Source organism: Streptomyces sp. NPDC006309, assembly GCF_040613095.1.
GTDB lineage: Bacteria > Actinomycetota > Actinomycetes > Streptomycetales > Streptomycetaceae > Streptomyces.
In genome coordinates, this window is sequence record NZ_JBEXRO010000013.1 from 1 (window position 1) to 57,671 (window position 57,671).

Here is a 57,671-nt window from a genome sequence, read left to right on the forward strand (position 1 = left end):
CGCTGGAGGATGCGGCGGCGTTGGTGGCGGCGCGGGGCCGGTTGATGCAATCCCTGCCGCAGGGCGGGGCGATGGTCGCGGTCGCGGCGAGCGAGGCGGAGATCGCGGAGCACCTGGGTGCGGGTGTGGATCTGGCGGCGGTGAACGCGCCCGGCTCGGTTGTCCTGTCGGGTGAGGAAGACGCCGTCATGGCCGTGTCGGAGAGGTTGCGGGAGCAGGGCCGCCGGGTGAAACGGCTGACCGTCTCGCACGCCTTCCACTCGGCGTTGATGGAGCCGATGCTGGCCGAGTTCGGTGAGGTGCTGTCGGGGCTGACCTGGAATGAGCCTGCCATCCCTGTCGTGTCGAACGTGACGGGAAAGCTGGCCGAGCCGGGCCAGTTGAGTGATCCCGCCTACTGGGTCGACCACGTCCGGCGTCCGGTCCGCTTCGCCGACGGCATCGCCGCGTCGGGCGGGTCGATCTTCCTGGAACTCGGTCCCGGGGGCGCCCTCGCCGGTGCGATCACCGAAGCGGCCGGAGAGGAGGCGGTGAGTGTTCCGGCCCTGCGTGACGACCGGGGCGAGGAGCTGACCCTCCTGCTGTCCGTCGCGGAGTTGTTCGTGCGCGGAACGAAGGTCGACTGGGCGGCGGTGCTCCCCGAGGGTGCCGGCGCAGCGCATGTGGACCTGCCGACGTACGCCTTCGACCACCGCCACTACTGGCTGCGCACGGCTCCCACCACGGACGCGGTCGGGCTCGGCCAGAGCACGGCGGACCACCCGCTGCTGGGCGCGGTGGTCCAGTTGCCGCAGTCGGACGGGCTGGTCCTCACCTCCCGGCTCTCCCTGCGCACCCACCCCTGGCTGGCCGACCACGCCGTCGGGGGAGTGGTCCTGGTGCCCGGTGCGGGGCTGGTGGAGCTGGCCGTGCGGGCCGGGGACGAGGTCGGCTGCGGTGCGGTGGAGCAACTCGTCATCGAGGCGCCGTTGGTCGTTCCCGAACAGGGCGGTGTGCGGGTACAGGTCACCGTCGAGGCGCCCGACGCGGAAGGCCGCCGCCCGCTGGCGATCCACTCCGCGAGGGAAGACACGGTCGGTGACTTCGGTGCCGACGCCTGGACCCGGCACGCCACCGGCGCCCTGAGTACGGCACCCGCTGCCGCCGAGACCTTCGACTTCACCACCTGGCCCCCGCCCGGCGCCCAGCCCGAAGATCTTTCGGGCGCTGAGGAGCGGCTGCTCCGGCACGGTTACGAGTACGGCCCGGCCCTCCAGGGGCTGCGGGCGGTCTGGCGGCGCGGTGACGAACTGTTCGCCGAGGTCGCCCTGCCGGACGGGCAGCGGGACGCGGCGGCCCGGTTCGGCATCCACCCGGCACTGCTGGAAGCCGCCTTGCACCCGGCATTGCTGGAGATCACGGCGACCGACGACGAGCAGCTGTGGCAGCCACTGGAATGGCACGGTCTGGCGCTGCACGCGGAGGGCGCCACGGCGCTGCGCGTGCGGCTCCTCCGGACCGCTCCCGGTGTGCTGGCGGTCCAGGCCGCCGACGAGTCCGGCGGACCGGTCGTGACCGCCGGGACGGTCACACTGCGACCGCTCTCGGCTGAGCAGTTGACCACGACGCCCGGTTCGGACGCGTTGTTCCGGGTGGAGTGGAGTGAGCTGCCGTCCGTGCCGGGTGTGGGTGAGGTGCCGGTGGTGACGGTGGTGGATGCCCGTAGTCGTGGGGGCGGTGAGGCCCCGGTGGTGCTGGTGGGGCGGGTGTTGGAGGCGGTGCAGGGGTGGCTGGCGGATGAGGCGGCCGAGGATGGCCGGCTGGTCGTGGTCACCCGGGGGGCGGTGCCCGCGGGTGGTGACGCGGAGGTCACCGATCCGGGTGGCGCGGCCGTCTGGGGGCTGGTGCGTGCCGCCCAGGCCGAGAACCCCGACCGGATCATCCTGATCGACACCGACACCGACACCGACACCGACACCGGCACCGGCACCGGCGCTCATAGCGACGCCGAAGCCCTCGCCACCGGCGTGACCGCTGCCGGTCTCGCTCCCGCCCTCGCCACCGGCGAACCCCAACTCGCTCTGCGCGGAACGGCCGTGTACGTGCCCCGCCTCACCCGCGCACTCCCCGCCCCCACCACCGAGCCGGTGCTCGACCCGGAAGGCACGGTGCTGATCACCGGCGGCACCGGGCCCCTGGGCGCCGAGGTCGCCCGGCATCTGGTCGGGCGGCACGGCGTACGCCACCTCGTGCTGGCCGGACGGCGCGGCGCGGACGCCGAGGGAGCGACCGCGCTCGTCGCCGAACTCGAAGAGCTGGGTGCCGCCGTTTCGGTGGCCGCGTGTGATGTCACCGACCGGGACGCGGTCGCCGCGCTCCTGTCCGCCGTACCGGACGCGCATCCGCTGACCGCGGTCGTCCACGCGGCACGCGTTTTCGACGCCGGAGTGATCGGCGAGGTGGACCAGGACCGCATGGCCCGGGTCTTCGCGCCGAAGGTGACCGGCGTACGGCACCTGGACGAGCTGACCCGCGAACTCGCCCCGTCTCTCGCCGCCTTCGTCCTCATGGCGTCCGCCTCCTCGGTCTTCCTGGGGGCCGGTACCGGCGGCTACGCGGCGGCCAACGCCTACCTCGACGCGGTGGCCCATCAGCGCCGGGCGGCCGGTCTGCCGGCTGTCTCGCTGGCCTGGGGACCGTGGGAGCGGACGGGCGGCGAGGACACCGCCACCGGCGAGGCCGCCCGGAACCGGACCGGCCGTCGTGGAGGCGTCGTACCCCTCACGCCCCCGGAGGGCATGGAACTGCTCGACGCGGCGCTCAAGACCGGTGAGGCGCTGGTGCTGCCGGTGCGGCTGGACCTGCGGGCGGTGCGCGCCGATGCCGCACTGGGCGGCGGAGTCCCGCCCCTGTTGCGGGCGTTGGTGCGGACCGGCCGCAAGACCGCGCGGGCCGGTGCCGGTGACTCCGGCGGACTGGCGCGCCGACTGGCTCCGTTGGCCCCGGCCGAGCAGGAGGCCCTGCTGCTGGGGCTGGTGCAGGGCCAGGTGGCGACCGTCCTCGGGCACACCGGAGCGGACCAGGTGAGGGCCGAAACGGCGTTCAAGGAGGCCGGGTTCGACTCCCTCACCTCCGTCGAACTGCGCAACCGGCTGCGCGAGGCCACCGGCCTCAATCTGCCCGCGACCGCTGTCTTCGACTACCCGACCCCGCTCGCCCTCGCCCGCTACCTGCACGACCGGCTGGCCCCGGGCGCCGACGCCGTACCGGCCACGCACCCGCTGCTCGCCGAACTCAGCAGGCTGGAAGCGCTGCTGGCCGACGCGGCTTCCGACGACGCCACGCGCGCCCAGGTCGCCACCCGGCTCCAGGGCCTGCTGACCACCTGGTCCACGGCGAGCGGCACGGCGCAGGAAGCCGAGGAGGAGCTCGACTTCACCTCCGCGTCCGACGACGAACTCTTCGAACTCATCGACACGGAGTTCGGCCATTAGCCCGGCGGCCGGCCCCCCGGCACCGCCCGGACCCCACGTCCACGCCCGCCCCGCCGTCCACCTGACGCCGTAGCCCCACTAGGAGCTGACCCGCAATGGCGGATGAAAGCAAGCTTCGCGACTATCTCAAGCGTGTTCTCGCCGACGCGCGCCGCTCCCAGCAACGCGTCCGTGAACTAGAGGCCGAGAAGGCGGAGCCGATCGCGATCGTGGGCATGGCATGCCGGCTGCCCGGCGGGGTGAGCGGACCCGAAGACCTGTGGCGGCTCGTCCGCGAACGCGGCGACGGCGTCTCGGGTTTCCCCACCGACCGCGGCTGGGACCTGGAAGAGCTGTTCGACTCCGACCCCGACAAGACGGGCAAGTCCTACGTCAGCCAGGGCGGGTTCCTGCACGAGGCGGCTCTCTTCGACGCGGGCCTCTTCGGGATCTCCCCGCGGGAGGCGGTGGCGATGGACCCGCAGCAGCGGTTGCTGCTGGAGATGTCGTGGGAGGCGCTGGAACGGGCGGGACTGAACGCGTCCGCACTCAAGGGCTCCGACGTCGGTGTCTTCGTGGGGGTCATCAACGAGGGGTACGCGACCGGCGGCCCCGTCCCACCGGAGCTGGAGGGTTTCACCGGCACCGGCACCACCGGGAGCGTGGCCTCGGGCCGCATCTCGTACGTCCTCGGGCTCGAGGGCCCCGCGGTGACCGTGGACACCGCCTGCTCCTCGTCCCTGGTCGCCATGCACCTGGCCGCCCAGGCGCTGCGGCGCGGGGAGTGCACCATGGCCCTGGCCGGGGGCGCGACCGTCATGGCCGGCCCCGGCATGTTCATGCAGTTCTCCCGGCAGCGGGCGCTGGCCGCCGATGGCCGCTGCAAGTCGTACGCGGACGCGGCCGACGGCACGGGCTGGGCCGAGGGCGCCGGTGTCGTCGTCCTGGAGCGCCTGTCCGACGCCCGTCGCAACGGCCACCGGGTCCTGGCCGTCGTCCGCGCGTCCGCCGTGAACCAGGACGGCGCGTCCAACGGGCTGACCGCCCCGAACGGCCCCTCGCAGCAGCGCGTCATCCGCAAGGCGCTGGCCGAGGCCGGCCTGACCTCCGCCGACGTCGACGTGATCGAGGGCCACGGCACGGGCACCGTCCTCGGCGACCCGATCGAGGCGCAGGCCCTGCTCGCGACGTACGGCCAGGACCGTGAGCAACCGCTCTGGCTGGGTTCGTTGAAGTCGAACATCGGGCACACGCAGGCCGCCGCCGGCGTCGCCGGCGTCATCAAGATGGTGCAGGCGATGCGGTACGGCGTCCTGCCGCCCACGCTGCACGTCGACACACCCTCCTCGCAGGTCGACTGGTCCGCCGGGGCCATCGAGCTGCTGACCGAGGAACGCGACTGGCCCCGGACCGGCCGCCCCCGCCGGGCCGGCGTCTCCTCCTTCGGCGTCAGCGGCACCAACGCCCACCTGATCCTGGAGGAAGCCCCCGAGGAACCGGCCGGAGACCCGACCGTGCCGGCCGACCGGGCGGCTCCGTCCGCGGTCCCGTCCGTGGTGCCGCTGGTGGTGTCCGCGGCCACCGCGGGGTCGGTGGCGGGCCAGGCCGGGCGCCTGGCGGCACTCGTCGCCCGCACGGACACACCCCTCGCCGACATCGCGGGTGCGCTCGTCTCCCGGCGGGCCCTGCTGTCCGAACGTGCCGTGGTCGTCGCGGGTTCCCATGACGAGGCGACGACCGGGCTGGGCGCGCTGGCGAGCGGGGAGAGCAGCCCCACGGTGGTGACCGGTGCGGTGACTGCGCCCGGGCGGACGGTACTGGTCTTCCCCGGTCAGGGTTCGCAGTGGTTGGGCATGGGGCGGGAGTTGCTGGAGTCGTCGCCGGTGTTCGCGGAGCGGGTGGGGGAGTGTGCCCGGGCTCTCGCACCGTGGGTGGACTGGGACTTGATGTCCGTGCTGCGGGGTGAGGTTGATCTTCTGGCGCGGGTGGATGTGGTGCAGCCGGCGAGTTTCGCGGTGATGGTGGGGCTGGCGGCTGTGTGGGCGTCGGTGGGGGTTGTGCCGGATGCGGTGGTGGGGCATTCGCAGGGTGAGATCGCGGCTGCGTGTGTGGCGGGTGCGTTGTCGCTGGAGGATGCGGCGCGGATTGTCGCCGTACGCAGTCAGGTGATCGCGGGGGAGTTGGCGGGGCGGGGTGGTATGGCCTCCGTGGCACTGTCCGAGGCGGAGATCGCCACCCGGATCGCTGCGTGGGAGGGCCGGGTCGAGGTCGCCGCCGTGAACGGTCCGTCGTCGGTGGTGATCGCCGGTGACGCCGAAGCCCTGGACGAGGCGTTGGCCGCGCTCGCGGCGGACGGTGTCCGCGTCCGCCGGGTGGCGGTGGATTACGCCTCGCACACCCGTCATGTCGAGGCGATCGAAGGGGCTTTGGGCAAGGCGTTCGCGGACATTCGCAGTCTTGCGCCGGTGGTGCCGTTCTTCTCCACGGTGACCGGTACCTGGGTGGACGACGAAGGTGTCCTGGACGGCGGTTACTGGTACCGCAATCTGCGTGGCCAGGTCCGTTTCGGCCCGGCGATCGCCTCCCTCCTGGCCGAGGGGCACACGGTGTTCGTCGAATCCAGTGCCCATCCCGTTCTTGTGCAGCCGGTCAACGAGATCGTGGACGAGGCGCAGTGCGAGGCGGTCGTCACGGGTTCGTTGCGTCGTGAAGAGGGCGATCTGCGGCGGCTGTTGACGTCGATGGCGGAACTCTTCGTCAAGGGCGTGGCGGTCGACTGGACCGGTGTGCTGCCCGAGGGGGCCGGGGCCGCCGACGTGGAGCTGCCCACGTACGCCTTCGACCACCGCCACTACTGGCTCCGGCTCAACGGAGCGACGGACGCCACCGCCCTCGGACAGGCCCCCACGGACCACCCCCTGCTCGGCGCGATCGTGGAAGTGCCCGAGACGGGCGGGGTGCTGTGCACCTCCCGGTTGTCGCTGCGCACGCATCCCTGGCTGGCGGACCACACCGTCGGCGGAGTGACTCTGGTCCCCGCGGCGGCGCTCGTGGAGCTGGCCGTACGGGCCGGTGACGAGGTCGGGTGCGGGACCGTGGACGAACTCGCCGTCGTCGCGCCGCTGGTGCTGCCGGAGCAGGGCGGGGTGCGCGTCCAGGTCGCCGTCGGCGGTGCGGACGAGAGCGGCAGCCGTGCGGTCACCGTGTACTCGACCCGGGAGGACGCGGGCGAGGTCGGCGGGGCGGAGGCCTGGGTCCGGCACGCCACGGGTGTGCTGACGGCGACGCCCAAGCCCGGCGAGAGCCCGCAGGGCGATTTCGGCGTCTGGCCGCCGCCCGGTGCCCAGCGCGTCGACGTGGAGGCGCTGTACGGCGGTCTGGTCCGGCGCGGGTACGAGCACGGGCCCCTCTTCCAGGCCGTACGGGCACTCTGGCGGCACGGTGAGGAGATCCTCGCCGAGGTCGCCGTGCCGGAGGACGGGCGTGAGGAGGCCGGCCGGTTCGGGCTCCACCCGGCGCTGCTGGATGCCGCGCTGCATCCGGCGTTGCTGGACGCGGCCGTGGCCGATGGCGGCGCGCGGGTGTGGCAGTACCTGATCTGGCGCGGGCTCGCGTTGCACGCCGTCGGGGCCACGGCGCTGCGGGTGCGGATCACGCGGCACGGCCCGGACGCCCTGGCGCTGGAAGCGGTCGATCAGGCCGGTGGGCTGGTGCTGCGGGCGGAGTCGGCGGAGCTTCGGCCGCTGTCCGCCGAGCAGTTGGAGGCCGCCGTGGGCACGGTGAGCGACGACTCGCTGTTCCGCGTCGACTGGACCGAGAGGGCCACGGCCGACGAGGTGTCCGACGAGCCGCCGTCGTGGGCCGGGGTGTGGTCCGCCGACGACGTCACCGCCCTGGCGGACAGCGCGAGCACGGCGGAGGAGCTTCCGGCGCTGATCGTGCTGGACGCCATGGTGGACCAGGGCCAGGCCGAGGGCGATGACGCGAGCGAGGGCCGGAGTTACCCGGCGCTGGCCCTGACGAACCGGGTGCTGGCGGCCGTGCAGGCCTGGCTGGCCGCGCCCGCCCTGGAGCCGACCCGGCTCGTCGTGGCCACGCGGGGCGCCGTCCCGGCCGGGGCCGACGGTGCGGTGAGCGACCCGGCGGGCGGCGCGGTCTGGGGTCTCGTCCGGGCCGCGCAGTCCGAGAACCCCGACCGGATCGTGCTGCTCGACCTCGACCCGGGGCCCCGGCCCGGTGCCGCCCCGGGCCTGGCCGCCGACGCCACCCTCGACCGTGTCCTGCACCGGCTGCTGTCCGACACGGAGCCCGAAGTGGCCGTGCGTGGCGAGACGTTGTACATTCCGCGGCTCACCCGGGCGACCGCGGCGCGGCTCGACCGGTCCGCAGCCGTGGCCACAGGGCCCGTGCGGCTGGACCCCGAGGGTACGGTCCTGATCACCGGCGGTACGGGCTCGCTCGGCGGACTGCTGGCCCGGCACCTGGTCGCCCGGCACGGCGTACGCCATCTGGTGCTGGCCAGCAGGCGCGGCCAGGCCGCCGAGGGGGCCGCCGAGTTGGTGGCCGAGCTGACCGGACTGGGCGCCGCCGAGGTCACGGTCGCGTCCTGCGACGTCACCGACCGCGCCGCGGTCGCCGCACTGCTCGCCGAGACGCGCCGGGCCGGCCGCCCGCTGACCGGGATCGTGCACACCGCGGGCATCGCCGACGCCGGTGTGATCGGCACCATCCGCCCCGAGCAGGTGGCGCAGGTGTTCGCGCCGAAGGTGACGGCGGTACGGCACCTGGACGAGTTGACCCGTGAACTCGTGCCGGAACTGGCCGCGTTCGTCGTCTTCTCCTCCGTCTCCTCCGTCTTCCTCGGCGCGGGCACCGGCAGCTACGCGGCGGCCAACGCCTTCCTGGACGCCGTGGCCCACCAGCGCCGGGCCGCCGGCCTGCCCGCCACCTCGCTCGCCTGGGGCCTGTGGGATCAGGCCACCGGCGGTATGGCGGCCGGCATGGACGACCTCACCCGCAGCCGGATGAACCGGCGGGGCGGTGTCCTGCCCATGACGCCCGAGGAGGGCATGGACCTCTTCGACGCCGCCCTGGGCACCGGTGAGGCCCTGCTCGTCCCGGCCAAACTGGATCTGCGGCAACTGCGCGCCGACGCCGCCGCCGGCCGCGCCGTCCCCACACTCCTGCGCGGCCTGGTGCGCACCGGACGGCAGACCGTGCGGGCCGCGGCCGGGGACAACGGCGGCGGCCTGGCGGACCGGCTGGCCGGGCTGGGCACGGCGGAGCAGGAGGCATTGCTGCTGGACCTGGTCCGCACGCACGCGGCGACCGTGCTCGGGCACGCCGGTCCGGAGGGCGTCAAGCCGGACACGGCGTTCCGAGACTCCGGGTTCGACTCGCTCACCTCGGTCGAGCTGCGCAACCGGCTGCGTGAGGCCACCGGCCTCAAACTGGCCGCCACCGTCGTCTTCGATCACCCGAACCCGCTCTCCCTCGCCCGCCACCTGCACGGCGAACTGGGGGAGACGGCGGTGGTGCCGCCCAGCGCGACGCTCAGCGCGCCCGCCGATCCTGACGAGCCGATCGCGATCGTCGGCATGGCGTGCCGGCTGCCCGGCGGTGCGGACGACCCCGACGCGCTCTGGCAGCTGGTGTCCGAGGGCCGGGACGCGATGTCCGGCTTCCCCGAGGACCGCGGCTGGGACCTGGGCGGCTTCTTCAGCGACGACCCGGACCGGACCGGCACGTCCTACGTGAGCCAGGGCGGATTCCTCTACGACGCCGCCCTGTTCGACGCCGCCTTCTTCGGTATCTCGCCGCGTGAGGCGCTGGCGATGGACCCGCAGCAGCGGCTGCTCCTGGAGACCTCCTGGGAGGCCCTGGAGCGAGCCGGTCTCGACCCGACCTCCCTCAAGGGCACCGACGTGGGCGTGTTCTCCGGCCTGATGGGCCAGGGCTACGGCACGTCGGGGCCCGTACCGCCCGAGCTGGAGGGCTTCACCGGTACCGGAGGCATGGGCAGTGTGGCCTCCGGCCGCGTCGCCTACGTGTTCGGCTTCGAGGGCCCCGCGGTGACCGTGGACACCGCCTGTTCCTCGTCCCTGGTCGCCATCCACCTCGCGGCCCAGGCCCTGCGCAACGGCGAATGCTCGATGGCCCTCGCCGGCGGCGCCACCGTCATGGCGACCCCGGGTACGTTCGTCGAGTTCTCGCGGCAGCGGGGCCTGGCCTCCGACGGCCGCTGCAAGTCGTACGCGGACGCGGCCGACGGTACGGGGTGGGCCGAGGGCGCGGGTGTCGTCGTACTGGAGCGGCTGTCGGAGGCGCGGCGCAAGGGCCACCGGGTCCTGGCGGTCGTGCGCGGCAGCGCGGTGAACCAGGACGGCGCGTCGAACGGGCTGACCGCTCCCAACGGGCCGTCGCAGCAACGGGTGATCCGCAAGGCGCTCGCGAACGCGGGGCTGACCCCGGCGGACGTGGACGCGGTCGAGGGCCACGGCACCGGTACGGTCCTCGGCGACCCGATCGAGGCACAGGCCCTCCTCGCCACCTACGGCCGTGAGCGTGACCAGCCTTTGCTGCTCGGCTCGTTGAAGTCCAACATCGGGCACACCCAGATGGCCGCGGGCGTGGCCGGCGTCATCAAGATGGTGCAGGCCATGCAGCACGGTGTGCTCCCCGCCACGCTGCACGTCGACACCCCGACCTCCCAGGTCGACTGGGCGGACGGCGCGGTCGAACTGCTGACGGAGGCCCGCGCGTGGCCGGAGGTGAACCGGCCCCGCCGGGCGGGTGTGTCCGGGTTCGGCGTGAGCGGCACGAACGCGCACGTGATCCTGGAGCAGGCACCGGAGGAGGACGTCACGGAGCCGGTGGTGCCCCCGGCCGAGGGCGCGATACCGGTGGTCGTCTCCGCACGCAGCGCCGGTGCACTCGCCGGACAGGCGGACCGGCTGGCGGAGTACGTCCGCCGGACCGGCGCACCGCTGACCGCCGTCGCGGGAGCCTTGATATCCCGGCGGGCGATGCTGTCCGAGCGGGCCGTGGTGGTCGCCGCGTCGCCGGAAGAAGCGGTGGCCGGACTGGAGACGCTTGCCGTCGGCGGGTCATCACCGCTCGTGGTGACGGGCACGGCCACCGGCGGCAGGACCGTGCTGGTGTTCCCCGGCCAGGGGTCCCAGCGGGTCGGTATGGGCGCGGAGTTGTATGAGCGGTTTCCGGTGTTCGCGCGGGCGTTGGATGAGGCGTGTGCGGCTTTGGATGCGCGGCTTGCGGGTGCTGTGGAGCAGTCGGTGCGGGATGTGGTTTTCGGTGCGGGTGACGATGGTCTGCTGGATCGGACGGTGTTCACTCAGGCGGGTTTGTTCGCGGTGGAGTCGGCGTTGTTCCGGCTGGTGGAGTCGTGGGGTGTGCGGCCGGATGTGGTGGCCGGGCATTCGATCGGCGAGGTAGTGGCCGCGCATGTCGCGGGGGTGTTGTCGTTGGAGGATGCGGCGGCGTTGGTGGCGGCGCGGGGCCGGTTGATGCAATCCCTGCCGCAGGGTGGGGCGATGGTCGCGGTGGCGGCGAGCGAGTCGGAGATCGCCGAGCACTTGGGTGCGGGTGTGGATCTGGCGGCGGTGAACGCGCCCGGCTCGGTTGTCCTGTCGGGTGAGGAAGACGCCGTCATGGCCGTGTCGGAGAGGTTGCGGGAGCAGGGCCGCCGGGTGAAACGGCTGACCGTCTCGCACGCTTTCCACTCGGCGTTGATGGAGCCGATGCTGGCCGAGTTCGGCGAGGTGCTGTCCGGGCTGACCTGGAACGAGCCGGCCATCCCTGTCGTGTCGAACGTGACGGGAAAGCTGGCCGAGCCGGGCCAGTTGAGTGATCCCGCCTACTGGGTCGACCACGTCCGGCGTCCGGTCCGTTTCGCCGACGGCATCGCCGCGTCGGGCGGGTCGATCTTCCTGGAACTCGGCCCCGGGGGCTCCCTCACCGGTGCGATCACCGAAGCGGCCGGAGAGGAGGCGGTGAGTGTTCCGGCCCTGCGCGACGACCGCGACGAGGAGCAGACCCTGCTCGTGGCCGTGGCCCACCTCTTCGTACGGGGTGCCGGGGTGAACTGGGCGGCCACTCTCCCGAAGGGGGCCACCGAGGCGCACGTGGACCTGCCGACGTACGCCTTCGACCACCGCCACTTCTGGCTTCCGGCGGCTCCCGTCACCGACGCCGCCGCCCTGGGCCAGAGCACGGCGGACCATCCCATGCTGGGCGCGGTGGTGGAGGTGCCGGAGACCGGCGGGGTGCTGTTCACCTCCCGGCTCTCCCTGCGCACCCATCCCTGGCTGGCCGACCACGCCGTGGGAGGTGTGGTCCTGGTGCCCGGCACCGGGCTGGTGGAGCTGGCCGTGCGGGCGGGTGACGAGGTCGGCTGCGGGGTGCTGGAGGAGCTGGTCATCGAGGCCCCGCTGGTCGTTCCCGAGCAGGGTGGTGTCCGGGTCCAGGTCGCCGTCGGCGGACCGGACGACAGCGGACTGCGGACCGTCGCCGTGTACTCGGCGCGCGAGGACACGGCCGGCGAGGTCGGCTCCGACGCCTGGACCCGGCACGCCACCGGCACCCTCACCACCACGCTCGTCGCCACCGGCACCGGCACGTTCGACTTCACCGCCTGGCCGCCGCCCGGCGCCGAACGGGTCGAGGTGGACGCCGACGCCTTCTACTCCGGTCTCATCGAGCAGGGCTACACGTACGGTCCGGCGTTCCAGGGACTGCGGGCGGTGTGGCGGCGCGGCGACGAGGTGTATGCCGAGGTCGCCCTCCCGGAGGGGCACCGGGAGGAAGCCGCGCGGTTCGGCATCCACCCGGCTCTGCTGGACGCCGCCCTGCACGCCAACGGTTTCGTCGCCCCGGCCGACGCGCCCCCTGCGGGCGACGGGCCGCGCACGGTGCTGCCGTTCGCCTGGAACCGGCTGGCGTTGCACGCCTCCGGTGCCTCGGCGCTGCGCGTGCGCGTGGCACCGTCCGGACCCGACGCGGTATCGGTGCAGGCTGCCGACGAGACCGGTGACCCGGTGCTGACGACGGAATCGCTGGTGTTCCGCGCGGTGAGCACGGAACAGCTGGCGGCGGCGGCCGGTGCGCCCGGTGCCGACGCGCTGTTCCGAGTGGAGTGGACCGACCTGTCCGTGCCCGCTCGTGCGGCCGCACCGCTACCGTCCTGGGCGCGGGCGGCCACCGCAGCGGACCTCGCCGAACCGGCCTGGGCGGACGCCGTACCGGAAATACTGGTCGTGCCGGCCGATGGACCCGACGACGCCCTGGACCGCACCTCCCGGGTGCTGGACGTCCTGCGGGCCTGGCTGGCCGACGAGCGGCTGGCGGAGTCGCGGCTCGCCGTCGTCACCCGGGGCGCGGTACCCGCCGATGGTGACGAGACGGTGACCGACCCGGCGGGGGCGGCCGTGTGGGGCCTCGTCCGTGCCGCCCAGGCGGAGAACCCCGACCGGATCGTCCTCATCGACACCGACGACACCCACGACAGCGCCCCTGCCGACACCGACGAGACCCACGACAGAACCCCTGCCGACTCCGACGACATCCACGAAAGCGCCCCCGCCGACGACCCCCGGGGACCGCGGACCGCGGACGAGTCCGTCGCCGTGCTCCTCGCCACCGCTCTGGCGGCCGGGGAACCACAGCTCGCGGTGCGCGGTACGGCCGTCCGGGCACCGCGCCTGGTCCGGGCCGCGTCCGCGGGCACCGGCGCGGACGGCGCGCACTGGGACCCCGACGGTACCGTCCTCGTCACCGGCGGCACCGGCTCGCTGGGCGCCCTGCTGGCCCGGCACCTGGTCGAGCGGCGCGGCGTACGGCACCTGCTGCTGGCCGGCCGGCGCGGTCCGGACGCGGCCGGCGCCCGGGAGCTGGTGGACGATCTGACGGCGCTCGGCGCGACCACCGTACGCGTCGCCGCCTGCGACCTCGCCGACCGGGAGGCGGTGGCGGCGCTGCTGGAGGCCGTACCGCACGACCACCCGCTCACCGCCGTCCTGCACACCGCGGGCGTCCTGGACGACGGCGTCATCGGCGCCCTCGACCGGGAACGCCTGGCCCACGTCTTCGCACCGAAGGTCGTGGCCGTACGGCACCTGGACGAGCTGACCCGGGAACACACTCCGCAGCTGGCGGAGTTCGCGGTGTTCTCCTCCGCCGCCGGACTGTTCGGTTCGGCCGGCCAGGGCAACTACGCCGCCGCCAACGCCTGGCTCGACGCCGCGATGGCCCGCCGCCGGGCGGCCGGCCTGCCGGCCCGCTCCCTGGCCTGGGGGCCCTGGGAGCAGACCACCGGAATGACCACCGGCACGGAAGCGGCGGCCCGCACCCGCGGCAACCGGCGCGGTGGCGTCCTGCCGCTCACCCCGCAGGAGGGCATGGCGCTCTTCGACGCGGCCCTGGCCGGCGACGACACGCTGCTCGTCCCGGTGAAGCTCGACCTCAGGGCCGTACGCGCCGAGGCGGCCACCGGCACCGGCGTACCGCCCCTGCTCCGCCAACTGGTGCGCGCGGGACGGCAGTCGGCGCGAGGGGCCGGAGGTGACGGCGGGGACGGTCTGCTGCGCCGCCTCGCCGGGCTGGACCGCGCCCGGCAGGAGGCCCTGCTGCTGGACGTCGTCCGCGGCCATGTGGCCGGCGTGCTCGGGCACGCCGGGGCGGACGGCGTCGGCGCCGAGACGGCGTTCAAGGACGCCGGGTTCGACTCCCTCACCTCCGTGGAGCTGCGCAACCGGCTGCGCGGCGCGACCGGCGTCAACCTCTCCGCCACCGTGGTCTTCGACTACCCCACACCGCTCGCGCTCGCCCGCCATCTGCACGGCGAGCTCGCCCCGGAGGGCGCCGGCCACCGGCCCGCGGCGGAGGCGGACGAGGAACGGCTGCGCCACGCCCTGCTCGCCCTCCCACTGGAACGCTTCCGGGAGGCCGGACTGCTGGACGCGCTCGTCGAACTGGCCGCCCACGAACCCGGCGCGCCCGCGCCCGGCGCACCGGACACCGCCCACGGGGCACTGGCCGATCTGGACGTCGACGACCTCGTACAACTCGCGCTCGGCGACGGCGAATCCCTCGAAGGCTGACGCGGCACACGACTGATTGGGGCAGGGAAAGTGAGTGCTTCCTACGAGAAGCTTGTCGAGGCGCTGCGGAAGTCGCTGGAAGAGGTCGGCACGCTGAAGAAGCGGAACCAGCAGCTTCTCAGCGCGTCGCGTGAGCCGGTCGCGATCGTCGGCATGGCCTGCCGGCTGCCCGGCGGCGTCGACACCCCCGAGGACCTCTGGGAGCTGGTCGCCGAGGGCCGCGACGGAGTGTCGGGCTTCCCCGACGACCGCGGCTGGGACCTGGACACCCTGCTGGACGCCGATCCCGAGAAGACCGGCACCTCCTACGTCGACCAGGGCGGCTTCCTGCGGGGCGCCGGCCGCTTCGATGCGGAGTTCTTCGGCATCTCCCCGCGCGAGGCACTCGCGATGGACCCGCAGCAGCGGCTGCTGCTGGAGACCTCCTGGGAGGCGCTGGAGCGGGCCGGTGTCGATCCGGCGACCCTCAAGGGCACTGACGTCGGCGTCTTCAACGGCATCATGGGCGTCGACTACTTCGCCGGCGGAAGCGTACCGCCCGAGCTGGAGGGCTTCACCGGCACCGGCGCCGCCTCCAGCGTGGCGTCCGGCCGCATCTCCTACGTCTTCGGCCTCGAAGGCCCCGCGGTCACACTCGACACCGCCTGCTCGTCCTCCCTGGTCGCCATCCACCTCGCCGTGCAGGCACTGCGCCGGGGAGAGTGCACGATGGCACTGGCGGGCGGCGCCACGGTCATGGCCACGCCCGGCCTGTTCATCGACTTCTCCCGGCAGCGGGGCCTCGCGGCCGACGGCCGCTGCAAGGCCTACTCATCGACCGCGGACGGCACCGGCTGGGCCGAGGGCGCGGGTGTCGTCGTACTGGAACGGCTGTCGGAGGCGCGGCGCAAGGGCCACCGGGTCCTCGCCGTCGTGCGCGGTACGGCCGTCAACCAGGACGGCGCGTCCAACGGGCTGACCGCCCCCAACGGGCCCTCCCAGCAGCGGGTGATCCGCAAGGCGCTGGCCGCGGCCGGGCTGACCCCGGCGGACGTGGACGCCGTGGAAGGCCACGGCACCGGCACGACCCTGGGCGACCCGATCGAGGCACAGGCCCTCCTCGCCACCTACGGCAAGGAACGCGAAGAGCCGCTGTGGCTCGGCTCGTTGAAGTCCAACGTCGGCCACACCCAGGCCGCCGCGGGTGTCGCCGGCGTCATCAAGATGATTCAGGCGATGCGCCACGGCGTGCTCCCGGCCACCCTGCACGTCGAGGAACCCTCCCCGCGCGTCGACTGGGAATCGGGCGCCGTACGGCTGCTGACGGAGGCCCGTGCGTGGCCGGAGGTGAACCGGCCGCGCCGGGCGGCTGTGTCCGGATTCGGCGTGAGCGGCACGAACGCGCACGTCATCCTGGAGCAGGCGGCGGAGGAGGATGTCACCGAGCCGGCGGCCCCGGCCGACGGTGTCGTGCCGGTGATCGTCTCCGCGCGCACCGCCGGGGCCCTGGCCGGCCAGGCGGGCCGGCTCGCCGAGTTCGTCGCCGGCACCGGCACCGCACTGCCGACCGTCGCCGGTGCGCTCGTCTCGCAGCGGACAGCACTGCCCGAACGAGCCGTGGTCCTCGCAGGCTCCCGAGGCGATGCCCTCACCGGACTGCGCGCCCTGGCCGGCGGGCAGCCGGCCCCCTCGGTGATCACGGGCTCGGCCACCGGGGGGAAGACGGTGTTCGTGTTCCCGGGTCAGGGGTCGCAGCGGGTCGGTATGGGCGCGGAGTTGTATGAGCGGTTTCCGGTGTTCGCGCGGGCGTTGGATGAGGCGTGTGCGGCTTTGGATGCGCGGCTTGCGGGTGCTGTGGAGCAGTCGGTGCGGGATGTGGTTTTCGGTGCGGGTGACGATGGTCTGCTGGATCGGACGGTGTTCACTCAGGCGGGACTGTTCGCGGTGGAGTCGGCGTTGTTCCGGCTGGTGGAGTCGTGGGGTGTGCGGCCGGATGTGGTGGCCGGGCATTCGATCGGCGAGGTAGTGGCCGCGCATGTCGCCGGGGTGTTGTCGCTGGAGGATGCGGCGGCGTTGGTGGCGGCGCGGGGCCGGTTGATGCAATCCCTGCCGCAGGGCGGGGCGATGATCGCGGTCGCGGCGAGCGAGTCGGAGATCGCCGAGCACCTGGGTGCGGGTGTGGATCTGGCGGCGGTGAACGCGCCCGGCTCGGTGGTGCTCTCCGGTGACGAGGAAGCCGTCACGGCCGTCGCCGAGAAGATCCGCGAACAGGGCCGCCGGGTCAAGCGGCTCACCGTCTCGCACGCCTTCCACTCGGCGTTGATGGAGCCGATGCTCGCCGAGTTCGGCGAGGTGCTGTCGGGGCTGACCTGGAACGAGCCTGCTGTCCCTGTCGTGTCGAACGTGACGGGAAAGCTGGCCGAGCCGGGCCAGTTGAGTGATCCCGCCTACTGGGTCGACCACGTCCGGCGTCCGGTCCGTTTCGCCGACGGCATCGCCGCGTCGGGCGGGTCGATCTTCCTGGAACTCGGTCCCGGGGGCGCGTTGAGCGGTGCGATCACCGAGTCTGCGGCCGTGGACGCCGTAAGTGTTCCGGCCCTGCGTGACGACCGGGGGGAGGAGCAGACCCTTCTGCTGTCCGTCGCGGAGTTGTTCGTGCGCGGGACGAAGGTGGACTGGGCGGCACTCCTGCCGGAGGGCGCGACCGCCACCCACGTGGACCTGCCGACGTACGCTTTCGACCACCAGCACTACTGGCTTCCCGCCCCCCGGCCGCTCCTGGACGCCACCGCCCTGGGCCAGGACGCGGCGGACCATCCGCTGCTGGGTGCGGTGCTCCAGTTGCCGCAGTCGGACGGGCTGGTCCTCACCTCCCGGCTGTCCCTGCGCACCCACCCCTGGCTCGCCGACCACGCCATCGGGGGAGTGGTCCTGGTGCCCGGCACCGGCCTGGTCGAGCTGGCCGTGCGCGCCGGTGACGAAGTCGGCTGCGGAGTGCTGGACGAGCTGGTCATCGAGGCACCCTTGGTCGTTCCCGAGCAGGGTGCCGTCCGGGTCCAGGTCGCCGTCGGCGGGCCGGACCGGACCGGGGCGCGCAGTGTCGAGGTGTACTCCACCCGTCAGGACGTCGGCGCGCGAAGTGGGCCGGACGCCTGGACCCGGCACGCCAGCGGCACCCTGAGCACCGCGACCGCCCCCACCGGGACCCACGACTTCACCGCCTGGCCCCCGCCCGGTGCCCGGCAGGTCGACATCTCCGACGGCTACGAGAAGCTGACGCGCGCCGGATACGCGTACGGCCCGGCGTTCCAGTGCGTGCGCAAGGTCTGGCGACGCGACACGGAGCTGTTCGCGGAGGTCGTCGTCCCCCCGGAACAGCGGGACAACGCCGCCGGGTTCGGCATCCACCCGGCGCTGCTCGACGCGGCCCTGCACGCCGGCATCCTGGACGCGGCCGCCGAGGTTGCCGACGGAGCCGTGGTGGAGGACGCCCCGGTGGTACGGCTGCCGTTCGCCTGGAACGGGCTGACGCTGCACGCCTCCGGTGCCGCGTCGATCCGGGTACGGCTCCTGCGGCCCGACCCGGACACGCTGTCCCTGGAAGCCGTCGACGACTCCGGCGATCCCGTGCTGACCCTGGACTCCCTGGTGTCACGGGCGGTCTCCGCGGAGCAGCTCGACGCGGCGGCCGGCGCTCCCGGTTCGGACGCGTTGTTCCGGGTGGAGTGGAGTGAGCTGCCGTCCGTGCCGGGTGTGGGTGAGGTGCCGGTGGTCACGGTGGTCGATGCCCGTAGTCGTGGGGGTGGTGAGGCCCCGGTGGTGCTGGTGGGGCGGGTGTTGGAGGCGGTGCAGGCCTGGCTGGCGGATGAGGCGGCCGAGGATAGCCGGCTGGTCGTGGTCACCCGGGGGGCGGTGCCCGCCGGTGGTGACGCGGAGGTCACCGATCCGGGTGGCGCGGCCGTCTGGGGGCTGGTGCGTGCCGCCCAGGCCGAGAACCCCGACCGGATCATCCTGATCGACACCGACACCGACACCGACACCGACACCGACACCGACACCGACACCGACGCTTATAGCGACACCGACACCGACACCGACACCCGCACCGGCGCTCATAGCGACGCCGAAGCCCTCGCCACCGGCGTGACCGCTGCCGGTCTCGCTCCCGCCCTCGCCACCGGCGAACCCCAACTCGCCCTGCGCGGAGCGGCCGTGTACGTGCCCCGCCTCACCCGCGCACTCCCCGCCCCCACCACCGAGCCGGTGCTCGACCCGGAGGGCACGGTGCTGATCACCGGCGGCACCGGGTCCCTGGCCGGTCTCCTGGCCCGGCATCTGGTGACCCGGCACGGTATCCGGCACCTCGTGCTGGTGAGCCGGAGCGGCGTGGAGGCGGCTGGGGCGCGGGAGTTGGTGGCGGAGCTGGAGGGGCTGGGCGCGGAGTCGGTGTCGGTGCCCGCCTGCGACGTCACCGACCGGGACGCGGTGGCGGCCCTGTTCACGGGGCTGACCGGGCCCCGGCTCACCGCCGTCGTCCACGCGGCCGGTGTCTTCGACGCCGGGGTCGTCGGTGAGATCCGGCCCGAGCGGCTGGCCCGGGTGTTCGCGCCGAAGGTGACCGCCGTGCGGCACCTGGACGAGCTGACCCGCGAACTCGTCCCCGATCTGGACGCGTTCCTCACCTACTCCTCCGTCTCCGGTGTCTTCCTCGGCGCCGGTACCGGCGGTTACGGCGCCGCCAACGCCTGCATGGACGCCCTCATGTCGGTCCGCCGGGCGGCCGGGTTCCCGGCGCGGTCGCTCGCCTGGGGCCTGTGGGAGCAGACCACCGGCATGGGAGCCGACCTCGACGAGCTGTCCCGCAGCCGCATGAGCCGCCGTGGTGGCGTGCTGCCCCTCTCCCCCGAGGAGGGCATGGAGCTGTTCGACGCGGCGCTGGGCAGCGATCAGACCCTGCTCGTGCCGGCCAGGCTGGACCTGCGGGGCCTGCGCGCCGGAGCGACGGCCGGAGCGACCGTGCCGCCGCTGCTGCGCGGGCTCGTCCGTGCGGGCCGGCGTGCCGCGCGCGGTGCCGGTCGGGAGGGGCGTGACGGACTGGCCGGGCGGCTGGCCGGGCTGGCCGCGGCCGAGCGGGAGGCGCTGCTGCTGGACCTGGTCCGTACCCATGTCGCGAATGTCCTCGGGCATGCCGGGCCGGACCGGGTGAGGGCCGAGACCGCCTTCAAGGACGCCGGGTTCGACTCCCTCACCTCCGTCGAACTGCGGAACCGGCTGCGCGAGGCCACCGGCCTGAGCCTGCCCGCGACCGCCGTCTTCGACTACCCGACCCCGCTCGCCCTCGCCCGGCACCTGCACGAGGAGTTCCAGGGCGTGACCCCGGCCGCGTCCGCGCCGGTGGCCGCGCCGCGTGATCCGGAGGAGCCGATCGCCGTCGTGGGCATGGCCTGCCGGCTGCCGGGCGGGGTCGGCAGCCCCGAGGACCTGTGGCGCCTGGTCAGCGAGGGCCGCGACGGTGTCACCGGGTTCCCGACGGACCGCGGCTGGGACCTGGACCGGGTGCTCGACGACGACCCCGAGCACGCCGGGACGTCGTACGTCGCGCAGGGCGGCTTCCTGCACGAGGCACCGCTGTTCGACCCGGTGTTCTTCGGTATCTCGCCGCGTGAGGCGGTGGCGATGGACCCGCAGCAGCGGCTGCTGCTGGAGACCTCGTGGGAGGCGCTGGAGCGGGCCGGTATCGACCCGACCTCCCTCAAGGGCACGGACGTCGGGGTGTTCAGCGGCATCATGGGCGTCGACTACTACTCCGGCGGTGACGTCCCGGAGGAGGTGGGCGGCTTCGCCCTGACCGGTGCCGGGGCGAGCGTGGCCTCGGGCCGGGTGTCGTACGTCTTCGGTTTCGAGGGCCCCGCGATGACCGTGGACACCGCCTGCTCGTCGTCCCTGGTCGCCCTGCACCTGGCCGCGCAGGCGCTGCGCACAGGTGAGTGCTCCCTGGCCCTGGCCGGCGGTTCGACCGTGATGGCCGGACCCGGGATGTTCATGGAGTTCTCGCGGCAGCGGGCGCTGGCCACGGACGGCCGCTGCAAGTCGTACGCGGACGCGGCCGACGGCACCGGGTGGGCCGAGGGCGCGGGTGTCGTCGTACTGGAGCGCCTGTCGGAGGCGCGGCGCAAGGGCCACCGGGTCCTGGCCGTCGTGCGCGGCAGTGCCGTGAACCAGGACGGCGCGTCGAACGGACTGACCGCTCCCAACGGGCCCTCCCAGCAGCGGGTGATCCGCAAGGCGCTCGCGAACGCCGGGCTCACCGCGGCGGACGTGGACCTGGTGGAGGGGCACGGCACCGGTACGGTCCTCGGCGACCCGATCGAGGCACAGGCCCTGCTCGCCACCTACGGCAAGGAGCGCGAAGAGCCCCTGTGGCTGGGTTCCTTGAAGTCGAACATCGGGCACGCCCAGGCCGCCGCCGGAGTCGCCGGTGTCATCAAGGCCGTACAGGCGCTGCGGCACCGAGTGATGCCCGCCACCCTGCACGTCGACACGCCGTCCTCCCAGGTCGACTGGTCGGCCGGCGCGGTGAACCTGCTCACCGAGGCCCGGGAATGGGCCGACCCGGGACGGCCGCGCCGGGCCGCGGTGTCCTCGTTCGGGCTCAGCGGCACCAACGCGCACGTGATCCTGGAGGAGGTCTCCGAGGAGCCGGAGCAGCCGCCCATGGCCGGGCCCGCTCCCGCCGGTGTGGTGCCGCTGGCGGTGTCCGCACGCGGTACCGGCGCGCTCGCCGGGCAGGCCGCACGGCTCGCCGCGTTCCTCGACGGCACCGACGCCGCACCGGCCGACGTCGCGGCGGCCCTGGTGACCCGGCGGGCCGTCCTCCCCGAGCGGGCCGTCGTCGTGGCCGGCACCCGGGAGGAGGCCGTGGCGGGGCTGGGCGCGCTGGCCCGCGGCGAGAGCAGTCCCGCGGTCGTGACCGGCGGCCCCGCCGCCACGGCCGGCACCGGCAAGGTCGTCCTCGTCTTCCCCGGCCAGGGCTTCCAGTGGGCCGGGATGGGCCGTGAACTGCTGGACAGCTCACCGGTGTTCGCCGAGCGGATCGCGGAGTGCGCCCGGGCCCTGCAACCCTGGGTGGACTGGGAACTGGAGGACGTGCTGCGCGGTGAGGCACCGGCCGAGCTGCTGGGACGCACCGACGTCGTCCAGCCGGCGAGCTTCGCCGTGATGATCGGCCTGGCGGCCGTCTGGGCGTCGGTGGGAGTCGTACCGGACGCGGTGACCGGTCACTCGCAGGGCGAGATCGCCGCGGCCTGCGTCGCCGGAGCGCTGTCACTTCAGGACGCGGCACGGGTCGTGGCGCTGCGCGCCCAGGTGATCACCGAGCGGCTGTCGGGGCTCGGCGGCATGGTCGCGGTCGCCCTGCCCGAGGCCGAGGCGACCGCCGCCGTGGCCCGCTGGGCGGGCCGCGTGCACGTCGCCGCGGTCAACTCCCCGTCCTCGGTGGTGGTGGCCGGAGACGTCGGCCTGCTGGACGAGGTCGTCGAGACGCTGACCGCCGAGGGCGTCCGGGCCCGGCGGATCGCGGCCGACTTCGCCTCGCACACCCCGCACGTGGAGGCGGTACGCGAACTGCTCACCAAGGCGTTCGCCGACGTCCGCAGCCAGGCCCCCGTCATCCCCTTCCATTCGACCGTCACCGGTGAGCGCGTCACCGAGGCCGGCGCGCTGGATGCCGACTACTGGTACCGCAACGTGCGCCGGCAGGTCCGCTTCGCCCCCGCCGTCACCGCCCTGCTGGAGTCCGGGCACTCCGTGTTCGTGGAGGTCAGCGCCCACCCGGTCCTCGTCCAAGCCATCAGCGAGACAGCCGACGGCGCCGACGTGCTCGTCACCGGCTCGCTGCGCCGCGACGACGGCGGCCCCCGGCGGCTGCTGGCCTCCATGGCCGAACTGTTCGTCAGGGGGGTGCCGTTGGACTGGACGGGCGTCCTGCCGGCCGCCAACCGGCCCGTCGACCTGCCCACGTACGCCTTCGACCACCAGCACTACTGGCTCCCCGCACCCGCCGCCGCGGGCGACGCCGCCTCGCTGGGACTGGCCGGCGCCGATCACCCGCTCATCGGCGCGGTGGTCGAGGTCCCGGACACCGGCGGCGTGCTGTGCACCTCCCGGCTGTCGCTGCGCACCCATCCGTGGCTGGCCGACCACGCCGTCGGCGACGTCGTCCTGCTGCCCGGCACCGGCCTGGTCGAACTCGCCGTCCGCGCCGGCGACGAGGCCGGCTGCTCCACCCTCGAGGAACTCGTCATCGAGGCCCCGCTGATCCTCCCGGCACAGGGCGGCGTACGCGTGCAGGTGAGCGTCGGCGGCCCGGGCGGAGACGGCACCCGTACGGTCACCGTCCACTCCACGCCCGACGGCGCGGCCGGCGCCGACGGCTGGACGCGGCACGCCACCGGTGTCCTCGCCCCGGCGGCCCCCACCCGCACCCCCGCCCATCCGGACCTGACCACCTGGCCGCCGGCCGGCGCCGAACGCGTCGAGGTGAGCGCGCAGGACTTCTACGCCGGACTGCGCGACCACGACTACCACTACGGGCCCGTCTTCCGCGGCCTGCGCGCGGTGTGGCGGCGCGGCGAGGAACTCTTCGCCGAGATCGCCCTGCCCGAGCAGGAGCACAAGGCCGCCACGGAGTACGGCATCCATCCCGCGCTCCTCGACGCCGCCCTGCACACCAAGGCGTTCCTCAGCAGCGGCGAGCACCGCACGATGCTGCCCTTCGCCTGGAACGCGCTCACCCTGCACGCCTCCGGGGCGACCTCCCTGCGGATCCGGGTCGCCCGGCCCGGCCCGGACGCGCTGTCCCTGGAGGCCGCCGACGACACCGGCAGCCCCGTCCTGAGCGCCGGCTCGCTGGTGTTCCGCCCGGTCGCCCCGGACCAGCTGCGCACCACCGGCGGCGACATGCTCTTCGGCGTCGACTGGGTCCCGCTGCCCCGGCCCGAGGACGCGGGGATTCCGTCCTGGCTCCGGCTGTCCACGGCGGAGGAGGTGGCGACCCTCGCCGGGGACGCCCCGGGCGGCGCCGAGCTGCCCCGCGCGGTCGTCGTGGAGGCCGTGACCGCCGGCCCGGACGACACCCCGCTCGCCGTGACGGACCGCGCGCTGGAGGTCGTCCAGACCTGGCTGGCCGGCGGCGGTCTGGAGGACACCCGGCTGGTCGTGCTCACCCGGGGCGCGGTGCCCGCGGGCGGCGACGCGGCGGTCACCGACCCGGGCGGCGCGGCCGTCTGGGGCCTGGTCCGCGCCGCGCAGGCCGAGAACCCCGACCAGATCGTGCTGCTCGACACGGACAGCGGTACGGGCACCGGCCCGGACGCGGAGGACGCGGACCGCCTCGGCTCCCTGCTCGGCGCGGTCCTCGCCACCGGCGAGCAGCAACTCGCGGTACGTGATGGCGCGTTGTACGTGCCCCGTCTGACCCGTGCGGTACCGGGGCCCGGCACCGAGCCGGTGCTCGACCCGGAAGGCACGGTGCTGATCACCGGCGGCACCGGGTCCCTGGCCGGTCTCCTGGCCCGGCATCTGGTGACCCGGCACGGTATCCGGCATCTCGTGCTGGTGAGCCGGAGCGGTGTGGAGGCGTCCGGGGCGCGGGAGTTGGTGGCGGAGCTGGAGGGGCTGGGCGCGGAGTCGGTGTCGGTGCCCGCCTGCGACGTCACCGACCGGGACGCGGTGGCGGCCCTGCTCACGGGGCTGACCGGGCCCCGGCTCACCGCCGTCGTCCACGCGGCCGGCCTGTACGACGCGGGCGTGGTCGGCGAGATCGAACCCGAGCGGCTGGCCCGGGTGTTCGCGCCGAAGGTGACCGCCGTGCGGCACCTGGACGAGCTGACCCGCGAACTCGCCCCCGATCTGGACGCGTTCCTCACCTACTCCTCCGTGTCCGCGGTGTTCCTCGGCGCCGGCACCGGCGCTTACGCGGCGGCCAACGCCGCCATGGACGGGCTCATGTCGGTCCGCCGGGCGGCCGGGTTCCCGGCGCGGTCGCTCGCCTGGGGCCTGTGGGAGCAGACCACCGGCATGGCCGCCCGCACCGACGAACTGACCCGCGGCCGCCTCAGCCGCCGCGGCGGCGTCCTCGCCCTCACCCCCGAGGAGGGCATGGAGCTGTTCGACGCGGCGCTGCGCGGCGACCGGACCCTGCTCGTGCCGGCCAGGCTGGACCTGCGGGGCCTGCGCGCCGACGCGGCCGCCGGCACGGCCGTACCGCCCCTGCTGCGCGGGCTCGTCCGCGCCGGCAGGCAGGCGGCCCGGGCCGCGGTCAGCGGGGACGAGCGACGCCGGCTGGCCGAACGCCTGGCCGGGCTGCCGGCGGGGGAGCGGGCAGAGGCCCTGCTGGAGCTGGTGCGCACCCAGGTGGCCGTCGTCCTCGGCTACGCCGCCACCCACCAGGTCGACGCCTCCCAGGGTCTGTTCGAGATCGGCTTCGACTCGCTCACCGCCCTCGAACTGCGCAACCGGCTCGGCGAACTGACCGGGACCAAGCTCGGCGCGGGCCTCGTCTTCGACCATCCGACCCCCGCGATGATCGTCGCCCATCTGGCCGAGCGCCTGTACGGCGAGGACACGCGCGGGCCCGTGGCCCTCTCCGTCTGAGGCGTCCACCCACCCCCCGACCGAAGGGAGCAGATCACCGCATGTTCGACGTGGATGCCTACCTCAGCCGCCTCGGCCGGCCCGGGCCGCGGCCGAGGCCGGACCTCGACACCCTGCGCACCCTGCACAAACGGCACCTGATGACACTGCCGTACAACGTCGCCGGACAGGGCTTCGCCGACGGCGTCCACCTCGTGGACGTGGACGAGGACGAGGTGTTCCGCACCGGCGTCCTGGAGGGCCTGGGCGGCACCTGCTTCCAGCTCAACCGGCTCTTCTTCCGGCTCCTGACCGAACTGGGCTACGAGGTCACCCTGCTGGCCGCGAGCACCGCCGAGGGCCGGGAGAACTTCGGCACCGAGATCGAGCACATGTTCATCCGGGCCGCCGTCGACGGCCAGGACTGGCTCGTCGACGTCGGCTACCCCGGACCGTCGTACCTCGAACCGCTGCGCGTCAGCGACGAGGTGCAGACCCAGTACGGCTGCCAGTACCGGCTCGTCGGCGCCGAGGACGGCGCCACCGCCGTGCAGCGACGCGGACGCGTGACCCGGTGGGGCACCGTCTACACGTTCCGGCCGCAGGCCCGCCGGTGGCACGACTGGAAGGAACTGGAGGACCGGGCCCGCGCCCACCACGCCACCGCCTCCCCGGACGACGGCCAGGGCATCCTGTGCGGCCGGACGTTCGACAACGGCCAGGCCGTGCTCAAGGGCCGCCGCTACCTCGTCGTGCGGGACGGACGCGAACGCGTCCGCACCGTCGTCGACGACACGGAACACCGCAGGCTCGTCGCCGCCCTGCTCACCGGCGACCTCGACTCCGGCGACCTCGCGTGACCCGGAGAGGGACCAACCGAACCAACGGCACCAGCCAGAAGACGGAAGGACAACTCATGGGGAACAACTCGGCCGACGTGGTCGTCATCGGTGGCGGACCGGCCGGCGCGATCAGCGCCTATGTACTGGCCAAGCAGGGCCACTCCGTCGTGCTCCTGGAGCGCGAGGAGGCCCCGCGCTTCCACATCGGCGAATCACTGCTGCCGTACATGATGGGCCTGTTCGACCGGATCGGCATCCGGGAGGCCGTCGAGGCCGGGGGCTATGTGCCCAAGTTCGGCGGCGAGTTCATCGACCCGACCGAGAAGAAGTTCTTCTCCGGCGTGTTCCGCGCCGACTTCGGCCTCCAGGGCGACGGCCGCTACGACCGGGCGTACCAGGTCCAACGGGCCCGTTTCGACAACATGCTGGTGAGGGAGGCAGAGAAGGCCGGCGCCGAGGTCCACCTCGGCGCCACCGTCGGCGACCTGCTGATGGACGGCGACCGCATGACCGGCGTCCGGTACACCAAGAACGGCGAGGAGCACGAGGTCCGCTCCCGGTACGTCATCGACGCCAGCGGACGCGCCGGCCGCGTGGCCCACAAGTTCGGGCTGCGCAAGACGCTGGAGAAGCTGCGCATGGTCGCGGTGTTCCGGCACTACGAGGGCCTGGACGAGCAGCACAACCTCGGCGTCGAGGGTGACATCCAGGTCGGCGCGCACGGCGACGGCTGGGTGTGGGCCATCCCGCTCTCGAAGGACACCATCAGCGTCGGCACCGTCATGCCCCGCGACGTCTTCCGCGCCTCCACCCCGGAGAAGGTGTTCGAGGAGCACCTCGCCCGGGTCCCGCGCATCACCGCCCGGCTGACCGGCACCCGCCCGGTCATGGACCTGAAGGTCGAGACCGACTACTGCTACCACGCCGACACCGTCACCGGCCCCGGCTGGCTCATGGTCGGCGACGCCGGCTGCTTCGGCGACCCCATGTTCTCCGGCGGTGTCCTCGTCGCCTCGGCCACCGCCGTGCGCGCCGCCGAGACCCTCGGCGAGGCCCTGCGCAAGCCGCAGGACGCCGACCGGCTGATCGAGGACTACGCCAACTTCTTCAAGACCGGCTACGACACCTACATCCGCCTCATCCACGCCTTCTACGACGGTGAACTCGTCGCGGTCGCCGCCGACGCCGGCCGCACCACCGACCGGGAGACACTGGAGCGCTATCTGATCCGGCTCATCGGCGGCGACTTCTGGAGCGAGCACAACGCGGTCGCCCAGGAGATGCGCCGGCGGACCGAATGGGACACCTTCGCACCGTTCCAGCGGGTCTTCGGCTGCCCGTCCTACCCGCACCTGGACGAGCAGGACCGCAAGGAACGCGCCGAGTCCCGCATCCGCCGGGTGACCGCGGGCCAGTAGCCCGCCGGAGCCCGCCCCGCCACGGAGTCCCGGCCGCGGCACCCCCGCCGGCCGGGCTCCGGGCGACCGACCCCAGCCCGCGCGCAACCGAACAAGGTGAAGCGGAAGTGACAGAACAAGTCCCGGTGCGTTTCGGCGACCGGTCCTACGAGGTGCTCATCGGCCCCGGAGTGCGCTCCGCGCTGCCTGCGGTCATCGAGAGGCTGGGCGCCCGGCGCGTGGCGGTGGTCTCGGCGCGGCCCGCCCCATGGGTGCCCGACACCAACGTGGAAACCCTGCTGCTGCCCGCCCGGGACGGCGAACCGGACAAGACCCTCGCCACCGTCGAGGCGCTGTGCGCCGCGTTCGTCCGGTTCGGGCTGACCCGCTCGGACGCCGTCGTCTCCGTCGGCGGCGGCACCACCACCGACGTCGTCGGCCTGGCCGCCGCGCTCTACCACCGCGGCATACCCGTCGTCCACCTGCCGACCAGCCTCCTCGCCCAGGTCGACGCCAGCGTCGGCGGCAAGACCGCCGTCAACCTGCCCGAGGGCAAGAACCTGGTGGGCGCCTACTGGCAGCCCGCCGCCGTCCTGTGCGACACCGACTACCTGACCACCCTGCCGGCCCGCGAACTGCGCAACGGGCTCGGCGAGATCGCCCGCTGCCACTTCATCGGCGCCCCCGGCCTGCACGGACTGCCGCTCACCGAGCAGATAGCGGCCAGCGTGACCCTCAAGGCCGGCATCGTCTCCGCCGACGAACGCGACACCGGGCCACGGCACCTGCTCAACTACGGCCACACCCTCGGCCACGCCCTGGAGGCGGCCACCGGGTTCGCCCTGCGGCACGGCGAGGCCGTCGCCGTCGGCACCGTCTTCGCCGGCCGGCTCGCCGGAGTCCTCGGCCGGATCACCCCCGACCGGGTCCGGGAGCACCAGGAGGTGGTCGCCGCCTACGGCCTGCCCACCGCACTGCCCGACACCACCGATCCCGGCACACTGATCGGCCTGATGCGCCGGGACAAGAAGGCCCGCGCCGGCCTCACCTTCGTCCTCGACGGCCCGGCCGGCGCGGAACTCGTCGCCGACGTGCCCGAGCCGGCCGTCACCGAGGCCCTCGCCCGGATGGAACGCGCCCCCCTCGGCCGGCTCCTCGCCGTCGCCCCGGCCGGCAGCGCGGGAACGGAGGCGGCGGTGACATGACGTACCCACCACGATGGCCGCCGGACACCCCGGCCCGACTCCGGCGGCGAGCCGTCGAACGCGCCCTCACCGACCGGCTCGACGCGGCCCTGGCCCGGCCCGCCGCACAGCAGCCCGACTGGCCCGACCCGGCCCGGGCCCGCGCCGTGGTCCGCCGGCTGACCGCCGGCGAACCCCTCGTCACCCCCGCCGAGACCCGGCGGCTCCTCGACCGGCTGGGAGCCGTCGCGCGGGGCGAGGCGCTCCTGCTCCAGAGCGGCGACTGCGCGGAGACCTTCGCCGACAGCACCGAGGCCCACCTGCGGGGCAACCTCGCACTGCTCCGGCGGATGGCGCTCGTCCTCACCCACGGCGCCGGCCTGCCCGTGGTCACGGTGGCCCGCGCCGCCGGCCAGTACGCCAAGCCCCGCTCCGCCCCCGCCGACGCCCACGGGCTCCCGGTGTACCGCGGCGACATCGTCAACTCCGCCGAGGCGACCCACGCCGCCCGCGCCCCCGACCCCGAACGCATGGCGCGGGCCCACGCCCACGCCCGCGAGGCGATGACCGTCGTCCGCCGGCTCGCGCGCGGTGACCTCGCCGACGCGCACGCCCTGCACGAGGAGAACCGGCGTTTCACCGACACCGCGCCGGGAGGCCGCCGGCACGCCGCCCGGTCCGCGGAGATCGGGCGCGGCCTGCGCTTCATGACCGGCATCGGCGCCCCCGCCCCCCGGCTCGGCGAGATCTGGACCAGCCACGAGGCGCTGCTGCTGGACCACGAACGCACCCTGCTGTGGATCGACGCGGAGGGGATCGAGCCGCGACTGTCCAGCGGGCTGGCCCACTTCCTGTGGATCGGGGAACGCACCCGGCAGCCCGACGGAGCGCACCTGGCCTTCGCCGAGCTGCTGGCCAACCCCGTCGGCGTGAAGATCGGCCCCGGCACCACACCGGAACAGGCCGTGGAGTACGTCCGCCGGCTCGACCCGCACGGCGTCCCCGGCCGGGTCACCCTGATCAGCCGGATGGGCCACGACCGGGTGCGCGAGGTGCTCCCGCCGATCGTGGAGAAGGTCACCGCCTGTGGCCGCCAGGTGATCTGGCAGTGCGACCCCATGCACGGCAACTCCCTTACCACGGCCGGCGGTCGCAAGACCCGGCACTACGACCACATCCTCGCCGAGATCAGCGGCTTCCTCGACGTGCACCGGGCCCTGGGCACCCACCCCGGCGGCCTGCACCTGGAGGCGACCGGCGAGGACGTCACCGAGTGCGTCGGCGGCGCCCGCGGTCTGGCCGAGGCCGATCTGCCCACCCGCTACCGCACCGCCTGCGACCCCCGCCTCAACGCCGAACAGGCCATGGAACTCGCCTTCGCGGTGGCGGAGCTGTTCGCGGCCGGCCCCGCCACCAGCCCGGAGACGCCACGATGACCGACACCCCTCGACCGACCGAGACCAGCACAGGCACCACCGCCACCACCGGCACCGGCCACGAGACCGGCACCAGCACGAGCACCACCACCGGCACCAGCCCCGGTACCGCCCCCACGGCCGGTACCGGTAACGGCATCACCGCCGACGCCCCCCGGCAGAGCCTGGTCGGTGGAGGCACCCGGCTCTACGCCGTCCTCGGTGACCCGGTCGAGCAGGTCCAGTCGCCCGGGCTCCTCAACCCGCTCCTCGCCCGGCTGGGCATCGACGCCGTACTGGTCCCCGTGCACGTCCGCCCCGCCGACCTGGAGAGCGTCGTACGGGGACTGCAACGCGTCGGCAACCTCGACGGGCTGTTCGTCACCGTCCCGCACAAGACGGCCGCGGCCCTGCTGGCCGACCGGCGCAGCCGCACCGTCGAGATCACCGGCAGCGCCAACGTGCTGCGGCGCGAGAGCGACGGCGCCTGGCTCGCCGAGAACTTCGACGGCTCCGGGTTCGTCACGGGCCTGGCCCGGGCGGGCCACCCGCCGAAGGGCGCCCGGGTGGCCCTCGTCGGCGCCGGCGGAGCGGGCAGCGCCATCGCGGCGGCCCTCCTCGACGCGGGCGTGGACCGGCTGACGATCACCGACCCCGACACCCCGCGGCTGACCGCGCTCGTCGACCGGCTGGCCGCGCACTGGCCCGGCCGGGTCCACGCCGCCGGCCGGCCGCCCCTGGACGACACCGGCATCGCCGTCAACGCCACCCCGCTCGGCCTGCGCCCCGACGACCCGCTGCCCTTCGACCCCCACGAGCTGCGGCCCGGCACCGTCGTCGCGGACATCATCATGAAACCCCGCGACACCCGGCTGCTGCGCGAAGCCGCCGCACACGGACTCCCCGTGCACCACGGAAGCCACATGCTCACCGGGCAAGTCGACTCCTACCGCGCCTTCTTCGCACTGCACACCCCCTGAGCGGCGCGCCACCGGCCGACTACCAGACCGAGGGATGGAAGGGCCCGCACACCGGCACCTAGGCTGAGGACGGCCAGCACCGCGCGACCCGTCCGGACCGGCACTCCGCCCCTCGCCTCGCCCGCTCACCTTCCACCAGCCCGTTCCCGACGGAGATTTGGAGAACCATGAACGCGCGACCGGCACCCCAGTTCCCCGAGTGGCCCCAGTACGACGACGACGAGCGGACCGGACTGATCCGCGCCCTCGAACAGGGCCAGTGGTGGCGCATGGGCGGAGAGGAAGTCGACTCCTTCGAGCGCGAGTTCGCCGACTTCCACGGCTCCCCCTACGCCCTCGCCGTCACCAACGGCACCCACGCCCTCGAACTCGCCCTCCAGTGTCTGGGCGCCGGCCCCGGCACGGAGGTCATCGTGCCGGCCTTCACCTTCATCTCCTCCTCGCAGGCCGCCCAACGCATCGGCGCGGTCGCCGTCCCCGTCGACGTCGACCCGGACACGTACAACATCGACGTCGCCGCGGTGGCCGCCGCGATCACCCCGCGCACCCGGGCGATCATGCCCGTGCACATGGCCGGCCTGGTCGCCGACATGGACGCCCTCGGCAAGCTCTCCGCCGACACCGGCGTACCGATCCTCCAGGACGCGGCCCACGCCCAGGGCGCCCGCTGGCAGGGCAAGCGGATCGGCGAACTCGGCTCGGTCGCCGCGTTCTCCTTCCAGAACGGCAAGCTGATGACCGCCGGCGAGGGCGGCGCCGTCCTGTTCCCCGAGAGCGACCTGTACGAGGCGGCGTTCCTGCGGCACAGCTGCGGCCGGCCGCGCGCCGACCGCCGCTACATGCACCAGGTCGCCGGCACCAACATGCGGCTCAACGAGTTCTCCGCCTCCGTGCTCCGCGCCCAGCTGCGCCGCCTGCCCGCCCAGACCGCACTGCGTGACAAGCGCTGGGCGTTGCTGTCCCGGCTGCTCGGTGCCGTCGACGGGGTCGTACCGCAGGGCAGTGATGTCCGCGCCGACCAGAACACGCACTACATGGCGATGTTCCGCATCCCCGGCATCTCCGAGGACGACCGCAACGCCCTCGTCGACCGGCTGGTGGACGCCGGGCTGCCCGCCTTCGCCGGGTTCCGTGCCGTCTACCGCACCGACGCCTTCTGGGAGACCGGCGCCCCCGACGAGAGCGTCGAGCAGATCGCCGAACGCTGCCCGCACACCGAGGCCATCAGCGGCGACTGCGTGTGGCTGCACCACCGGGTGCTCCTCGCCGACGAACCCGACCTGGAGATCACGGCCGAGATCGTCGCGGACGCCGTGGCCGCCGTATGAGCGTGCGGGCCGCCGTGGTGGGGCTCGGCTGGGCGGGGCGTGAGCTGTGGCTGCCCCGGCTGCGGTCCCACCCGGACTTCGAACTGGTCGCCGTGGCCGACCCCGACCCCGCCGCGCGGGCGGCCGTCGGCGCGGCGACGGGCACGCCCGCCCACGCGACCCCGGACGCGCTCGACGCCGGGTCCGTCGACCTCGCCGTCGTCGCCGTACCCAACCACCTGCACACCACGGTCGCCGCCGGCCTGCTCCGCCGGGGCGTGTCCGTCTTCCTGGAGAAGCCGGTGTGCCTGTCCGGCGCCGAGGCCGACGTGCTGGCCGCGGCCGAGCGCGACGGCGGCGGCACCCTGCTGGCCGGCAGCGCCGCCCGGCACCGCGCCGACGTACACGAACTGGCCGGGCTGGTGCCCGGCCTGGGGCGGATCCGGCATGTCGACCTGGCCTGGGTGCGGGCCCGTGGCGTGCCGCGCGCGGGCGGCTGGTTCACCCGGCGCAGCGAGTCCGGCGGCGGCGCCCTCATCGACCTCGGCTGGCATCTCGTCGACACCCTGACCGCCCTGCTCGGCCCGTCCCCGGTCCGCCAGGCCGTCGGCGCCACCTCGGACGACTTCCTGAACACCGGCGAGTGGTCCGCCGCCTGGCGCCGTGAACAGCCCGTCACCGCTCCCACCGGCGACGTCGAGGACACCGCCCGGGGCCTGTTGCTCCGCGAGGACGGCATCTCCGTATCACTGCACGCGAGTTGGGCCTCGCACGAGGCACGGGACCTCACCCTCGTCCGCGTCGAGGGCAGCGCCGGCACCGCCGAACTGCGCTGCACCTTCGGCTTCAGTCCCAACCGGCAGCCCGAGTCCGTCCTGACCCTCACCCGTGAGGGCACCACCCGCCGGCTGCCGGTGCCCGCCGAACCCGTCGGCGCCGAGTACGCCCGGCAGCTGGACGGCGTTCCGGCGCTCCTCGCCGACCCGGCCGGCCGGGGCCGGGCCATCGCCGAGGCACGGACCACCGTACGGCTCATGGAACGGATCTACGCCTCCGCGCGGGCCGATCGCGACGGGCGGAGCGAGCCCGTGTACCAGCGGATCACGAGCAGATGAGGACCCCATGACAATCCCCTCGACCGACCGGCCCGTCGCCGCGGCCGGCCTCCTCACCGCGACCCGGACGGCGGTCGTCTTCGACCTCGACGGGGTGATCGTGGACAGCTTCGCGGTCATGCGGGAGGCGTTCGCGGTCGCCTACGCGGAGACCGTCGGCGACGGCCCGGCCCCGTTCGAGGAGTATGTGCGCCACCAGGGACGCTACTTCCCCGACATCATGCGGATCATGGGGCTGCCCCCGGAGATGGAGGCGCCCTTCGTCCGCGAGAGCTACCGGCTCGCCCACCGCGTCGAGGTCTTCGACGGCGTCGTCGAACTCCTCCTCACCCTGCGGGTACGCGGTCTGCGGCTGGCCGTGGCCACCGGGAAGAGCGGCGAACGCGCCCGCTCCCTCCTCGACGGCCTCGGCCTGCTGCCGTTCTTCGCGCACGTCATCGGCTCCGACGAGGTGGCCCGGCCCAAGCCCGCACCCGACATCGTGCTGCGCGCCCTGGAACTGCTGGACGTGGAGCCCGGGCAGGCCATCATGGTCGGTGACGCGCCCACCGACCTGGCCAGTGCCCGCGACGCCGGTGTCGCCTCGGCAGCCGCCCTGTGGGTCGGCCCCGACGAGGCGGAGCTCCTCGCCGCCGGACCCGACGCGGTCCTGCGCCGCCCCCTCGACCTGCTCTCCCTGTGCCCCGCCGTGCCGGGCGCCTGACCGTGCCCGCTCCCCGGGGCCGGCTCCCCGCCGCCGGGCCGGCCCCGGTCCGTCTCGGCGTCGACATCGGCGGCACCAAGGTCGCCTTCCGGGCCGAGACCGGTGACGGCCGCGTCGAGGAGTCCACCTTCACCTGGGGCCCGCACCGCGACGCCGGCCGGGACCTGGCCGAACTCGCCACCCACCTCGACCAGTTGCCCACCCTCACGGACGTACGGGCCGTCGGCGTGGCCCTGCCGGCCACCGTCGGGCCCGGCGAACGGATCACCGCCTGGCCCAGCCGCCCGGCCTGGACCGGCCTCGCCGTCGGCCCGGCGCTGCGGGAGCTGTTCCCCGGGGCGGCCGTCGCCTGGGCGGACGACGGCGACCTCGGCGCCCTCGCCGAAGCGGACGCCGCAGGCTGCCCCCACCTGCTCTACGTCGGCGTAGGTACCGGAGTCGGCGGCGGACTCGTGCTCGACGGCGCCCTGTGCCCCGGGCCCGGCCGGGGTTCCTTCGAGATCGGCCACCTCGTCGTCGACCAGGACGGCCCCGAGTGCGTCTGCGGCCGCCGGGGCTGCCTCCAGGCCACCGCCTCCGGACCGGCGACCCTCGCCCGCGCGGCCCGGCTGCGCGGCGCGCCCGTCACCTTCGACACCCTGCGGGACGGGCTGCGCGACCACCTGCCCTGGGCCGAGGCCGCCCTGGACCGGACGGCCCGCGCCCTCGCCACGGCGATCGCCGGCGTCGGCGAACTGGTCCGTCCCGAACGCGCGCTGCTCGGCGGCGGCTTCGCCGCGGGCATCCCCGTCCTGCTCGACACGGTCGCCGCCCACCTGACGGCCCTGGGCCGCCCCGGCCACCCCACCCCGCCCCTCACCCCGGCCCGCCTCGGCGGACTGTCCTCCCTGCGCGGCGCACTGCTCCTCGCCCGCCGGCTGTGACCCGCCGCCCCCGTCCCGGAGGCGGGGCGTCGTGCTGACGCCCCGCCGGGCCGTCTCGTCTCAGTTCACGCCCGCCGTGACCGCCGGGACCGGACTGGTCAGGGCGGTGCGCAGGCCGTCCACGAGGGCGGTCACTCCCACCGGGTCGGACGCCGCGCCGAAGACGTGGTAGTCGGGGCGCACCAGCAGCGCGGTCACGCCGTACCGTTCGAGGAAGGCGCACAGCACCCCGTCGGTGTCCACCGCGTCCACCACACCGGCCGTGCCGCCCGCCGTCCCGTCGTACGGGCCGGTGGCCGGCCACAGCCGTACGACCGGGGCGCCGAGGTCCCGCAGGAAGGCCAGCCGGTCCGGGCCGAGGCCCGGCTCCGTCCCGGCGCGGGTGAGCAGGACGAAGCCGCCGCCCACGACATCGTCCAGCGGCTCCCCGCCGGCCCGCCGGTGCAGCCGGCCGTGCGGCAGGACCTCGCCCGCCGGGGGCACCCGGCTCTCCGCGCCGGCGCCCGCCGGGCGGTGCAGCAGCCCGCAGGTGACCGGCCGCGCCGGATCGGGCCGGCCCGGCCCCCGCCCGCGCCGGTTCGCCAGCACCGTCGCGTCGCGCTCGGCCGCGGCCGCCGGGTCCGTCACACAGATCAGCCGCCCCAGCTGCACGGAGGCGAGGATGGACTCGCGCACCTGCGTCCGGCGCTCCTCGGTGTAGCTGTCGAGGAGGGACTCCGGGGAGGTGCCGCGCAGCACCAGGTCCAGCCGCCAGGCCAGGCCGACCACGTCCCGTACCCCCGAGCACATGCCCTGCCCCGCGAACGGCGGCATCAGGTGTGCCGCGTCCCCGGCCAGCAGCACATGCCCCGCCCGCCAGGCGTCGGCCCACCGCGCCTGGAAGATGTACGTGGTGCTGCGCAGCAGCCGCGCGGTCTCCGGGGTGACGCCGAACGGGGCCAGCAGCCGCCACGCGGTCTCCTCCCGGTTCAGGTCGGCCGCCCGTTCGCCCGGCAGCCGCATGAACTCCCAGCGCCGGTGCCCGGGCCCGCTCCCGACCAGCGTGGTGGGCCGGGCCGGATCACAGATCTGCACGTTGGTCGGCGTGAACTCCCGTGTCTCACGCAGTTCCACGTCGCACAGCAGCCACTCGTAGGAGAAGCCGAGGTCGGTGACGGACACGCCCATCCGGTCGCGGACGAAGCTGTTGGCGCCGTCGCAGCCGACCACCCACCGCGCCGGGAACGTCTCGGCCGTCCCGTCCTCGTCCTCGGCGGTCACCGTCACCCCGGCCGGACCGTCCGCGATGTCCACCACCTGCCGGCCGCGCAGCACCGTGATGCCCGGCAGTCGCGCGGCGCGGGCGGCGAGCAGTTCCTCCAGCGCGGGCTGGTGCATGGTGTTGGCGTCGGGCCAGCCGTACGGGCCCCGCGTGGTGAACTCGATGTCCAGCAGCGGCTTCCCGTCCGCCGTGCGCCACTGGTACCCGGTGCCCGGCTCGGTGATCCGGCCCAGCTCCCCGCCGATGCCGGTGCCGGCCAGCAGCCGTGCCGTCTCCCCGTCGAAGCTCGTCGCCCGGGGCAGCGTGTACGGCCGCCGGCGGCGTTCGAGGACCGTCACCCGCCAGCCGCGCCGCGCCAGCAGCAGGGACAGCACCGAGCCGACGGGCCCGTACCCGACGACCACCACGTCCGTCCCCGGCCCGCCCCCCGGTGAACCGCCGGACGCCGCGGCGCCGTTCGGTGGCACGGCGGGCCGTGACGCATCGCGCGGTGACGCTCCGGACGGTGACGCATCGGACATGGGAACCCCCTCGGTGCTGCCTGGCTGACGGGCTTGGTCGGGTGACTCGTGGCGAGCGTAAGGGCCCGGCGGCCGGTACCGGCCGGAATCCGCCGCGGGCTATCAGGTTGAGGGATACCGGCCCCGGTCCGCCCCGGCCTACGCTGCCGAACGTCCCGCCCGGACGCTGGTCCCCGACGCGAAAGCGAGCCCTTCGGCATGCCTGGAGCAACCGCACAGTTCGAGAAGTGGGTCAGCGTCTTCCGCCCCTCGCCGGACAGCGCGGTACGCCTCGTCTGCCTGCCGCACGCCGGCGGCTCGGCGAGCTTCTTCTTCCCGGTCGCCACGGCCCTCGCCCCCGCGGTGGAGGTCCTGGCCGTCCAGTACCCTGGCCGGCAGACGCGCCGGCAGGAACCCGGCATCGACAACATCCCCGAGTACGCCGACCAGATCTTCGCGGCGCTGCGCCACCTGGACGACCGGCCGCTCGCCCTGTTCGGGCACAGCATGGGCGCGGTGCTCGCCTATGAGGTGGCCCTGCGCATGCGGGACGCCGGACTGCCCTCCCCGGTACGGCTGTTCGCCTCCGGCCGGCGCGCCCCCTCCCGCTACCGTGACGAGCACGTGCACGCGGCCACCGACGAGCAGGTGCTGGCGGAACTGCGCGCCCTCAGCGGACCGAACCAGGCGATCCTGGCCGACCCCGAGGTGCTGGCGATGTTCCTCCCGGCGATCCGCAGCGACTACACCGCGATCGAGCGCTACCGGCACGAACCGGGCCGGCTGCTCGACTGCCCGGTGACCGTCCTCACCGGCGACAGCGACCCCAGGACGACACTCGACGAGGCACGCGCCTGGGAGGAGCACACCACCGGGCCGACCGACCTGCGTGTCTTCTCCGGCGGTCACTTCTTCCACGTCGAGCGGAGCACCGAGGTCCTCGCGCTCCTGACCCGCAGCCTGAGCGGACAGGGCGCCGACACCGCCCACTGATCCCGTCGCCCGCGCCGATGAGGGGAAAGCCCGTGACACTCGCCGCCCCGGTGCCCACGATGGCCCCGCACTCGCTCCTGGTCTTCCTCCTCCAGCTCGCCCTCCTGCTGCTGTCCGCGTTCGTCCTGGGCCGGCTCGCCGAACGCCTGCGGATGCCCGCGGTCGTGGGTGAGCTGTGCGCCGGCATGCTCCTCGGCCCGTCCGTGCTGCACCATCTGCTGCCCGGCTTCTCCGACTGGCTGCTGCCCCACCGGCCCGAGCAGATGCACCTGCTGGACGCGACCGGACAGCTCGGCGTGCTGCTCCTCGTCGGGGTCACCGGCGCCGAGCTGAACTTCGGCCTGGTCCGCAAGCGCGGGGCCACCGCCGTCCGGGTCAGTGTCGCCGGTCTCCTGCTGCCGCTCGGGCTCGGCATCGCCACCGGCTTCGCGCTGCGCGGTGTGCTCATGCCGGCCGGCGTCGACTCCACGGTCTTCGCGTTCTTCCTCGGCGTGGCGATGTGCGTCACCGCCATTCCGGTGATCGCCAAGACGCTCCTCGACATGAAGCTGCTGCACCGCGACATCGGCCAGCTGATCCTGTCCGCCGGTGTCGTGGACGACATCGTCGGCTGGTTCCTGCTGTCCGTGGTCTCCGCGATGGCCACCGCCGGCCTGACCGCGGGCGTCGTGACGGCCTCCGTGCTCTACCCGGTCGGCGTCGTCCTGTTCGCCGTGCTGATCGGCCGCCCGCTGGTGGGTGCCGCGCTGCGCCGGGCGGGCCGCGCCGAGGGCCCCGGGCCCACCGTCATGACGGTCGTCATCCTCGTCGTCCTCGGCGCCGCCGCCACCCAGGCCATGAGGCTGGAGGCGATCTTCGGCGCCTTCGTCTGCGGCGTGCTGGTCGGCACCAGCAAGGACCTGGACCGGGAGAAACTGGAACCGCTGAAGACCACCGTGCTGGCCTTCCTCGCCCCGCTGTTCTTCGCCACCGCCGGACTGCGGATGGACCTCACCGGGCTGCGCCACCCGGACGTCCTCGCCGCCGCCGTCGCCGTCCTCGCCGTCGCCGTCCTCGGCAAGTTCTCCGGCGCCTTCCTCGGCGCCCGGCTCAGCCGCCTCAACCGCTGGGAGGCGCTCGCCCTCGGAGCCGGCATGAACGCCCGCGGCGTCGTCGAGGTCGTCGTGGCGATGACGGGGCTGCGCCTGGGCGTCCTGGACACCGACTCGTACACCATCATCGTCCTCGTCGCGATCGTGACCTCGGTGATGGCGCCGCCCATCCTCCGGGTCGCCATGGCCCGCGCCGAGAAGCTCGCCGAGGCCGGACTCGTCCTCGCGGACCGGGTCGCGGACGGACCCCGGCCCCCGCACGGCCCCGGCCGGCCGGACGCGGCCGGCGGCGGCGCACCCCGCAGCGACACGCCCAACAGTGAGGTGACCCCATGACCACCCTGCTCCTGCTGAACGGACCCAACCTCGGCATCCTGGGCCGGCGCGAACCCGAGATCTACGGCACCGACACCCTCGCCGACATCGAGAAGGCCGTCGCCGCAGAGGTGAGCGGCGCCGGCTGGGACGTGCTGTCCCTCCAGCACGACTCGGAGGGCGATCTGGTCCGCGACATCCACCGGCACCACTGCGACACCGTCGGCGCCATCGTCAACCCCGGTGCGCTGATGATCGCCGGCTGGAGCCTGCGCGACGCGCTCGCCGCCTACCCGCGGCCCTGGATCGAGGTCCACCTCAGCAACGTGTGGGCGCGCGAGCGGTTCCGGCACGAGTCCGTGATCGCCCCGCTGGCCTCCGGCGTCGTGGCCGGCCTGGGCCCGATGGGCTACCGGCTGGCCGCGGCCGCCCTGCTCGAACTGGTCGGGGCGGAGCGCTGACGCCCGTCGGGCCGGCCCCCGCCGCGCCCGCACCTGCCCACCGCGTGTCGAAAGGACCCCGCTCATGAAGCTCGCACTGCACGAGGCCGGCGACGGAGACCGGACGGCGCTGCTCGTCCACGGCGTGATGTCGTCGGCGGACACCTGGCGCCGGGTGGCCCCGCTGCTCACCGCGCGCGGCTACCGCGTGATCATGCCCGACCTGCGCGGCCACGGCGACAGCCCGCACGCCGACGAGTACACGCCCGAGCTGCTCGCGGCCGACCTGGTCGAGTCCGTACCGGCGGGCGTCGACCTCGCCCTCGCCCACTCGTTCGGCGCGCCCGTGCTCGCCCTCGCACTGCCCGGCCTGCGCCCGGCCCGCGTCGTCTACAGCGACCCCGCGTGGCGGCTCGGCGCCCGGTCGGTGGACGAGGTGCGGGAGTTCGCGCAGGCCACCAAGTCGGCCACCGCCGAGAGCATCCGCCGGCTGTGCCCGCGCTGGCTCCCCGAGGACATCGAGGCCGAACTGGCCGGCTACGCCCGCTGGGACGTCCGCGCCATCGAGTGGCTCCAGAGCGACCGGGACCTGATCCCCGCGCGCGCCGAGGTGCCCTCGCTCGTCCAGGGCGCCGGCGACCACCACCTCGTACCCGACGAGCTGGCCGAGCGGCTCCGCGAGCGCGGTTTCGAGGTGGTGTACGTGCCGGACACGGGTCACTGCATCCACCGGGACGACGTCGACGGCTTCCTCAAGTCGTTGGACGGCTGGCTCTGACGGCCTGTGTTACGTTGATCCAATGGACGCTGCCGGTCAGGTCACACGGGCGGAAACGGATTCTTCCTCCACCGGTGACGCACCACCACCCGCGTTACACGGCTCGTTCTCCCTCGACCTGGACTTCACGGTGGCGCGGGCCGAGGTCTTCCGGGGTTTCGCCGACCCGTCCGTGCGGCGGCGCTGGTTCCGCCTCCCCGGCCGTTCCTCCACCGCCGAGCACGAGCTGGACTTCCGGGTCGGCGGCGGGGAGAGCGCCCGTAACGTCTTCGTCAACGGCGACACCGAGGAACACCTCGCTTACCGCTCGCGGTTCCTGGACATCGTGCCGGACTCCCGCATCCTGTACGTCTACGAGGCCGAGGTCGACGGCAGCCGCCGCTGGGTCTCCCTCGTCACCGTCGAACTGGCCGACGACCCCGCCGGCTCCCGCCTGACCTGGACCGAGAAGTTCACCTGGCTCGTCCCCACCGGAGACGGCAGCCAGGACCTCGCCCATCTGCGCGGCGGCACCCGGCTCCAGCTCAACGGCCTGTCCGCCGCGGTGAATCCCGACCGCCACCGCGGCCTGCGCAGGGCCACGACCTCGGTCAGCAGGGACCACTGACGTCCACGAGCATCCACGGCGCCGGACCGGTGCCGTCGCTCCAGGCGTCCAGGGCCGCGCGGTTCAGGCACAATATCCCGCACTGCTCGGCGTACTCGACGGCCGGCGCCGTGAAGTCGCTGGTGGTGACGAGGACCGCGACATCGGCCTCGTGCACGGTGTAGCAGGTGCCGCCGAAGCGCTGGAGATCCTGCGAGCCGACACGGTTCGCATCGCCGTACCGCTTGCACTGGACGACCAGCCGCCTTCCGTCCGGGGCCACCGCCAGCACGTCGGCGCCCAAGTCACCCGCGCCGCCCACGACTTCCACAGCCGTACAGCCGTCCCGTTCGCACAGCGCGGCCACGGCCTGCTCGAACTCGTCGGGGTCCAGGGCGCCGTAGTCGACGGTGCCGGGGGCGTGGAGCCCGGCGGGGGAGGAGAGGCCCAGGTCGGCCGGCTCGGCCTGCCGGGGTACGAACGCGGCCGGCGCCTCGGGCGCGGGTGCCCGTAGCTCCTCCAGCGCCGTGTGGGCCGCCTCCTCCAGCGCCACGGCGGCCCGCTGGGCGGTCCGCGCGGGGGCCGGGCGGCGCCGTCGGCGGCGCAGCGCCAGTGCGGCGGACACGGCGAGCAGACACAGCACGGCCACCCAGACGGGGCGCCGCTCGGCGGCCGAGGCCGCTGTCCGGGCGGCGAAACCGAGCACGCACAGGGCGAGGGCGAGGACCGCGAAGAAAAGGGCGGTCACGCGCAGATCGAACGGCCGGCGGGTCCCGCCGGTGGGGCGGCTCATGCGGCGTACGGGCATGGTCACGGTGGTGACGCCCCTCTCTCCCGGCTGGATACGAAGATCACCAGGGACGAGTGCCCGCGATCCGCCGGTTCATCAACACCCCTCGTGCCCGGACCCGTTGGCCCCAGCGCGCAGGGCCGCTTCCTCCCCGGCATGCGAGACCGGTCGGGCGGCGAACCGCCCGACCGGTCTCGTGCCCCGCTGCGGGGGCGTCACCGATATGGGTGAGGGGTGGGCCGGCAGTGCAGTGCCCGGCCGGCCGGGTCAGACCGGACGGATGTTCTCCGCCTGGGGACCCTTCTGGCCCTGGGTGACGTCGAACTCCACCTTCTGGCCTTCCTGGAGCTCGCGGTAACCCTGGGTGGCGATGTTCGAGTAATGGGCGAAGACGTCAGGGCCGCCACCGTCCTGCTCGATGAAGCCGAAGCCCTTTTCGCTGTTGAACCACTTGACCGTGCCGCTGGCCATCACTATCTCCTTCGAGCGAACCGGGCCCGCGTTCTCGGGCCCCGGCAGGAGCCGCCCTGGTTCGTAAAGACGCTGAACAGCAAGAACGCCCGTGGTTTGCGATCACGGGCGAACGGGACTTCGGAACCACGACTGCTGGATTCCGACGCTACACCCGCGCCCCGCCCACCGCCACCGCAAAGCGCCGGTGGGCGCGTTGGCGGACCGGACGGCCCCGTCCCGAGCCGACGTGCGGAGATCAACGCCGTGTGCGCACGATGCACCTGTCGGCCGGCCCGGCACGACGGGAGCCGAAGTCGCACCCTCCCTCAACACGGCAAGGAGACCACCATGGCGAGCATCAGCCCGATCGACCTCCAGAAGGCGCTGAAGGGCGCCAACTACCCCGCCAGCCGGGAAGACCTCGTCACGCTGGCCAAGGACAACGGCGCGGACGACACCCTCGTCGAGAAGCTGTCCGACGCCCCGACGGACCAGTTCGACGGCCCGAACGACGTCCAGAAAGCTGTTTTCGACAACGAGTAGCCCACGCGGCCGTCCGGCCGGACGGGTCGTCCCGCCGGCCTCGGCGCTTGCCCTCCGTCCCGAAGGGAACCCGCCCGCACTGTGCGCGGACAACTGCCGGGGGCACCCCCGGACACACCCCGGAAACTGCTGCTGACCGGGTGGTTCAGCTTCCTGCACGGCGAGGCGACCGCCGGGGACGTACTGGCCCTGGACCGGGTCCGGGACGTGCTGGGGCGCGCGGGCGTCACTCATGACGTCGCCTGGAGCCCCGGCTTCCGTCCCGGCGCCCTCCATCTGGAGGACGTACGGCCCGAGGACTACTCCCACCTCGTGTTCGTGTGCGGCCCGCTGCACGGCCGGCAGATCGAGGACCTCCACCGGCGGTTCGCGCACTGCGTGCGGATCGCCGTCGGGACGTCCGTCATCGCCCCGGACAGTCCCGCCGTGACCGGCTTCCACCGGGTGCTGGCCCGGGACGCCGGGACCGCCGAGCCCGGCCGGGATCTGGCGGCCCGGGCCCCCGCCCTCCCGCCGCGGCCGGTCGTCGGCCTGGTGCTCACCCACGGCCAGCACGAGTACGGGCGGCAGCGGCGGCACGGCCAGGTCGCCGAACAGGTCACCCGCTGGCTCGCGGCCAAGGACTGCGCCCGGCTGGAGATCGACACGCGGCTCGACATCCGCGACTGGCGTCTGTGCGCGACGCCCGCCCAGCTGGAGGCCGTCCTCACCCGGCTGGACCTCGTCGTCACCGACCGTCTGCACGGACTGGTCCTCGCGCTGCGCGCGGGCGTACCGGCACTGGCCGTCGACCCGGTCGAGGGCGGGGCCAAGGTCACCGCGCAGGCACGGGCCTGCGACTGGCCGGCCCTGGTGCCCGCGGAACGGCTGGATCAGCCCCGGCTGGAACGCTGGTGGCACTGGTGCCTGACCTCCGGGCGGGTGACCGCCGCGCAGATCGCCGCCGAGTTCCGCGAGGGCGTCGTCAGGGACGGCGCCGACCGCCTCCTGGAGGCGCTGGCGGCCCCTGCCGCCGACCGGGCCGGTCAGCCGGGCCGGTGGCCCGGCTGACCGGCCGTCTGCCCCGCGCTCCCGGCCGTCTGACCCCGCGCGCCCCGGCCGTTTGCCCCGGGATCCGCGGGGGACCCGGCCGGCACAGGAGGCGATCATCGCCGGAACCCTCCCCGCTTCTATGGACGTACCCCCAAATGGGTGTTTACGGGGCGTAAGCGAGGCAAGTCGGTCTCATGTCGTCGTACGGAAAAGGAGTCGTCATGACCGTTCCCGAGGAGAACCGGCCGAAGACCGAGTCGACCGACGAGGTCGTCAAGGACACGGACGCCACCGACCGGCCCGCCGAGGGCGCGACCGGCCGGACCGTCGAGGAAGCACTGGAGGAGGCGGGGATCAGCCCCGACGACTTCAAGGAGAAGTAAGCGCCGACGGAGGAGAAAGCGTGCATCTGTCTTTCCTGCAACCGCTCTTCGAGCGCCCCGGACCCTACGCCACCGTCTACTTCGGCCCCGCCCACAGCGACGAATCGGGCGCCAAGCAGCACGAACTGTCCGTACGCGAGGCCTGCCGGTCGCTGGAGCAGGACGGCGCTGACGCGGCGACCACCGAAGCGGTCCGCGACGCCCTCACCCGGATCGGGCCCGCGGAAGACCCCGCCGGCCGGGTGGTCTTCGCGGCCGGCGGCGAGGTGGTGCTCACCCACCGGCTCACCCGCCCGCCGCAGCGGCCCATCGCCAGCTGGGCCCCGCTGCCCCGCCTGACGCCCCTGCTGGAGCTGGCCGGCCAGGACCCGGTCTGCCTCGTGGCCTACATCGACCGCACCGGGGCCGACTTCGAACTGCGCGGCGCGACCGGCCCGCAGGACGCCGGCCAGGTCGAGGGCCGGCCGCACCCCGTGCACCGCACGGCCTCGGCCGACTGGTCCGAACGGCACTTCCAGCTCAAGGTCGAGAACACCTGGGACCACAACGCCGGCGAGATCGCCGAAGCCCTGAGCACCGCGTACGAGGAATCCGGCGCCGACCTGGTCGTGCTGGCCGGTGATCCCCGTGAACGGCCGGCCGTGCACCACAGGCTGTCCGAGGCCGTCCGGCAGGTCACCGTGGAGACCGAGCACGGTGGTCGCGCTGCGGGCTCCTCCTCGCCCGCCCTGGAAGAGGCCATCGAGGACGCCAGGCGGCAGTACACGCGTCGGCGTGTCGAGGAGGCCCTCGACCGCTTCCGCGCCGGACGCGTGGGCACCGACCGGCCCACGGACGCGGTGGAAGGCGTCCCCGCGCTCGTGGAGGCGGCCCGCGAACACCGCATCGACACGCTCCTCATCCGCCCCGACGGGCCGGAACTGAGCCGCGAGACCTGGGTGGGCGCCCAGCCCGACCAGATGGCGGTGCGCCGGACCGACGCCAGGACCCTGGGCGAGAGCGATCCGACCCCGGTCCGCGCCGACGACGCACTGCTGCGCGCCGCCGCCGCCACGGCCGCCGACGTGCTGATCGTCCCTCCCGAGGACGACGGTGACGGCTCGGACATCCCCACGGGAGGCCTGGGCGCCCTGCTGCGCTGGACGTACGAACCGGCCCCGGCGTAAGGCGGCCCGGTACGACGGGCCCGGCCACGGCCGACACGGCGACCACGGCCGCCCGGTACGCCGGGCGGCCGTCCGCCTGACCGAACGACGAAGTACGCGGACGACACGATGATCCGCGCGGACGACACGCGCGGACGAGAGCGCGGAAAGGGACCGTCGATGCGAGTGCGTGATTCCGTGGTCGTGATCACCGGGGCGTCCAGCGGCATCGGGCGGGCCACCGCCCTGGCCTTCGCCCGCAAGGGATGCGCCGTGGTCCTGGCCGCGCGGCGGGAGGAGGCGCTGGAGGCGGTCGGGCGGGAATGCGAGCGCCACCGCGGCGCCCGGGCCCTCGTCGTGCCGACCGACGTGACCGACGCCGGGGCCGTCGACGACCTCGCCCGACGGGCGACGGAGCGCTTCGGCCGCATCGACGTCTGGGTCAACGCCGCCGCCGTCACCGTCTTCGCCCCGTTCCAGGAGGTGCCCCTCGACGACTTCCGCCGGGTCCTCGACGTCAACGTGATGGGGTACGTGCACGGCGCCCGCGCCGCCCTCCGGGTGATGCGCGAGCAGGGCCGGGGCACCCTGGTGAACGTCTCCTCCATCGTCGGCGTGGTGACCCAGCCGTACACCCACGCGTACGGCATGTCGAAGCACGCCGTCCGCGCGCTGAGCGCCGCCCTGCGCCAGGAGCTGCTGCTCGACAGGGCCGGGCGCATCCACGTGTGCACCGTGCTGCCCGCCACGATCGACACCCCGCTGTTCGAACACGCGGCGAACTACACGGGGCGCAAGGTTGTGGCGATGCCCCCCGTCCACAGCCCCGAGCGGGTGGCCCGGACCATCGTCGACCTGGTGCGCGTTCCACGGCGCGAGGCCGTGGTGGGGCCGATGGGCCGTGCCATGGTCCTCCAGTCCAGGTTCATGCCGGGGACCGTGGAGCGGGTGATGGCCCACCAGGCGCACCTAACGCACCTGTCCCGCAAGGAGTCGGCCCCGGCCGGCCACGGCAACCTGCGCACACCGGCCCCCGGCGAGGGCGCCGCGCATGGCGGGTGGGGCGGACGCCGCCGCACCGCGGTCCGCCGGCTGGCCACCGCCACCTTGCTGGCCGGCGCGGCGGCGGGTGTCGCGCGCCGGGGCCGGACCCGTTGAGCCGCTGGGACAGCCAGGAGTTCACGGCCGCCGCCGGCACCCGCGTCCACTCCGCCGCGCTCGGCCCGTGCGACGCCCCCGAAGTGGTGTGTGTCCACGGCCTCGGCTGCTCCTACCGCTACTGGCTGCCGTTCGCCCGGGCTCTCGCGCCGCAGGCCAGGACCGTCGCGGTGGACCTGCCCGGCTTCGGCCGCACCCGCGGTCCGGACCACGCCCTCGACGTGCGGCAGCTCTCGCTCGCACTGGCCGACTGGCTCCGCGCCACCGGCCGGGGGCCGACGGCCCTCGTGGCCAACTCGATCGGCTGTCAGATCGTCGTCGACCTGGCCGTGCACGCGCCCGAGCTGGTGGGGCCCGTGGTGCTGAACGGGCCGACCTTCGATCCTCGCGCCCGCTCGCTGTGGGCCCAGGCGGCCCGACTGCTGCGGGACGCCCCGTGGGAGCGGCCGTCACTCTGGCCACCGCTGCTCACGAGCTACGCGGAGTGCGGAGTGCGGCGCGCCCTGCACACGTGCCGGTACGCCCTGCGTGACCCCGTGGAACACAAGCTGCACCGGCTGCGCACGCCCGTGGCGGTCGCCCGCGGGGCGCGGGACCCCGTCGTACCGGAGGCGTGGGCCAGGGAGGTCACCGCACTGCTTCCCCACGGCAGCCTGGTCACCGTACCGGGAGCCGGGCACGCCCTGAACTTCTCGGCACCGCAGGAACTCGCCCGCATCACCCTCGACCTGCTCCGCGAGGGAGGGCCGGACGAGGAGAGCGGAGATGCCGGCGCGCCGCCGTGAAGCCGGCACCCCGGGCCCGGCGCGCTCACCGGTCGCCGGGCCAGTCGGCGGTCATGCCGTCGGGCACCCCGGCCAGCGCCGCTGTCTCGGCCGTGGCATCGATCCGGGGACCGAGCCATTCGCAGACCACGATCGTGGCGTCGTCCCGCAGCCGGCTGTGGTGCAGATGCGTCTGGATGAGGCGGCGCAGGGTCTCCGGGACGGACAGACCGTCGATGTGATGGCGGACCAGGATGTCGACGAACCGGGCGAGTCCGAACTCCTGACCGCCGGGGACCTGGGCTTCGGTGATGCCGTCGGTGTACAGGACGAGCCGGTCACCGGGCTGGAGCTGTTCGCGGCAGAGGGTGGTGGGCAGCCGCAGATCGGTTCCCATGGGATGCGCCGGCGGACACCGCAGAAGGGTGGTCCAGCGTCCGTCCCGGATCAGCACGGGCGGATGGTGGCCGCGGTTGACCCAGGTCAGCACGCCGGTGGAGGTATCGAGGTCGGCGAGGATGCCGGTGACGAAACGGGTCCGGCCGAACTGTTCGACCAGCACCCGCTCGATGGCGTCGCCGAGATCGCCCAGGTCCGTTCCCTGCCTGCGGTGGTTGCGGCAGGCGCCCATGGCGAGGGCGGCGGTGAGACCGGCCGAGGTGTCGTGGCCCATGGCGTCGAAGATCGACAGATGGAGGACGTCGGCGGCGGTGGCGTAGTCGTAGGCGTCCCCGCTGACCTCGTACGCGGGCTCCATCACGGCGCCGATGACCACCCGGCTGTCGGTGTAGGTGCGGGGCGGCATCAGCGTCCACTGCATCTCCGCGGCGACGTTCATGGGCTGGATGCGGGTCAGCCGGGCGTAGGAGTCACTGGTGTCCCGGCTGCCGACCACCAGCATCGCCACCAGGGAGGCCAGCGCCAGCATGTCCTGGCGGACGTCCTCCCCGCTCTCGGCGCAGGCCACGTGCAGTACGCCGAGGCGTTCCGTGCCGTCCAGGAGCGGCACCCACCATGCCTGGAGCCCGTCCCCGGTGCCGGCGGCGGGCACCACGCACCCGTACTGGAAGGCACGTCCGGCGACCGTCCCCTCCACGGACAGCTCCGCCTTGCCCTCGGGCGCGCCCGCGTGGGCGTCCAGCCCCTTGCCGGTGAGCAGCCGCAGAGCGTCGCGCTGTAGATCCCCCAGGTAGATGAGCACATCGGAGAAACCGGCTGTCGCGGCGTGTTCCGCGACCCGTGACGGCAGGCGTTCGAAGGAGAGCACATGGCTCTCGGTCAGCAGCCCCGTCAGCATGCGCCGCACCGCTCGGTCCCGCTCTGTCACGGCGCACCTCCCTGCGTTCCGTCCGTCCGGATGTCACCGGATCCCGCCACCTATTTCCCCTCGCCACCGGCCCGACCGGCAACTCGGTGCCGCGCGCGGACGGCGAGCCGCTCAGGGCCGGGGGCGCAGCGGGCGCCCGTCCGACGGCGGACCGCCGCCGACACCGGTGAGCAACTCCCTGCACAGGTCACGCAGCTTGATGTTGCGGCGCTGGGAGGCCGTACGCAGCAGGTCGAACGCCTCCTCGGCACGGCACCGCTGCCGGCCCATGATCACGCCGATCGCCTGGTCGATGACGGCGCGGGACTCCATCGCGGTGCGCAGATCGTCGGCGTACTGCTGCGCGTCGGCGATGCGCTGCGCGAGCGCGATGGCTCCGGTGGCCTGCGCGGCGAGCGCGCGCAGACCGGTGAGATCCGCGTCGGCGAAACCGAACGCCTTCGGCGAGTACAGGTTGAGCGCACCGGCCGTGTGGGTGTGGGCGGCGATCGGCAGCGAGAGCGACGAGCGGGTCCCGCAGGCGGCGGCGTAGGCCGGATACGGACCCCAGCGCTCCTCGTCCAGCATGTCCGCCACTTCCACCTCCTCACCGGTGCGCAGCGACTGGAGACAGGGCCCGTCGTCCTGCCCGTACTGGGCCTCGTCCAGGTCGGAGGCGCCGACACCGGAGCTGACCACGGTCAGCGGCCGGCCCTGCCGTTCCAGGGTGATCCCGACGCCCTGGACGGCGGGCGCCAGGCCCGGCGCCCGGTCCGCGAGCGCCTGGAGGAACCGTTCCACGGAGTCGGTGCTCAGGAGGAGGGAGGTGAGGTCAGGGAGCACGGACGGCTGTTCGGTCATGATGCTGCGTCCTTTCGGGCCCGCGCCCGAGGGCCGGCATCCTGTGGGCCGGCATCCTGTGGGCCGCCGGGACCACGGGGATCCAGCCCCGAAGAGAGACTCCGGCAAAACCGGCCGGCCCGCCCCGAAGGAGCGGAAGTGACGGCCCTGCCACCCCCAGTATCCTCGCATTCCCCGCGATCTCTCCGGTGGGGGCGTTCCTTCCGGTCAGCGGGAGCCCGACGACGGCGACCGACCGTGGCTCGGGCGGTCGCCGTCGGCGGAACGGAAGCACGGCGTGGGGCCCCGGCGCCGGCCCGGCCGTGCCCTGCCGGGGTGCCGGAAGGACCGTGCATGGTCGGGGCCCCGGCACGGCCGTGCCCAGCCGGATCGCCGGTACGGCCGTGCATGGTCCGGGCGCCGGCACGGCCGTACGGCACCGGGGGTGCGGGACGGAAGCGAGCCGTGCCGCGCCCGGGGCGGGCCCCCGGGGACGTTTCCCCCCGAGCGGCACACGTCCGGCGACCTGACCGCCGTACGGGTCCGGTCCAGCCGGTATCGCGGCCGGTCCGGCGGGTACCCAGGTCGGCGCGACGGGCGCGGCACACCGCGTCCGCACCGAGCAGTGAGGGAGTGGGCCATGGAAGGGAAGGAGCCGCGGACGGAGCAGGACCGGGCGACCCGCCTGAAGGAGATCGCCGCCGACGTGTTCGGCTGGGACACCCTGCTGCCCGAGCAGCTCACCGCCATGCAGTGGGTGCTGGACGGCGAGGACGCCCTCGTCGTCATGCCGACCGGGTCCGGCAAGTCCGCCGTCTACCAGGTGCCCGCCCTGATGCTGTCCGGGCCGGTCGTGGTCGTATCGCCGCTGCTGGCCCTCCAGCGGGACCAGATCGCCGGCCTGCCGGACGGCGACCACGGCCCCGGCGCGGTCGCGCTGAACTCCGATCTCGGTGCGGCCGGGACGGAAGCCGCCTGGGAGGCGGTGCGCGAGGGCGAGGCGCGCCTGCTGTACCTGTCGCCGGAGCAACTGGCCAAGGACGAGGTGGCCGAGCGGCTGGCGGAGGTGGAACCGGCCCTGTTCGTGGTCGACGAAGCGCAGTGCGTGTCGTCCTGGGGCCACGACTTCCGCCCCGACTACCTGCGCCTGGAACAGGCGGTACGCCGGGTGGGCAGGCCACCTCTGCTCGCGCTGACCGCCACCGCCGCGCCGCCGGTGCGCAAGGAGATCGCCGAGCGGCTCGGCATGCGCCGGCCGCGGCAGCTGGTGACCGGCTTCGACCGGCCGAACATCCGGCTGGAGGTCCGCCGCTTCCTCGACGACGACGACCGGCGCCGGGCCGTGGTGGAGCGGGCCGCCGCCGAACCCAAGCCGGGCATCGTCTACGCCGCGACCCGCAAGGACAGCGAGTACTACGCGGCGGAGCTGGCCTCCCTGGGCCTGGCCGCCGAGGCCTACCACGCCGGGCTGCGGGCCGCCGAACGCGCCCGTATCCACGACGCCTTCCTCTCCGGCGCCGCGGACGTCGTGGTGGCGACCTCGGCGTTCGGTATGGGGATAGACAAGGAGGACGTACGGTTCGTCGTCCACGCCTCGCTGCCCGGCTCCCTGGACGCCTACTACCAGGAGATCGGCCGCGGCGGCCGGGACGGGCGCCCGTCCCTCGCCGTACTGCACTACCGGCCGGAGGACACGGGCATGCAGACCTACTTCGCCGGCCGCACCCCGAGCCACGACGTCCTGTCCGAGGTGGCCGACGCCGTCCACGACCACGGCGAGGACCCCGCCGGCCTGGACGAGCTGCGCAAGGACACCGGCCTGTCCCGGAACCGGGTCACCGCGGCGGTGAACCTGCTGGAGGAGGCCGAAGCCGTCACCGCGGGGGAGGAGGGCGAGGTCCTCCCGGCCCCCGGCCTGTCTCCCGGCGAGGCGGCCGAGCGGGCCGCGCGGACCGCGCAGGCGCATCGCCTGACCGACCGCACGCGGGTCGAGATGGCCCGGGCGTATGCCGAGACGACCGGTTGCAGACGGGACTTCCTGCTCGGCTACTTCGGTGAGGACTACACGGCACCGTGCGGGAACTGCGACATCTGCGACGACGAGGACGCCGAGCAGGGGCAGGAGCGGCCCGCCCACCCGGCGGCGGCGTCCTACCCCGTCGGCACGGAGGTACGGCACGGGCAGTGGGGTGACGGCACCGTGCTCAGCGAGGACCAGGACCGCATCACAGTGCTGTTCGACCAGGCCGGATACCGCACGCTCGCCCTGGAGGCGGTGGCCGGGCGCGACGACCTGCTCACGGTGGTGCGCAGGCCGGGCGAGGACCGCTCCGCCGGCTGAGGCACGGCCGTTTCCGGCGCCCGCCCCAGGGAACCCGGCGGCAACCCGACGCCGAGGGGAGTGAGGAACATGACCGACCAGAACGATCACGGCGAGGACCGCTTCTACCGGGCACGCAGCCCGGAGGAGCCCGGAGCGCACTCGGGCTCGGAGAGCCAGGCACAGGAGCGGGTCGTGCCGGGCACGGCCAGTGCCGAGGAGGGTTACCAGGCGGAGCGCGGCACGACGGCGGGCAAGCCCCTGGAGGGCGTCGAGGCCGAGGACCGACCCGAGCGGGACCGGGACGCCGAGGACGGCGGAGAGCCCGCCTAGGTCCTCCTGGTCCGACGGTCAGTCCGGGCCTTCGGGAAGGTAGTAGGTCTGCCTCAGGAAGGCGGCCATGTCCTGGAGCGCCTGCGTGTATCCGGCCCGGTAGCGCGCGTCGGTGTCCGTGCGCCCGCTCTCGGCCTCCGCCCACGCGTCCAGACGACGGGCGATGAGCAGATGGTTGCGGTACAGGGTGCCGTGTCTCCCGCCGAGGGCCGCCAGTGCGCGCCCCTCGTCCCAGTCGTCGAGACCACTGGTGTCGAAGGCGAGCAGCTCTTCGAACGGTACTTCCTCCGGGTGTGGCACGATGCTCCTCCTCGCTCGCTGTCCGGCGCCACGGCGGCCCGGAGAACCGGCACGGGCGAGAGGCGAGTGACCGCACGGACGCACGTACCGATACGGTCGGTGCAACCGGCCACGCGACGGATCGCGTGAGAGGTCGGGGGACGAGTCGACGTTTTCAGGGTAAGCGGCTCGATGACGAAAGACGCTTCGGAAGTGAGGCGACTGTATGCACCTGTCCGAGGACGGTGAAGGCCGGCGGTCACGGCAGGATGCCGTCGGGTCGGTGTCCGCTGCCTTCGAAGGGGACGAGGGCATCGCCGCGGCACGCGACCTGGCCCGTTCCTTCCTGTCCGACGTGCAGGCCGTGCACGGGCTGCCCGTGTCCGGCCGCGTGATGGGCATGGTGCAGCTGGTGGTGAGCGAGCTGGTGACCAACGCCCGCAAGTACGCCCCCGGGCCCTGCCTGCTGACGCTGACGGTCGAGGACGGCGCGGTCCAGGTGAGCGTGTGGGACAGCGACCCCACGCTCCCGGCGGTCCTGGCGCCCGACCCGGACCGCATCGGCCAGCACGGACTGGAGATCGTGATGGCGGTCAGCCAGAGCTTCGCCGTCCACCGCGAGCCGATGGGCAAACGCGTCACGGCGACGGTGACACTGGCGGACGATCCGGACGGGGGCGCTGCGGGCCGCCAGATGATGTAGCGGAGCCCCGCAAGAGGAGGGTCAGTCCGCCAGGCGGACGGGCATCAGGAGGGAGAAGGCGGTCTCGTCGTCGGGTCGGCGGATCGCCAGGGGGGCGGTGGGGGCGCGCAGTTCCAGGACGAGCTGGTCCCTGGCTCCGGCGGCGAGCGCGTGCAGCAGGAACTCGCGGTTGACGGCGACATCGGCCGTCTCGTCGTCGCCCTCGTCGCACACGGTCACGGAGCCGTCGTCCGTCACCCTGAGCACGCTGAGGTCGTGGTGCTCGCCGGGCTCCTCGCGGGTCTCGCTCGCGCGGACCGGACCGGTCTCCAGGGCCTCCCGGAAGGCCGCCGTATCGATGGGGGCCCGGCGCCCGGCCGGCAGCTGGACGAGGCGGCGGTAGTCGGGGAACCCGTGGCCGAGGCTCTGCCCGGCCGCCTGCCGGTCCCCGGTCTCCAGCGTCACGCGATCACCGTCCAGCGTCACCTGGACGTGCTCGTGGCCGGTCAGCAGCGCCCGCATCGCGTCGGCGAGGGGAAGAGGGACGACCACCTGTGTGCGGGGCCCGCAGTGCCCCGTCGTCCGGGCCCGCGCGACAGCCAGCCGGTACCGGTCGGTGGCCACGACCTGGAGTCCGCCGCCCTCGACGTCGAACAGGATCCCGCCGAGCATCGGCAGTGCGGCGTCGGTACCGGCCGCGAAACGGACAGCGTCCAGTGCGGCGGCCAGCTCCGGTGCGGGGACGGACAGCCGTACGGTGGTGGTGCGAGGCGAGGTCATGGGGTTCTCCCTGTGATCGAGTAGGGCTCGGAGCGTGGAGAACTCGCCCCGGGCATCGGTCAGTCCCCGTTCGAGACGGCGCAGGTGGGCTTCGAGGAGCCCCCGCACCAGGTCCGTGTCCGTGCCGGCCCAGCCGGCCAGGACGAGCCTGATGTCCGCCAGGGGCATGCCGGCCCGGCGGAGGCAGGCGAGCAGCCGGGCCTCCGCCAACTGCCCGGGCTCGTACCAGCGGTAGCCACTGACCGGGTCCACCCAGGCGGGGACCAGCACACCGGCCCGGTCGTAGAACCGCAGCGCGCTCACGCTGAGTCCGCCGTCCCGGGCCATCTCCCCGATGCTGCGCATGTCGTTCTCCACACCCCGAACCCTCAGCCCTCGACAAGGTCGAGGGTCAACCTCCGCCCCCGCCCTCATCCTTCTCACGGGCCACGAGTCGTGCCACGCGATGGCCTGTGTCTCTCCGCGGTCGTACAGGATCTGACCGGCGGCCGGGGAGCGGTCCTGGAGGTCAGCGGTGAGCCGGGGCGTCGCGAAGGACCGTCAGCCGGCGTTCGACGGGCCGAAGAACTCGATCTCGGCGATGGCCACCTGCTTGCTCGCGGAGGCTTGGTAGGCGGACCCGAGGGTGAAGCGGACCGCGGTGACCTTGCCGACCCGGAAGGCGCGGCGCTGGCCCCCCGTGCCCTGGTCGAGGGTGAGTTCGCGGGTCACCTTCCTGCCGTCGGCCAGGGTGACGCGGGCCTCGACCCGGTGCGGCAGGGCCGACTTGGAGAGCTGGTCGGCGTGGGTCGACATCCCGGGCGTGATGATGAGGTCGAGGAGCCGGGTGGGCTCGTCGAAGCGGGCCTCGATCCACTGGCCCTGGCCGGACTGGGAGACCCCGGGACCCCACCAGGTGTTGTTGAGCTTGTCGAAGGCGAGCTCGGGCTTGTGGCCCGGATAGGAGCGGGACGCGGTGACCTTGTCCGGGGCGACCGGGGCCCGCTTGGCGAAGTGGTCACGGGTCGCCTGGACCCCCTGGGGGATGTTGACGGCCAGCACGATCAGCAGGGCCAGCACGATCGCCGCGCCGAGCCAGGACAGGACGCGGTCGAAGGCGCGGCGCAGCCGCGGGCGGTCTCCGGCCCACGGGGTCTCGCGGTTGCCGGGTCCCCACAGCCGGCGCCACCACGGCAGGCGCGCGGGGGCGTGGCCCTCCCCGGCCATGGGCATCGCGCACCGGGCGCAGTAGTGCCGGTCGGGCCGGTTCGGCGTGGCGCACCAGGGGCACGGGACGCCGCCGTCCGCGCCGAGTTCCTCACCCGGGGCCCGGACGACCTGCGGCCGCCGGGGGACCGGGCGGCCGGGCAGCACCGGGGCGGCGGAGGGGGACGCGGCGGGACGGTGTGCCGGGTCGGACACGGGTACGAGGAGCCGGCGGGCGCGGTCGGTCAGGCCCTCCGGGTCGTCGGGGGCCGGCGCCGGGCCCACGGTGGGGACGGGTGCGGTGGGGGCGGTCCCGTCCGTGGGGGTCGTCCCACCCGTGGAGGCGGAGGCGGAGGCGGGACGGGCGACGGCCGGCGTCCGCACGGTGCCGGGCGCCTCGCTCGCGGTGGCGCCGACGGCGCCTCCGCTTCGGTCGTCCCCGTCGGCGGGTGCGACCGGAGCCTGTCCCGGAGCGGCGCCGGACCCCCCGGCCGGCGTGGCCGGACCCAGCGGGTCCCGCGGCGTGCGCGCCGGGCGGGATCCGCCGTCCCGGCGGGAGAACGCGTCCCGGCCGGGTCCCGCGTCGGCCGGGACGCCGGATGTGCCGGGGCCGTCGGCGCTGGCCGGGGGCCCGGAGGCCGAGTCGCCGGAGGCGGAGCTGCCCGAGGCGGCGGCCGGGTCGGCGGGTGCCGGGGCAGGGGCGGCGACGGGGCCGCCCGGTCCGGCCGAGGGCGCGGCGGGGGGCCGTTCGCCCGAGGCGTCGGCGGCTGCGCCGGGCCGAGTCGCCACGGCGTTGGCCGAGTTGCCCGCCGGCCTCTCCCCGGAACGGTCCGCGGACCCGCCCGCGGATGCCGCCGAGGCCCCGGCCGCCGCCCGGGCCGCCGCCCGGGCCGCCGCCCGGTCCGTCCAGCCGAGCACCGCCCCGCAGGAGTCGCAGAACGACTGCCCCGGTTCCGCGCGGGTGCCGCATTCGGCGCAGCTCTGGGTGGTCGTCATCTCTCCTGGGTCCTTTCGGTGGTTCTGGCGGGCTCCGCGGCGGTCACCTGGACCGTGTACGGCATGTGGGCGGGGCGGGCGGCGGCCACCAGGGTGTCCAGGCGGTGCCGGTCGGCGGGGGACGGGTCGGGCAGCCGCAGGTGGACGTGCAGCCGGGGGCGCGGTTCGCCGGGGACCGGGCCGAGCGGACGGGCGCTCCAGTCGGCGCCCCCGCTCTCGCTGATCTCCGGTGCCACGCCGAACGCCAGCCGTACCGCCTCCGCCAGCCCGCGCCGGGTGCCGCGGATGCGGTGCAGATACGCGGCGGCGGCCACGGCGGCCCGCAGCAGCGGCTCGGGTTCGCTCCCGTCGGTCTCCGCACCGATCCAACCCCCCAGCCACTGGGCGAAGTCGAGCGGGGCGAGGGACGGCCGGAAGTAGGTGTCGAGGCAGTCCAGCACGCTGTGGACCGGTGCGATCACCTCGTCGAGGCCGGCGACGAACCGCTGGGCCAGGTCGTCGTCGGCGAACACCGCGGGCAGCATGATGCCGATCGGCGCGGAGGAGCCGAGACCGTCGATGGAACCCCTCATCAGGAGCCGTCCCCGATCACCCGGACGCGATGGTCGAACGAGAACACCAGCGAGGGCGCCGACAGGTCGATGCGCTCGGTCGCGTCGCCGCGCTTGCCGGTCAGCGGGTCCGCGGGATGCAGGACCACCTGGTCGACCAGCTCCACCCCCGGTACGCGTTGCAGCACCGCGAACACCTCGCCGGTCTGCACGGGCCGCCCGAACGGCCAGCCGGTGCCGTCCGCGCCGCCGGTCAGCGGGTCGAGGTGCCGGTAGAGCGCGTCGTGCGCCTGCCGGCGGACCCGGTCGGTGTCGGCGCCGCGGAAGGCGTGCACCGTGGCCACCACCGTCACACCCTGGTAGTACGGCGGCCCCACCGCCAGCCGCGTCCCGATCAGCCGCCGTTCGTCCAGGTGCCGGGTGATGCGGCTCAGCAGGGAGTCGCCGGGCACCAGTTGCTCGAAGCGGAGCCGGCCGCCCGGGTCCGCAACCGCCTGCGGGACGACCAGGACCCGTACGGCGTACGCCCCGTGCTCGCCCTCCTCGCCTTCCAGGCAGGTGATGCGCGCGGTCTCGGGGGCGGCGCGGCGGGCCAGTTCCTCGTAGTCGCGCAGGGTCACCGCCCGCTCCTGGGCGCGCAGGGTGATCGGCGCGCGGACTTTCGCCTCCTCCACCGTCTCCCCGTCGACCCCGCCGCGCGCGGCCTCCCGGTTGACGACTTCGGAGACGTACGGGATGGAGGTGCGCAGGATCCGCACGGCGCCCCGGGCCACGTTGCCCGCGCGGCCCCCGCCGGTACGGTAGCGGCGGGCCCGGACCGGGGCGCCCTTGGGGGCGACCGTCCCGTACTGGCGCAGGGAGCCGTCGGGTTCCCGCACGGCCGGGCCGAAGGCGATCTCGCCGGTCGTGGCGTCGAGGGTGATGTGCCGGTCGTGCGGGCCCGAGGCCGCGAAGTGCGGCACCACCTGCCAGTCCACCCATCCGTCGTGCTCGGCGGTCTGCAACAGCAGCGGAGGGTCGTCGCCGACCACGGGTGCGTGCGCCAGCCGGAGGCGCTGCCCGGGCAGCCCGGTGGACTCGCCGAGCGCCTCGTCGTACACCGTCTCCGCGTGCACGGTGGAGGT

36 protein-coding genes (1 of these 36 running past the window's edge) are annotated in these 57,671 nt (G+C 74.1%); 26 read left to right on the forward strand and 10 right to left on the reverse strand.

The window, feature by feature from the left end:
* From ABZ117_RS18475 to ABZ117_RS18530, 12 genes are all read left to right on the forward strand, one after another.
* Positions 1–3,473, forward strand: a 3,473-nt coding sequence (locus ABZ117_RS18475) for an SDR family NAD(P)-dependent oxidoreductase (protein WP_356821984.1), incomplete at its 5' end; no start/stop codon positions are given.
* A 95-nt stretch (positions 3,474–3,568) separates the two neighbouring features.
* Positions 3,569–14,566, forward strand: a complete 10,998-nt coding sequence (locus ABZ117_RS18480; protein WP_356821986.1) for a type I polyketide synthase — start codon at positions 3,569–3,571, stop codon at positions 14,564–14,566.
* A gap of 30 nt (positions 14,567–14,596) precedes the next feature.
* On the forward strand, positions 14,597–25,198 hold the full coding sequence (locus tag ABZ117_RS18485) for a type I polyketide synthase (RefSeq protein ID WP_356821988.1): 10,602 nt from the start codon (positions 14,597–14,599) through the stop codon (positions 25,196–25,198).
* Between the two features lie 41 nt (positions 25,199–25,239).
* Positions 25,240–26,037 carry an arylamine N-acetyltransferase gene (locus ABZ117_RS18490; protein WP_356821989.1) on the forward strand — a complete coding sequence of 266 codons (798 nt, stop codon included), beginning with the start codon at positions 25,240–25,242 and terminating at the stop codon, positions 26,035–26,037.
* 56 nt (positions 26,038–26,093) lie between these two features.
* On the forward strand, positions 26,094–27,437 hold the full coding sequence (locus tag ABZ117_RS18495; protein ID WP_356821991.1) for an NAD(P)/FAD-dependent oxidoreductase: 1,344 nt from the start codon (positions 26,094–26,096) through the stop codon (positions 27,435–27,437).
* Positions 27,438–27,544: 107 nt separating this feature from the next.
* Complete coding sequence (locus tag ABZ117_RS18500; protein ID WP_356821993.1) at positions 27,545–28,621, forward strand: 3-dehydroquinate synthase family protein; 1,077 nt, start codon at positions 27,545–27,547, stop codon at positions 28,619–28,621.
* Positions 28,618–30,036: a 3-deoxy-7-phosphoheptulonate synthase class II gene (locus ABZ117_RS18505; protein WP_356821995.1), complete on the forward strand. Its 1,419-nt coding sequence runs from the start codon at positions 28,618–28,620 to the stop codon at positions 30,034–30,036. Before ABZ117_RS18500 ends, ABZ117_RS18505 begins: the two co-directional genes overlap by 4 nt.
* Complete coding sequence (locus tag ABZ117_RS18510; RefSeq protein ID WP_356821997.1) at positions 30,033–30,995, forward strand: ThiF family adenylyltransferase; 963 nt, start codon at positions 30,033–30,035, stop codon at positions 30,993–30,995. The genes ABZ117_RS18505 and ABZ117_RS18510 overlap by 4 nt, the downstream gene beginning before the upstream one ends.
* A gap of 167 nt (positions 30,996–31,162) precedes the next feature.
* Complete coding sequence (gene rifK / locus ABZ117_RS18515; RefSeq protein ID WP_356821999.1) at positions 31,163–32,323, forward strand: 3-amino-5-hydroxybenzoate synthase; 1,161 nt, start codon at positions 31,163–31,165, stop codon at positions 32,321–32,323.
* The gene (locus ABZ117_RS18520; RefSeq protein ID WP_356822001.1) at positions 32,320–33,417 is read left to right on the forward strand and encodes a Gfo/Idh/MocA family oxidoreductase; all 1,098 of its coding nucleotides are present in this window, start codon (positions 32,320–32,322) and stop codon (positions 33,415–33,417) included. The genes rifK and ABZ117_RS18520 overlap by 4 nt, the downstream gene beginning before the upstream one ends.
* Before the next feature lie 7 nt (positions 33,418–33,424).
* Positions 33,425–34,120 (forward strand): HAD-IA family hydrolase, encoded by a 696-nt coding sequence (locus tag ABZ117_RS18525; RefSeq protein WP_356822002.1) that lies wholly within the window; start codon positions 33,425–33,427, stop codon positions 34,118–34,120.
* A gap of 2 nt (positions 34,121–34,122) precedes the next feature.
* A complete protein-coding gene (locus ABZ117_RS18530; protein WP_356822003.1) occupies positions 34,123–35,043 on the forward strand; it encodes an ROK family protein in 921 nt (306 codons plus the stop codon).
* A gap of 60 nt (positions 35,044–35,103) precedes the next feature.
* Here the strand turns inward: ABZ117_RS18530 and ABZ117_RS18535 are convergent, their stop codons facing one another.
* Positions 35,104–36,711 (reverse strand): bifunctional 3-(3-hydroxy-phenyl)propionate/3-hydroxycinnamic acid hydroxylase, encoded by a 1,608-nt coding sequence (locus tag ABZ117_RS18535; RefSeq protein ID WP_356822005.1) that lies wholly within the window; start codon positions 36,709–36,711, stop codon positions 35,104–35,106.
* Between the two features lie 312 nt (positions 36,712–37,023).
* Between ABZ117_RS18535 and ABZ117_RS18540 the strand changes: the two genes are divergently transcribed.
* The 5 genes from ABZ117_RS18540 to ABZ117_RS18560 all read left to right on the forward strand — a co-directional run bounded on the left by ABZ117_RS18540 (position 37,024) and on the right by ABZ117_RS18560 (position 41,028).
* Entirely contained in the window at positions 37,024–37,797 is a 774-nt protein-coding gene (locus ABZ117_RS18540) for an alpha/beta fold hydrolase (protein WP_356822006.1), read from the forward strand.
* A 32-nt stretch (positions 37,798–37,829) separates the two neighbouring features.
* Positions 37,830–39,224, forward strand: coding sequence for a cation:proton antiporter (locus tag ABZ117_RS18545; protein ID WP_356822007.1), 1,395 nt, complete (start codon positions 37,830–37,832; stop codon positions 39,222–39,224).
* On the forward strand, positions 39,221–39,664 hold the full coding sequence (locus tag ABZ117_RS18550) for a type II 3-dehydroquinate dehydratase (RefSeq protein WP_356822009.1): 444 nt from the start codon (positions 39,221–39,223) through the stop codon (positions 39,662–39,664). Before ABZ117_RS18545 ends, ABZ117_RS18550 begins: the two co-directional genes overlap by 4 nt.
* A 64-nt stretch (positions 39,665–39,728) precedes the next feature.
* Positions 39,729–40,421: an alpha/beta hydrolase gene (locus tag ABZ117_RS18555; protein WP_356822011.1), complete on the forward strand. Its 693-nt coding sequence runs from the start codon at positions 39,729–39,731 to the stop codon at positions 40,419–40,421.
* Positions 40,422–40,443: 22 nt separating this feature from the next.
* Positions 40,444–41,028: an SRPBCC domain-containing protein gene (locus ABZ117_RS18560; RefSeq protein ID WP_356822013.1), complete on the forward strand. Its 585-nt coding sequence runs from the start codon at positions 40,444–40,446 to the stop codon at positions 41,026–41,028.
* On the opposite strand, the gene ABZ117_RS18565 is transcribed toward ABZ117_RS18560, so the two are convergent.
* Together ABZ117_RS18565 and ABZ117_RS18570 are read right to left on the reverse strand one after the other, a co-directional pair.
* The gene (locus ABZ117_RS18565) at positions 41,012–41,815 is read right to left on the reverse strand and encodes a restriction endonuclease (RefSeq protein WP_356822274.1); all 804 of its coding nucleotides are present in this window, start codon (positions 41,813–41,815) and stop codon (positions 41,012–41,014) included. The genes ABZ117_RS18560 and ABZ117_RS18565 overlap by 17 nt on opposite strands.
* 249 nt (positions 41,816–42,064) lie before the next feature.
* Positions 42,065–42,268 carry a cold-shock protein gene (locus tag ABZ117_RS18570; protein ID WP_121785754.1) on the reverse strand — a complete coding sequence of 68 codons (204 nt, stop codon included), beginning with the start codon at positions 42,266–42,268 and terminating at the stop codon, positions 42,065–42,067.
* Between the two features lie 330 nt (positions 42,269–42,598).
* Between ABZ117_RS18570 and ABZ117_RS18575 the strand changes: the two genes are divergently transcribed.
* The 6 genes from ABZ117_RS18575 (at position 42,599) to ABZ117_RS18600 (ending at position 47,296) form a co-directional block, all read left to right on the forward strand.
* Positions 42,599–42,793, forward strand: coding sequence for a DUF2795 domain-containing protein (locus ABZ117_RS18575; RefSeq protein WP_356822015.1), 195 nt, complete (start codon positions 42,599–42,601; stop codon positions 42,791–42,793).
* Between the two features lie 81 nt (positions 42,794–42,874).
* Positions 42,875–43,843, forward strand: a complete 969-nt coding sequence (locus ABZ117_RS18580; RefSeq protein WP_356822017.1) for a polysaccharide pyruvyl transferase family protein — start codon at positions 42,875–42,877, stop codon at positions 43,841–43,843.
* Positions 43,844–44,046: 203 nt separating this feature from the next.
* A complete protein-coding gene (locus ABZ117_RS18585) occupies positions 44,047–44,208 on the forward strand; it encodes a hypothetical protein (protein ID WP_356822019.1) in 162 nt (53 codons plus the stop codon).
* 20 nt (positions 44,209–44,228) lie between these two features.
* On the forward strand, positions 44,229–45,374 hold the full coding sequence (locus ABZ117_RS18590) for a Vms1/Ankzf1 family peptidyl-tRNA hydrolase (protein ID WP_356822020.1): 1,146 nt from the start codon (positions 44,229–44,231) through the stop codon (positions 45,372–45,374).
* Positions 45,375–45,533: 159 nt separating this feature from the next.
* Entirely contained in the window at positions 45,534–46,511 is a 978-nt protein-coding gene (locus ABZ117_RS18595; RefSeq protein WP_356822022.1) for an SDR family oxidoreductase, read from the forward strand.
* On the forward strand, positions 46,508–47,296 hold the full coding sequence (locus tag ABZ117_RS18600; protein WP_356822024.1) for an alpha/beta hydrolase: 789 nt from the start codon (positions 46,508–46,510) through the stop codon (positions 47,294–47,296). Before ABZ117_RS18595 ends, ABZ117_RS18600 begins: the two co-directional genes overlap by 4 nt.
* A 25-nt stretch (positions 47,297–47,321) precedes the next feature.
* On the opposite strand, the gene ABZ117_RS18605 is transcribed toward ABZ117_RS18600, so the two are convergent.
* Together ABZ117_RS18605 and ABZ117_RS18610 are read right to left on the reverse strand one after the other, a co-directional pair.
* A complete protein-coding gene (locus tag ABZ117_RS18605) occupies positions 47,322–48,572 on the reverse strand; it encodes a PP2C family protein-serine/threonine phosphatase (RefSeq protein WP_356822275.1) in 1,251 nt (416 codons plus the stop codon).
* 141 nt (positions 48,573–48,713) lie between these two features.
* The gene (locus tag ABZ117_RS18610) at positions 48,714–49,442 is read right to left on the reverse strand and encodes a GAF and ANTAR domain-containing protein (RefSeq protein WP_356822026.1); all 729 of its coding nucleotides are present in this window, start codon (positions 49,440–49,442) and stop codon (positions 48,714–48,716) included.
* Between the two features lie 619 nt (positions 49,443–50,061).
* On the opposite strand from ABZ117_RS18610, the gene ABZ117_RS18615 reads away from it, so the two are divergent.
* Positions 50,062–51,762, forward strand: coding sequence for a RecQ family ATP-dependent DNA helicase (locus ABZ117_RS18615; protein WP_356822028.1), 1,701 nt, complete (start codon positions 50,062–50,064; stop codon positions 51,760–51,762).
* A gap of 69 nt (positions 51,763–51,831) precedes the next feature.
* Positions 51,832–52,074, forward strand: a complete 243-nt coding sequence (locus tag ABZ117_RS18620) for a hypothetical protein (RefSeq protein WP_356822030.1) — start codon at positions 51,832–51,834, stop codon at positions 52,072–52,074.
* Between the two features lie 18 nt (positions 52,075–52,092).
* Here the strand turns inward: ABZ117_RS18620 and ABZ117_RS18625 are convergent, their stop codons facing one another.
* Positions 52,093–52,374, reverse strand: a complete 282-nt coding sequence (locus tag ABZ117_RS18625; protein ID WP_356822032.1) for a hypothetical protein — start codon at positions 52,372–52,374, stop codon at positions 52,093–52,095.
* Positions 52,375–52,579: 205 nt separating this feature from the next.
* On the opposite strand from ABZ117_RS18625, the gene ABZ117_RS18630 reads away from it, so the two are divergent.
* On the forward strand, positions 52,580–53,056 hold the full coding sequence (locus tag ABZ117_RS18630) for an ATP-binding protein (protein ID WP_356822034.1): 477 nt from the start codon (positions 52,580–52,582) through the stop codon (positions 53,054–53,056).
* A gap of 21 nt (positions 53,057–53,077) precedes the next feature.
* On the opposite strand, the gene ABZ117_RS18635 is transcribed toward ABZ117_RS18630, so the two are convergent.
* From ABZ117_RS18635 to ABZ117_RS18650, 4 genes are all read right to left on the reverse strand, one after another.
* Positions 53,078–54,160 (reverse strand): MerR family transcriptional regulator, encoded by a 1,083-nt coding sequence (locus ABZ117_RS18635; RefSeq protein ID WP_356822036.1) that lies wholly within the window; start codon positions 54,158–54,160, stop codon positions 53,078–53,080.
* Between the two features lie 195 nt (positions 54,161–54,355).
* Positions 54,356–55,996, reverse strand: coding sequence for a zinc ribbon domain-containing protein (locus ABZ117_RS18640; RefSeq protein WP_356822038.1), 1,641 nt, complete (start codon positions 55,994–55,996; stop codon positions 54,356–54,358).
* Positions 55,993–56,568 carry a phage tail protein gene (locus ABZ117_RS18645; protein ID WP_356822040.1) on the reverse strand — a complete coding sequence of 192 codons (576 nt, stop codon included), beginning with the start codon at positions 56,566–56,568 and terminating at the stop codon, positions 55,993–55,995. Before ABZ117_RS18645 ends, ABZ117_RS18640 begins: the two co-directional genes overlap by 4 nt.
* On the reverse strand, positions 56,568–57,671 hold the 3' portion of the coding sequence (locus ABZ117_RS18650; protein WP_356822041.1) for a putative baseplate assembly protein. Its footprint extends 858 nt past the window's final position; only the last 1,104 of its 1,962 coding nucleotides appear in the window; its start codon lies beyond the right edge, outside the window — the gene reads right to left on this strand; the stop codon is at positions 56,568–56,570. Before ABZ117_RS18650 ends, ABZ117_RS18645 begins: the two co-directional genes overlap by 1 nt.

What these genes read in the sequence shown, in the direction of transcription:
- ABZ117_RS18555 (WP_356822011.1), top strand. Translation starts at nt 39,729, where the DNA reads ATGAAGCTCGCACTGCACGAGGCCGGCGACGGAGACCGGACGGCGCTG.
- ABZ117_RS18630 (WP_356822034.1), top strand. Translation starts at nt 52,580, where the DNA reads ATGCACCTGTCCGAGGACGGTGAAGGCCGGCGGTCACGGCAGGATGCC.
- ABZ117_RS18540 (WP_356822006.1), top strand. Translation starts at nt 37,024, where the DNA reads ATGCCTGGAGCAACCGCACAGTTCGAGAAGTGGGTCAGCGTCTTCCGC.
- ABZ117_RS18480 (WP_356821986.1), top strand. Translation starts at nt 3,569, where the DNA reads ATGGCGGATGAAAGCAAGCTTCGCGACTATCTCAAGCGTGTTCTCGCC.
- rifK (WP_356821999.1), top strand. Translation starts at nt 31,163, where the DNA reads ATGAACGCGCGACCGGCACCCCAGTTCCCCGAGTGGCCCCAGTACGAC.
- ABZ117_RS18635 (WP_356822036.1), bottom strand. Translation starts at nt 54,160, where the DNA reads ATGCGCAGCATCGGGGAGATGGCCCGGGACGGCGGACTCAGCGTGAGC.
- ABZ117_RS18525 (WP_356822002.1), top strand. Translation starts at nt 33,425, where the DNA reads ATGACAATCCCCTCGACCGACCGGCCCGTCGCCGCGGCCGGCCTCCTC.
- ABZ117_RS18495 (WP_356821991.1), top strand. Translation starts at nt 26,094, where the DNA reads ATGGGGAACAACTCGGCCGACGTGGTCGTCATCGGTGGCGGACCGGCC.
- ABZ117_RS18565 (WP_356822274.1), bottom strand. Translation starts at nt 41,815, where the DNA reads ATGCCCGTACGCCGCATGAGCCGCCCCACCGGCGGGACCCGCCGGCCG.
- ABZ117_RS18560 (WP_356822013.1), top strand. Translation starts at nt 40,444, where the DNA reads ATGGACGCTGCCGGTCAGGTCACACGGGCGGAAACGGATTCTTCCTCC.
- ABZ117_RS18610 (WP_356822026.1), bottom strand. Translation starts at nt 49,442, where the DNA reads ATGACCGAACAGCCGTCCGTGCTCCCTGACCTCACCTCCCTCCTCCTG.
- ABZ117_RS18520 (WP_356822001.1), top strand. Translation starts at nt 32,320, where the DNA reads ATGAGCGTGCGGGCCGCCGTGGTGGGGCTCGGCTGGGCGGGGCGTGAG.
- ABZ117_RS18570 (WP_121785754.1), bottom strand. Translation starts at nt 42,268, where the DNA reads ATGGCCAGCGGCACGGTCAAGTGGTTCAACAGCGAAAAGGGCTTCGGC.
- ABZ117_RS18575 (WP_356822015.1), top strand. Translation starts at nt 42,599, where the DNA reads ATGGCGAGCATCAGCCCGATCGACCTCCAGAAGGCGCTGAAGGGCGCC.
- ABZ117_RS18615 (WP_356822028.1), top strand. Translation starts at nt 50,062, where the DNA reads ATGGAAGGGAAGGAGCCGCGGACGGAGCAGGACCGGGCGACCCGCCTG.
- ABZ117_RS18640 (WP_356822038.1), bottom strand. Translation starts at nt 55,996, where the DNA reads ATGACGACCACCCAGAGCTGCGCCGAATGCGGCACCCGCGCGGAACCG.
- ABZ117_RS18605 (WP_356822275.1), bottom strand. Translation starts at nt 48,572, where the DNA reads ATGCTGACGGGGCTGCTGACCGAGAGCCATGTGCTCTCCTTCGAACGC.
- ABZ117_RS18550 (WP_356822009.1), top strand. Translation starts at nt 39,221, where the DNA reads ATGACCACCCTGCTCCTGCTGAACGGACCCAACCTCGGCATCCTGGGC.
- ABZ117_RS18490 (WP_356821989.1), top strand. Translation starts at nt 25,240, where the DNA reads ATGTTCGACGTGGATGCCTACCTCAGCCGCCTCGGCCGGCCCGGGCCG.
- ABZ117_RS18595 (WP_356822022.1), top strand. Translation starts at nt 45,534, where the DNA reads ATGCGAGTGCGTGATTCCGTGGTCGTGATCACCGGGGCGTCCAGCGGC.
- ABZ117_RS18620 (WP_356822030.1), top strand. Translation starts at nt 51,832, where the DNA reads ATGACCGACCAGAACGATCACGGCGAGGACCGCTTCTACCGGGCACGC.
- ABZ117_RS18585 (WP_356822019.1), top strand. Translation starts at nt 44,047, where the DNA reads ATGACCGTTCCCGAGGAGAACCGGCCGAAGACCGAGTCGACCGACGAG.
- ABZ117_RS18505 (WP_356821995.1), top strand. Translation starts at nt 28,618, where the DNA reads ATGACGTACCCACCACGATGGCCGCCGGACACCCCGGCCCGACTCCGG.
- ABZ117_RS18645 (WP_356822040.1), bottom strand. Translation starts at nt 56,568, where the DNA reads ATGAGGGGTTCCATCGACGGTCTCGGCTCCTCCGCGCCGATCGGCATC.
- ABZ117_RS18510 (WP_356821997.1), top strand. Translation starts at nt 30,033, where the DNA reads ATGACCGACACCCCTCGACCGACCGAGACCAGCACAGGCACCACCGCC.